Below are 57,420 nucleotides of genomic sequence, written 5' to 3'. Positions count from 1 at the left end.
CGCAGCGCTGAAAGCCGAGGGCATTGTGCCCGGCCCGCTGTTTCAGCAGCTCAAGCAGGGACTGACTGTCACCCTGGAGGATGGCCGGGTGGTTAACGGCCAGGATTATCTGAGCGCGCCAACGCCGGGCAAAAAGCTGGCCATTTTTGGCGATACCGCGCCCTGCCCCGCCGCGTTAAGCCTCGCTGACGGCGTAGACCTGATGGTGCATGAAACCACGCTGGAGCACGCTATGGCGGAAAAAGCCAATAGCCGGGGTCACTCCTCCACGGTCCAGACCGCCGAACTGGCAAAGGCGGCTGGGGTTGGCAGGCTGATAATGACTCACGTCAGTTCCCGCTACGATGCCGCTGGCTGCGCAGAGCTTCTGGCGGAGTGCCGTCGCGTATTTCCTGAGACCCAGCTGGCGGAAGATTTCGCCGTCGTCACGGTTTGAATGTAAAGCCCTCGATTTTTTCCACAAGATGCCGATAACCCGGTAATACGGTTTCGCGTTTACCTTACCTCCTGAGGGTTTTATGGATACTTTTCAGAAAGACATCGACGACAGGGCCAATCTGACCCTGTCGAACCGCTTCGAACTGCTGCTGTTTCGTCTTGGCGAGTCCGCCCATGATGCGAAATCCGAGCTGTTCGGCATTAACGTCTTTAAGCTGCGCGAGATTGTCCCGATGCCGACCTTCACGCGTCCGGCGGGGATCAAACCGCCGCTGCTCGGAATGGTCAATATTCGCGATCAAATTATTCCTGTGATCGACCTTCCTGCCGTCGCTGGCTGTAAGCCCTCAACAGGGCTGAATATTTTATTGATTACTGAGTACGCCCGCAGCGTGCAGGCCTTTGCGGTGGAGTCGGTGGAAAATATTATTCGCCTCGACTGGACGCAGATCCATACCGCCGAGAAAGCCATTAACGGTCAATACATCACCAGCATCGCCTGTCTTGATGAAGATAAAAACAGTAATAATCTCGCGCTGGTCATCGACGTTGAACAGATCCTGTATGACATCGTTCCGGCGGAACACGATCTGCACGCTACCAACTTACAGACGCAAAAATTTAAGGTGAAAGCCGGCTCTACCGCCATCGTGGCGGAGGATTCGAAAGTGGCGAGAATGATGCTGGCGAAAGCCCTGGAGTCGATGGAAATCCCGGCGCAGCTGCATATTACCGGTAAAGAGGCATGGGAAAAAATCGAAAAGCTGGCTGAAGAAGCCCGCAATGAAGGCGTACCGGTAACCGATAAAATTTCGCTGGTGCTCACCGACCTGGAAATGCCGGAGATGGATGGCTTCACCCTCACCCGCAAGATCAAAACCGATGAGCGTCTGAAACATATTCCGGTGGTGATCCACTCGTCGCTGTCCGGCAACGCTAACGAAGATCATATTCGCAAAGTACAGGCCGACGGCTACGTGGCGAAATTTGAGATTAACGAACTCTCTTCGGTCATTCAGGAAGCGCTGGATCGCGCGGCGACAAACGGTCAGGGACCGCTGATCAGCCGCAAAAGCGCCTGACGTAACAGGGGATGCCTGTCATGCAGACATCCCCTGACGCTCAGTGAGATAAGCCTTCCGCCAGTTTCACCAGTTTACTAAACTCCGCGCGATAGCCTTGCTTATCGTCCCCGCGCGCCTGTTCACTCCATTTAATAATTTGCGGCCAGGTCGTATCCGCCAGATATTCTGAACCACGCAGTTTTTGCCCGTATGCCGCCACCGCAGCCCAGAAACGAAAATCTTCTGAGGCGTTAGCAAAGGTTGGCATCTCGCCCTTAACGACCGGGAACTCGGCTAAGGTACTTTCGCTGGCCTGCGGCGCTTTCCAGCGCAGCTTGATCCACGCCAGCTCATCAGATTTTGTTGGTTTTGATGCAGCTTTGTTCTGAGCATAGCGCAGTTTATCCACCGAGGCTTTCTGCCCGTTAAGCGTCAGTTCAAAGAACAGCGTGACGTGTTTACCCGCGCCGATATCGCCAGCATCCACCTTGTCGTTATTAAAATCCTCGTCGCGCAATTGACGTTTTTCATAACCAATCTGCCGGTACTCGGTCACCCACTGCGGATTAAATTCGATTTGCGATTTTACATCTTTGGCAACGGTGACCAGCGTTTGATGCATTTCATCATAGAGGACTTTCTGCGCCTCGGAGAGGGAGTCGATATAGCTGTAATTGCCGTTACCCACATCAGCAATTTTTACCATCATGGCTTCGTTGAAGTTGTCATCACCGACGCCCAGCGTGGATAAGGTAATCCCTTTTTCGCGCTCTTTTTTCACCAGCGCTTCGATGTCTTTGGGATCGGTAATACCGAGGTTAAAGTCGCCGTCGGTGGTCAGCAAAATACGGTTTACGCCGCCTTTGATAAACCCTTTTTCGGCCTGCTCATAAGCCAGCCGTAATCCCGCTTCACCACCGGTACTCCCGTAAGCATCCAGACTTTCAATCGCCGCTTTAATCGCGGTTTTGTTATTCCCCGCTGTAGGCGCAAGCGCGACGTGGGTACCGCCCGCGTAGGTCACAATCGTGATGTTATCCTGCGCGCGCAGGTCGTTTACCAGCAGTTTTAGCGCCGACTGGATCAGCGGCAGGCGTTCCACTGGCTGCATAGAGCCGGAAGTATCGATCAGAAAGACCAGATTGGCAGGCGGCAACTCCCCGGTCTTCATGTCCCTTGCCTGAACATCGACTTTTAACAGCGTGCGCTGCGCGTTCCACGGCGAGGGAGCCAGTTCGTATTTGACCGCAAATGGCATCGGTTTACTGGCGGCCTCTGAGGTGTTGATATCTTTTTTAAACTGAGGGGCAGGGAAATAGTTGAGCATCTCTTCTACTCGCACGGCGTCGGGCGGCGGCAGTTGCCCCTGATTCAGAAAGCGCCGCACGTTAGCGTAGCTTCCGGTGTCCACGTCAAGGCTAAACGTGGCGAGGGGTGCCTGGCTTACCTGTTTAATCGGGTTTTCATCGTAGTGGGTATATCTGGCGCTGGAGACAGGAGACGGCTTTATGGATGCGCTGCCGCTTTGCCATCCTCCGCTCGACTGCATTGATACTCCTGACGAGGCAGAGCCGACGATGCCCTGGCTACAGCCGCCCAGTAAAAGCATACATATAGATATTATTAATACATTGTCATTATTCATACAAATTCCTTTTTAAATACTCCAACTAATTCACGTTACAGGAAAAAACGCTTCAGATGCTTTTGAAAAGCGGTTGTGCCAGCCTGCCGGAACGGAGTCCTGAGATGGACCGAATAGCCCGCAGCCATCACATATACAATATGAAGTATGACGAGTATATATTTCCCTACCCTCCCTTGCATAAAAAATAAATAATACCTGAACAGAAGAACTCATAATTTTAAAAAATATAAAATGGAATTATATTTTCAGAATAAATAATGCCTATATTAAAAAAGAAATTATCCTTCAGCTTGTTCGCTATCTTTATTAGCATCATGTCCGGCGCGATTATCCTGTATCAGCCGTGGGTAACACCCTTATCGTCAAGTCAGCAGCACGCCGATCCACAACGGCTGGAGAAAGACGTTCGCTATTTCTCCGAAACCCTGTATCCACGCAGCGCCGATCGCCGCGAACATCTGGACGCCGCGGCAAAGTATATTACGCAGGGGTTTGAGCAACACGGCGCGCAGGTCAGCGAACAGGCTGTGCCGGTAACGGGAGGCCCTTTCCGTAATATCATCGCCCGCTATGGCCCGCAGCAAGGCCCGGTGATTATCATCGGTGCGCATTATGATGCCGTGGCCGGAGGTGATGGTGAGGCTATGCACTACACGCCCGGCGCGGACGACAATGCCAGCGGCGTCGCCGGTCTGCTGGAGCTGGCGCGCCTGCTGCAACACGCGCCGCTAAAAACCGGCGTCGAACTGGTCGCCTATGCTTCGGAGGAACCGCCCTTTTTCCGCAGCGATGAAATGGGCAGCGCGGTCCACGCCAGCACTGTGCAGCGCCCGGTAAAACTGATGGTAGCGCTGGAAATGATCGGCTATTACGATTCACAGCCCGGCAGTCAGCGCTATCCCTTTTCCGCACTCAGCGCGTTATATCCCGATCGCGGAGATTTTATTGCCGTAATTGGACGACTGAACGATATCAGCGCGGTGCGCGAGGTGAAAGCGGCGTTGCTGGGTGCCGAAGGCTTACCCGTCTACTCCATCAACGCCCCGGAATGGGTGCCTGGTATCGACTTTTCCGATCATATGAATTACTGGCGTCAGAGCATCAGCGCGGTGATGATCACCGATACGGCGTTTTATCGCAATACGGAATATCACCAGCCGGGAGATACGGCGGATCGGCTGGATTATGGGAAAATGGCGCGGGTGGTGGACGGGGTTTTTATATTATTGATGAATGATAAAAATGAATAAAGCTTTTCCGGCTGTTGGCGGATGCGTTTTTATTACTGTGCTATTAGCAAAGAGGTAAATCCAGAATAAAACATTACACCACTGGATTTATGTTCGGCTTTTATGCTTTTTAACGCAAAGCGAAATGTCCATATACTGTGGAATTATGCCTGACGGCGCTGCGCTTGCGCAGGCCTACAGATCACGAATAACCTGTTGGTATTCATCATTTTCGCAGGCCGGGTAAGGCGAAGCCGCCACCCGGCAAAACGGCGCATACAATAGCCAGGCAGGTTTGTTATCGACCATAAAAAAACCGCCTATTTCGGCGGTTTTTTTACTTCTGCATCGCGCTTACATCAGCGGCAGCGCCCGCTGCACGATACTAATCAGCGGCTGCGGCCAGACGCCGAGGATCAGCACCAGCAGCGCGGAGATCAGCACCACGATACCGCCCGCGCTGTACTGCCAGTTCGACGGCGCATCGCGGTTCAGTTTCTCCGGCGCACTCAGGTACAGGCTTACTGCCACGCGCAGGTAGTAGTAAAGACCAATCGCGGAACCGACAACCACCGCGCCAACCAGCCACCACAGGTGCGCCTGTACACCGACGGCCAGCACGTAGAACTTACCGATAAAGCCGAGCGTCATCGGGATACCTGCCAGCGACAGCATCATCACCGTCATGACCGCAGCCAGAATCGGACGGTGCCAGAACAGACCGCGATAGGAGAACAGGGAATCGGCATCCGGGCCACGGTACGGGCTGGACATCAGGCTGACCACGCCGAACGCGCCGAGGCTGCTGAACAGGTAACCGGCCAGATAAACGCCTACCGCTTCCATCGACATCTCGCCGCTTTGCAGGGCAATCAGCGCCACCAGCAGATAGCCGAGGTGGGAAATGGAGGAGTAACCGAGCAGACGTTTGATATTGGTCTGGCTCAGCGCCATCAGGTTACCGAAGATGATGGAGGCAAAGGCGATAACACCCAGCACCACGCGTACCGCTTCACTATGGCCTACCGGCGCGTAGAGGAACAGACGCATTACCACGCCGAAGATAGCGATTTTGCTTGCCGTCGCCAGGAAGGTGGAAACCGGCGCAGGCGCGCCCTGGTAAACGTCCGGCGTCCACAGGTGGAACGGCACCAGCGACAGTTTAAAGCCGAGACCGACGATCATCAGACCGAGACCTGCCAGCAGCAGCGGCTCGTGCAGCATGCCGTCGCCGAGGCTCTTACCGATGGCGAGGAACGACAGGTTGCCGGACTGCGCGTACACCAGCGCCATACCGAACAGCAGGAAAGACGAGGCTGCGGCAGAGAGGATGGTGTATTTGATGCTGGCTTCCAGCGAGCGTTTCTGACGGAAGGCGTAACCCACCAGGCCAAACAGCGGCAGCGAGATCAGCTCAATACCAAGGAACAGCGACGCCAGGTGGTTGGCGTTTGCCAGCAGGATGCCGCCCAGCGCGGCAATCAGCACCAGCAGGTAGAACTCTTCCTGATTGTCGTTATAGCCTTCCAGCCACGGGTAGGCAAAGGTACAGGTGGCGAGGCTCGCCAGCAGGACCAGCCCGGTATAAAGCATTGCATATCCATCGACGCGCATCAGCGGCGTGACGTCCATTGCGCCCGCCTGGCCAACAAACCAGAGCGAAACTAACGCGACATTAAGCCCAATGACCGACAGCGTGGCATTGAGAAAATGATTGCGTCGCCACGCAATGCTGAGCATCACGACCACCACCGTCAGACCGACGATTAGCAGCGGTAGCAGCGCAATCAGGTGTTGTGGAGTTATTGTCATGGCGATTTACGGCCTTGTAGTAGAAACGGAATTAACAAACCACTGCTGGATGTTGCTCATCGCAGAATGCGAGGTATCCAGAATCGGCTGAGGCCAGAAGCCCAGCAGTACCAGCAGCACAACCAGTAGCAGAATGATAGACAGCTCGCGCAGCGACATTCCCGGCAGTTCTTGCGCGGCGATTTCGCTTTTCGCTTTACCGAAATAGGCGCGGTGCAGCATGGCCAGCGAGTATACGGAGGCGAACACCAGACCGAAGGTTGAAATCACCGTAATGACCGGAACCACCTTGTAGCTGCCGAACAGGATCATAAATTCGCCAACGAAGTTACCGGTGCCCGGCATCCCAAGCGTCGCCACCGCGAAGAACAGCGACATGGCCGGCAGCCATTTAATTTTGCTCCACAATCCGCCCATCATGCGCATGTCACGGGTATGCAGACGCTCGTAAAGCTGACCACAGATGATGAACATCCCGGCGGCAGAGAGGCCGTGGGCGATCATCTGGATCACTGCACCCTGATATGCCAGCTGGCTGCCGGTGTAAATCGCAATCAGCACGAAGCCCATGTGCGATACGGAGGTGTAAGCAATCAGACGTTTGATATCGGTCTGGGCAAAGGCCATCCACGCGCCGTAGAAAATGCCGATCACACCAAGCCACATGGCAATCGGCGCAAACTCAGCCGAGGCGTTCGGGAACAGCGGCAGAGAGAAACGCAGCAAACCGTAGGCCGCCGTTTTCAGCAGGATACCTGCAAGGTCGACAGAACCGGCGGTCGGGGCCTGGGAGTGGGCGTCCGGCAGCCAGCCGTGCAGCGGCACCACCGGCATTTTCACCGCAAAGGCGATGAAGAAGCCCAGCATCAACAGGTATTCCACCCCGTGTGACATCGGCGTTTTCAGCAGCGCTTCGTAGTCGAAGGTCCAGACGCCGGTCGCGCTATAGTGCACGAAGACCAGCGCCAGAATGGCAATCAGCATCACCAGACCGCTGGCCTGGGTATAGATGAAGAATTTGGTGGCCGCGGAGATACGCGTCTTCCCGTCGGAGGCTTTATGGCCCCACAGCGCAATCAGGAAGTACATCGGCACCAGCATCATCTCCCAGAAGAAGAAGAACAGGAACATGTCGATGGCGAGGAACACGCCGATAACGCCGCCGAGGATCCACATCAGGTTCAGATGGAAGAAGCCCTGATATTTTTCGATCTCACGCCATGAGCAGAGCACCGCCAGTACGCCAAGCAGACCGGTCAGCGTCACCATCAGCAGCGACAGGCCATCCAGCGCCAGATGAATGGAGATACCAAAACGCGGGATCCACGGCAGCAAAAATTCTGACTGCCACTGCGGTAAACCGGCGGATTGCGTCAGAGAATAGCCGCCCTGCAACCAGAGTTGCAGGGAGAGCAAAAACGTCAATCCCATGGTGATCAGCGCGATCCAGCGTGGCACCTTCACGCCGAAGCGTTCGGTCTGCCAGCACAGGAAGCCGCCGATAAAGGGAATTAGTATTAGCCAGGGTAATAGCATGGCGATCTTTGTTCCTTGTTTAAGTCTCCTGAGAGACCTGATTTCAACGAATTCTCACAAAACTCACGTGGGACTGTGGGACTTGATGCCCGGTGGCGCTGCGCTTACCGGGCCTACTCTATGCAGGTCGGGTCCCAGCCCGACCATCCCAAAGTCTCAACTCAACGCAATACCATCAACAGGCCGAGCACTACCACCGCGCCAATGCTCATCGACGCCACGTACCAGCGCAGATAACCGTTCTCGCTGAACAGCAGTCCTTTACCTGCAAAGCGGGAAAGGATAGCCGGGATATTCATCAGCGCATTAAGCGGATCGCGACGGATAAGCCAGGCGATGCCCAGGAACGGCTTAACGAACACTTTGTCGTACAGCCAGTCAAATCCCCAGGCATGGAACCACCAGGTGCCGAAGAAGCGGCCCGGCGCGCTGTTCGCAATTGAGGTCACCAGCGTGCGTTTACCCAGCCACAGCCAGGCAGCAATCAGAATACCGGCAATCGCCACAACGCCTGAGGTGATCTCCAGCGTCAGTACCCGACCGTGCTCCATCTCAGTGGTATGCGGCAGTACATTCTGCAACGGCGGCACAATCAGCGCGCCGAGGAAAGTGGACAGCAGCATCAGCACGATCAGCGGCAGATGGTGCGTGATCCCCTTCCCTGCGTGAGCGTGAATCTGCTCTTTGCCGTGGAAAACAATGAAAATCATGCGGAAGGTATAGAGCGAGGTCATAAACGCCCCGACCAGACCGGCAATCATCAGGTTGAAATGACCATTGGCCATCGCGCCTGCGAGGATCTCATCCTTACTGAAGAAGCCTGCGGTAATTAGCGGCAGCGCCGACAGCGCCGCGCCACCAATCAGGAAGCTCAGGTAGACCAGCGGAATCGACTTGCGCAGGCCGCCCATTTTAAAGATGTTCTGCTCGTGGTGGCAGGCGAGGATCACCGAGCCAGACGCCAGGAACAGCAGCGCTTTAAAGAAGGCGTGAGTCATCAGGTGGAAAATCGCCGCATCCCACGCCTGAACGCCCAGCGCCAGGAACATGTAGCCAATCTGGCTCATGGTGGAGTAGGCGAGCACGCGCTTGATGTCGGTCTGCACCAGCGCGGCAAAACCGGCCATTACCAGCGTCACCGCGCCCACGATGCCAACCAGATGCAGGATTTCCGGCGTCATCAGGAACAGGCCGTGAGTACGCGCAATCAGGTACACACCCGCAGTGACCATCGTCGCGGCGTGGATCAGCGCAGAGACCGGCGTCGGACCGGCCATCGCGTCAGCAAGCCAGGTCTGCAACGGCAGCTGTGCCGATTTACCGACCGCGCCGCCCAACAGCATCAGCGTCGCCCACTGCAACGTGGTGCTACCGTTGGCGAAGTGCTGCGGTGCCAGCTCGACCATCTCGCGAAAGTTCAGCGTGCCCAGTTCGTTATAGAGAATGAACAGCGCGAAGGCGAGGAACACGTCACCAACGCGCGTCACCACGAACGCTTTCATCGCTGCCGCGCCGTTCTTCGGATCGGTATAGTAGAAACCGATCAGCAGATAGGAGCACAGGCCCACGCCTTCCCAGCCGAGATACATCAGCAGCAGGTTATCGGACAGCACCAGAATGACCATGCTGGCGATAAACAGGTTGGTGTAGGCGAAGAAGCGGGAGTAGCCCTCTTCACCGCGCATGTACCAGGAAGCGAACATATGAATGAGGAAGCCGACGCCGGTCACCACCGAGAGCATGGTCAGCGACAGGCCGTCCAGCACGAGGTTAAAACCGATATTGAAATCGCCGACCGACATCCAGGTCCACAGCGGCTGGCTGAACGGCGTACGATCGCCATTCAGGAAATCCATGCCGACAAACGCGGTAACCAGCGCCGCGAGGCCGATGGACCCCACGCCGACCGTGGCCGAGAGATTCTCAGACCAGCGTCCGCGTGAGAACGCCAGCAGAAGGAAGCCAATCAATGGCAGAATAATGGTTAAGGCAAGCATGTTCATCCACGCAACTCACTTACTGAATCGATGTTCAGATTCTGGCGGCGACGATGGAGCTGTAGCAACAGCGCCAGGCCAATACTCGCCTCGGCAGCCGCAAGGCTGATGGCAAGAATGTACATCACCTGACCATCGGTCTGGCCCCAGTAGCTTCCCGCCACCACAAAGGCCAGCGCGGAAGCATTAATCATGATCTCCAGCCCAATCAGCATAAACAGCAGATTGCGGCGGATGACCAGCCCGGTTAAACCCAGCACAAACAGAATGGCTGCAAGGATCAGCCCGTGTTGTAAGGGGATCATGCGTGCTCCTCCGTTTTTCTTTTCGCGCTGTCATTCGGACGGTTGCTCAGCACCTCGCCCGCGCGATCTTCGCGCCCGACGTGGAAAGCCACCACCAGACCCGCCAGCAGCAGCATAGAAGCCAGTTCAACCGCCAGAACGTAAGGGCCAAACAGCGTAATACCGACCGCTTTCGCGCTGATGGCCGCGCCGTCGATACCCTGATCGTTAACGTGCAGAATGGCATAAATCATCACCACCAGCAGTACCGCGGATAACACAGCCGGGCCTGCCCAAATTTGCGGCTTCAGCCACTGGCGCTCCTGCTCGATCTCAGAACCGCCCAGGTTGAGCATCATCACCACGAAAACAAACAGCACCATGATGGCCCCGGCGTAGACGATGATCTCCAGCGCCCCGGCAAAATACGCGCCGAGGGAAAAGAAAACCCCCGCAATCGCCAGCAGGGACACAATCAGATACAGCAGCGCATGGATCGGATTGGTATGCGTAACGACCCTAAGCGTCGTCAGGATGGCAACCAGGCCACAGATATAAAAAGCGAACTCCATTGCCCCTCTCCTTACGGTAACAGGCCTTTGACGTCGATAGGCTTGGCTTCGTTTTCCGCTTCGCCCTTATCTTTGCCGTCGATTGCCATACCTGCCATCCGGTAGAAGTTATATTCCGGGTATTTGCCCGGACCGGAGATCAGCAGATCCTCTTTTTCGAATACCAGATCCTGACGCTTGTACTCGCCCAGCTCAAAGTCCGGCGTCAGCTGGATCGCCGTGGTCGGACAGGCCTCTTCGCACAGTCCGCAAAAAATGCAGCGTGAGAAGTTGATGCGGAAAAACTCCGGATACCAGCGGCCATCTTTGGTCTCGGCTTTTTGCAGCGAGATACAGCCTACCGGACAGGCTACCGCACACAGGTTACAGGCAACGCAGCGCTCGGCCCCGTCCGGATCGCGCGTCAGCACGATACGGCCACGGTAGCGCGGCGGCAGGTAAACCGGCTCTTCCGGATACATGCGCGTTTCGCGTTTGGCGAAGGCGTGCAGGCCGATCATCCAGATACTACGAACCTGGGTGCCGAAGCCCACTACTAATTCTTTTAAGGTCATGGTCTATAAGCCCCTTATTGCGCCTGCCAGAGAATGACAGCCGCCGTTACCAGCAAGTTGATCAGCGTCAGCGGCAGGCAAATTTTCCAGCCGAAGGACATTACCTGGTCATAACGCGGACGCGGTAATGATGCGCGGATCAAAATAAACATCATCATAAAGAACGCCGTTTTGATGGCGAACCAGATGAATGGCGGTAAGAACGGGCCCTGCCAGCCCCCGAAGAACAGGGTGACAATCATCGCCGATACAGTAACGATACCGATGTATTCCCCCACAAAGAACAGACCGAATTTCATACCGGAATATTCAATGTGGTAACCGTCGGCCAGTTCCTGCTCGGCTTCCGGCTGGTCAAACGGATGGCGGTGACAGACCGCCACACCCGCGATGGCAAAGGTCACAAAACCAAAGAACTGCGGGATCACGTTCCAGATGTCGGCCTGGTTATTAACGATGTCGGTCATATTGAATGAACCGGCCTGCGCCACCACGCCCATCACGGACAATCCCAGAAATACTTCATAGCTCAGGGTTTGTGCGGAGGCACGCATCGCACCGAGCAGCGAGTATTTGTTATTACTGGACCAGCCGGCGAACAGCACCGCATAGACCGCCAGACCCGCCATCATCAGGAAGAACAAAATCCCGATGTTCAGGTCGGCCACCACCCAGCTCGGGCTGACTGGCACAATGGCGAAGGCCAGCAGCAGCGAGGTGAAGGCGATCATCGGTGCCAGGGTAAAGATGACGCGGTCCGAGAATTTCGGGATCCAGTCCTCTTTAAAGAACATCTTGATCATGTCCGCGACCAGCTGAAGCGAACCGCCCCAGCCGACGCGGTTCGGTCCGTAACGGTTCTGGAACAGACCGAGCAGACGACGTTCGCCGAAGCTCATGAACGCGCCGCAGGTCACAACGACCAGCAGGATCACAACCGCTTTCAGGATGCTTAACAGAACGTCAATAACTTCCGGTGTTAACCAGCTCATGCTTGTGCCTCCCGCAGATCCTCAAGACGCGCGCCCGCCAGTACCGGGGCGATACCCGGCATCCCCATCGGTAAGCCCAACTGCCCTGCCGTCAATCCTTCGGCAATCACCACCGGCAGGCTGACCGTCTGGCCTTCATAACTGAAGGAGACGTTGGCCCCGGCGTTAACGCCAAGTTTGGCAGCATCCGCCGGATTCAGGCGAATATAAGGCTGCGGCATACGCTGCTGGAACACCGGCGAACGCTGCGACATTTCGTCGCTGCCGAACAGATGGTAGTAAGGCGCGATACGCCATTTCCCTTCTTCCGCCTGGAAACTTTCCGGCACGCTGGCAAAGAAATCCAGCCCCGTTTCGGAGGCTTCGATCAGACGTACGCCCGGATCGCCGTGACGCAGATGGCCGCCCACTTCGGCCTGGAATTTATTCCACGCCTGTGGCGAGTTCCAGCCCGGTGCCCAGGCAAAAGGAATTTGCGAGCGCGGCGCGGATGGCTGGTTGTTCCCTTCCATCGAGAAGGCGAACATAGTGTCTTTATCCTGCGGCTGACGCGGTTCATGCACGCTGATATTGGCGCGCATCGCCGTACGGCCACTGTAGCGATGCGGTTCACGCGCCAGTTTCTGCCCGCGAATACGGAACGCGGCATCCGGCGCAGCATCTTTAATGCCTGCCAGTTGCGGCATCGCCGCGATGGTCGCATCAATCACATGGTCAAGCTGCGTCCAGTCCACTTCGCGGTTTTCTACCGTGCTGTGCAGCGAATGCAGCCAGCGCCAGCTTTCCAGCATGATAGTGCTGTTGTCGTAATAGGCCGGATCGTAAACCTGGAAGAAGCGCTGCGCGCGGCCTTCGTTGTTGATGACCGTGCCGTCGCTTTCGGCGAAGCTCGCCGCAGGCAGAACCAGATGCGCATAATCCATAATGGCGGTGCGCTGATGGTCAATCACCATCACCAGCGGCGCTTTGGCAAGCGCAGCGTCCACGCGAGCGGCGCTGGCGTGACGATGCAGATCGTTTTCCAGTACTACCACCGCGTCTGCCGCGCCGGATTCCAGTTCGTCCAGCGCGTCGTCCAGCGAGCCACCGCCAATCATGCCGAGGCCCATGCTGTTAACCGCGCGCGCAATCATGGTGATGCCTACGTCCGCGCCACGACCCTGGAGTGCTTTCGCCACGTTGGCCGCCGCCTGGATCACATCCGCGCTGCCCGAGTTAGTCCCGGAGATAATCAGCGGCTTCTTCGCACCCGCGAGGGCCTGTACCACGACGTCAATCTTGTTTTGCAGATCGCGATCGATACCTTCTACCGCCGGAGAGTTGCTGTCCAGCGCGTTGGCAATTGCAAAGCCAAAGCGCGCCTGATCTTCCACCGGGGCACGGTAGGTCCATGCGGCGATGTCGTCCAGACGGGTGTTATCGACGTTAGTCACAAACAGCGGATGCTTCGCACGCTGGCCGATGTTCAGGATGGCGGCAATCTGCCAGTCGGCGACTTTCTGCGCCGCTGCCATTTCGCGCGCTTTACCTTTCACTGCCTGGCGTACGGCCAGCGAGACGCGTGCGCCAGTCTGGGTGATGTCTTCACCCAGAATCAGCACCGCATCGTAAGATTCGATTTCACGCAGCGCCGGGGTACGGATGCCGCCTTCGCGCAGCACTTTCAGGACCAGCTCAAGGCGCTCCTGTTCGCCGCGCGCAATGCCGGTGTAGAAGTTTTCTGCCCCTACCAGTTCACGCAGCGCAAAGTTACTTTCAACGCTGGCGCGTGGGGAGCCGATACCAATCACTTTTTTCGACTGGCGCAGAATATCCGCCGCGCCCTGCATCGCCTGTTCGGCGTTGAGGGTGATGAGATCCGCACCACGGCGCTGAACCGGCTGACGCGGACGGTCTTTCAGGTTCACGTAACCGTAGCCAAAACGGCCACGGTCGCAGAGGAAGTAGTGGTTCACGGTGCCGTTATAACGGTTTTCGATGCGACGCAGTTCGCCGTAACGCTCACCCGGACTGGTGTTGCAGCCCAGCGAGCACTGCTGGCAGATGCTTGGCGCAAACTGCATATCCCACTTACGGTTGTAGCGTTCGGAGTGGGTTTTATCGGTGAATACGCCGGTCGGGCAGATTTCGACCAGGTTGCCGGAGAATTCGCTTTCCAGCGTACCGTCTTCCGGGCGACCGAAGTAGACGTTGTCGTGTGCGCCATAAACGCCCAGATCCTGACCGTCGGCATAATCTTTGTAGTAACGCACGCAGCGGTAGCAGGCGATGCAGCGGTTCATTTCGTGGGAGATGAACGGCCCCAGATCCTGATTGCGGTGGGTACGCTTGGTAAAACGATAACGACGGAAGCTGTGGCCCGTCATTACGGTCATATCCTGAAGGTGGCAGTTACCGCCCTCTTCGCACACCGGACAGTCGTGCGGGTGGTTAGTCATTAACCACTCCACCACGCTTTCGCGGAACTGTTTCGCTTCTTCATCATCGATGGAGATAAACGTTCCGTCCGAGGCCGGCGTCATACAGGACATGACCAGGCGGCCACGCGTGTCTTCCGCGTTTTGATATTGCTTCACCGCACACTGGCGGCAAGCCCCGACGCTGCCCAGCGCCGGGTGCCAGCAAAAGTACGGAATATCGAGGCCGTGAGACAGACAAGCCTGTAGCAGGTTGTCCGCACCATTGACCTCATATTCTTTGCCGTCTACATGAATCGTAGCCATTAGCATGCTTCCAAATTAAAAATCGTTACCACTTCCTCATTCAGGCCGCCTCTGCGTTGGCTGCCTTCCTTCACCCCGGTCACTTCTCCCGAGGATTCACTCAGTTGCCGCCTTGATGCAACCTGAATGAGTTTGTGGGACTCACCAGCGCGCTTTCAACAGGTTCGGCTGAATACCACCAATCACGTGGGTATTGCTGAAGGTCTGCTTGATGCCTGCTTCGAATTCGTCGCGGAAATATTTAATCGCGCTTTGCAGCGGTTCGACCGCGCCCGGCGCATGTGCACAGAAGGTTTTACCCGGCCCGAGGAAACGACACAGTTGCTCAAGTGTCTCGATATCCCCCGGCTGGCCTTCGCCGCGCTCAAGGGCGCGCAGAATTTTTACGCTCCACGGCAGACCGTCGCGGCACGGCGTACACCAGCCGCAGGACTCGCGGGCGAAGAACTCTTCCAGGTTGCGTACCAGCGGCACCATGCCAATTTCATGGTCAACCGCCATTGCCAGCGCCGTACCCAGACGGCTGCCCGCTTTGCCGATGCTTTCGAACTCCATCGGCAGATCCAGATGCGCTTCGGTCAGGAAGTCGGTTCCCGCGCCGCCCGGCTGCCAGGCTTTGAATTTCAGCCCGTCGCGCATGCCACCCGCATATTCTTCGAGGATTTCGCGCGCGGTGGTGCCAAACGGCAGCTCCCAGACGCCCGGATTTTTCACCCGGCCGGAGAAGCCCATCAGCTTGGTGCCCGCGTCTTTGCTGGTTGAAATGCCCTGATACCACTCCACGCCGTTGGCGAGAATGGCCGGTACGTTGCACAGGGTTTCAACGTTATTCACGCAGGTCGGTTTACCCCACACGCCGCTGCTCGCCGGGAACGGCGGCTTGGAACGCGGGTTGGCGCGACGGCCTTCCAGGGAGTTAATCAGCGCGGTCTCTTCGCCGCAGATATAGCGCCCTGCCCCGGTATGCACGAACAGTTCGAAGTCAAAACCGGTGCCGAGAATATTTTTGCCCAGCAAACCCGCTTCGGTGGCTTCAGCAATCGCGCGGCGCAGATTTTCCGCCGCTTCGATATATTCGCCGCGCAGGAAGATGTAGCCGCGGTACGCTTTCAGCGCGAACGCGGAGATCAGCATGCCTTCCACCAGCAGGTGCGGCAGCTGCTCCATCAGCAGGCGGTCTTTATAGGTGCCCGGCTCCATTTCATCGGCGTTACACAGCAGGTAACGGATGTTCATGGATTCGTCTTTCGGCATCAGGCTCCACTTCAGGCCGGTGGAGAAACCCGCGCCGCCACGCCCTTTCAGGCCGGAGTCTTTTACCGCGTTGACGATATCGTCGGGGGCCATGCCGGAGAGCGCTTTACGCGCGCCTTCATAGCCGTTTTTGCTCTGATATTCGTCCAGCCATACCGGCTGCTTGTCGTCGCGCAGACGCCAGGTTAGCGGGTGCGTTTCGGGAGTGCGTATAATGTTCTTCATTTATACTGCTCCAGCAGATCGGGGATCGCCTCCGGCGTCAGATGGCTGTGAGTGTCCTCATCAATCATCATGGTCGGCCCTTTGTCGCAGTTGCCCAGACAGCAGGTCGGCAGGAGAGTGAAACGCCCGTCAAAGGTGGTCTGGCCCGGCTTGATATTGAGTTTTTTCTCAATCGCAGCCTGAATGCCCTGATAGCCAGTGATATGGCAAACCACGCTGTCGCAGTAGCGGATCACATGACGGCCCACCGGCTGACGGAAGATCTGGCTGTAAAACGTCGCCACGCCTTCCACGTCGCTGGCCGGAATTTGTAAGACTTCAGCAATGGCGTAGATCGCGCCATCCGGCACCCATCCACGCTGCTTCTGAACGATTTTCAGCGCTTCAATGGACGCTGCACGCGGATCTTCATAGTGATACAATTCGTGTTCGATTGCTTCACGTTCTGCCGCACTCAGCTCAAAAGCCTCGGTCTGTGGTTGTTGATTTTCGTGCATAATTAGCGGTCCACGTCTGACATAACAAAGTCGATACTGCCCAGATAAACGATCAGATCCGACACCAGGCTGCCGCGGATCGCCGATGGGATCTGCTGTAGGTGCGCAAAGCTTGGCGTGCGCACGCGGGTGCGGTAGCTCATGGTGCTGCCGTCGCTGGTCAGGTAGTAGCTGTTGATCCCCTTGGTCGCCTCGATCATCTGGAAGGATTCGTTGGCGGGCATGACTGGCCCCCACGATACTTGCAGGAAGTGAGTGATCAGGGTTTCGATATGCTGTAGCGTGCGCTCTTTCGGCGGCGGCGTGGTCAGCGGGTGATCCGCTTTGAACGGGCCTTCCGGCATGTTATTGAGGCACTGCTCAAGAATGCGCAGGCTCTGGCGCAGCTCTTCCACTTTCAGCATCACGCGGGTATAGCAGTCGGAGACACCACCACCGAGCGGAATTTCAAAGTCGAAGTTTTCATAACCAGAGTAAGGACGCGCCTTACGAATGTCGAAGTCAATGCCGGTCGCACGCAGGCCCGCGCCGGTTGTGCCCCACTCCAGCGCCTCTTTGGCACCGTAAGCGGCCACGCCCTGAGCACGGCCTTTCAGAATACTGTTGCGCAGCGCGGCTTTCTCATAGGACGCCAGACGTTTCGGCATCCAGTCGAGGAATTCACGCAGCAGGCGATCCCATCCGCGCGGCAGGTCGTGCGCCACGCCGCCGATGCGGAACCATGCCGGGTGCATACGGAAACCGGTAATCGCTTCCACCAGATCGTAGATTTTCTGACGGTCGGTAAAGGCAAAGAACACCGGCGTCATTGCGCCGACGTCCTGAATAAAGGTCGAGATATAGAGCAGGTGGCTGTTAATGCGGAACAGCTCAGAGAGCATCACGCGGATCACGTCAACGCGTTCCGGCACCTTAATGCCCGCCAGTTTCTCAACGGCCAGCACGTATGGCATTTCGTTAACGCAGCCGCCGAGGTACTCGATACGGTCGGTATACGGAATGTAGCTGTGCCAGGACTGACGCTCGCCCATCTTCTCAGCGCCACGGTGGTGGTAGCCGATGTCAGGCACGCAGTCGACAATCTCTTCGCCGTCCAGCTGAAGGATAATACGGAAAGCACCGTGCGCGGACGGGTGGTTCGGGCCGAGGTTGAGGAACATGAAGTCCTCATTCTCAGTACCACGTTTCATCCCCCAGTCTTCCGGCTTGAAGGTCAGCGCTTCCATCTCCAGATCCTGTTTGGCTTTGGTCAGCTCAAACGGATCGAATTCGGTGGCGCGCGCCGGATAGTCTTTACGCAGCGGGTGACCGGTCCAGGTCTGCGGCATCATAATGCGCGTCAGGTGCGGGTGGCCTTCGATATCGATACCGAACATTTCCCAGGTTTCACGCTCATACCAGTTGGCGTTAGGGAAAAGTTTGGTGAACGTCGGCACGCGCAGGTCATTTTCGGACAATGCCACCTTGAGCATGATATCGCGATTGCGTTCAATGGAAATCAGGTGGTAGAAAACGGAAAAATCCGCGGCGGGTAACCCGTCACGGTGCGTGCGAAGACGTTCGTCCATGCCGTGTAAGTCAAACAGCATGACGTAAGGTTTTGGCAGTCTCTTTAAGAAATCGCCCACTTCCAGTAACTGCTCACGCTTAACCCAAACAACGGGAACCCCGGTGCGGGTCGCCTGAACGGTAAAGGCATCCGGCCCAAAACGGTTGCGCAGTTCGCCAATGACCGGGTCATCGAGATGGTCCCGGGTCTGCCATGCAGCGTCTTGCGCGGTTAAATCGGTCATAATGTTCACCATTGCAAATGGTCCGTGGTGACTGTCCGGCAGAGCTTCGCGCTATTTGTTTTACTATGCGAAGATGTAGTCCTCTGCCGACAGGCGCAAATTAAATCTCGTCAGGCGTCCGCAGATTGGTCACTGCAATACGTTCGCCGCGTTTACGCTCGCGTTCCGACTGCATGTTGGCGCGGTACACGCCCTGATCGCCGACCACCCATGACAGCGGACGGCGCTCTTTGCCAATCGACTCCTGCAACAGCATCAGTGCCTGCATATAAGCTTCCGGACGCGGCGGGCAGCCGGGGATATAGACATCCACCGGGATAAATTTATCGACGCCCTGCACTACCGAATAGATATCGTACATGCCGCCAGAGTTGGCACAGGCTCCCATGGAAATGACCCATTTCGGCTCCAGCATCTGATCGTACAGACGTTGAATGACCGGGGCCATCTTGGTAAAGCAGGTTCCCGCCACCACCATGAGATCCGCCTGACGCGGCGAGGCGCGCAGAACTTCTGCACCAAAACGCGCAACGTCATGCACCGCAGTGAATGACGTCACCATTTCTACGTAGCAGCAGGACAGGCCGAAGTTGTAAGGCCAGATTGAGTTTTTACGGCCCCAGTTCACCATGTCATGCAGGGCATGCTCAAGCTTGCCCATATACACGCTTTTGTTAACTTCCTGCTCGAGGGGATCGGTAACAATCTCCTGTTTTTGCAGGGGGTAACGGTCGTTCTCACCGTTAGGATCTATGCGGGTGAGCGTATAATCCATCTTATTGCCTCGCTTCTGGCGTTAACGATTAGTGCGGTCTGTTTCCGGGTTCATCAGTTCACGGCGCGAACGTACAGGCGTCCAGTCCAGCGCACGCACACGAACGAGGTAAACCAGGCCAGCCAGCAGCACTAAAATAAAAATTGCAGCTTCTGCAAAACCTACCCAGCCGCTTTCGCGGATTGAGGTCGACCATGCAAAGAGATAAAGGGCTTCTACGTCAAAGATAACGAAGAACATCGCGACCAGATAGAACTTGGCGGACAGGCGCAGTCGGGCGGTGCCGACCGAATCAATACCCGATTCAAAGGGAGTATTTTTGTGCCTGGCGCGGGCGCGACCGCCAAGATACCAGCCGCCAACCAGCATTAAGCAGCACAGGCCGATGGCAACGACGAGAAATACAGCGAATGCCCAGTGATGAGCGATGACTTCAGTGGATGTTGACATACGCATTGCTTAGCTCAAAAGGTAGCACTAAAACCCCTGCTCTTAACGGCAGGTGAGCGCCACATCTGTTCATGGGGAGGAATAAAAAACCATACATTTACTGCGTAAATATTAAAACCGCTAAATGATGTGGTTTTTTACTCCTTTCTATAACCTTTTGTCAACTTTAACAAAAGTTTCTTCACATTAATTCACATCAAACACGTTTCATTAACATTACGTGCCTTTTCCCCTCAAAGAAACCGGGTTCATTGTCAGGATTCAGGGCTGTTGAATCGTGTCCGTCAGCGCAGAGAAATGTATTACCCTCCTATTTTGACAGGATTTTGCCGTAATGCCTCCCCCTAATGAGGAGTATTTTCTTGATCTGTGACACGCTTTTGTTAATCCACCACTAAAAAAGCAACAAATTTGCATTATTTTTTAACATTAGCCAATAGGCTGAAGAGAAACAGGGTTATTAAACAATAATGTTTAAACAACGACTTAAACGCCTGCTACCGGGAACACCAGGTAAAAACATCGTCGTTGCGCGAGGTGAATTGTTCAAAAAACAAACCACAGAGACGTTTTCTGTCGTCTGCGGTTTATTTTTACATTTACAATTTGTTACGGGATAAAGGAGAAATTGTTAGTCGATATCCCCTTCAATGACGAGGTTTTTCTCTCCCCCTTCATAGGTAGGCAGCGGAGAAAGCAAGGGACGCTGAGCATCATACAATGTTCTGAAGATAGCGTGCGCCAGCTCGTTGGTGCTGTATGGGTTATAGCACAGCTGATAATCCGTATCCGGTAATGGCGGTAACCCATCGGCACGGCCCAATACCCGCAGCTCCGGCCCCATCATTTCAACCGGCCGCGCCGTCACGCCCAGCCCGGCTTTTACCGCGCTCCTGACCGCAGACAGCGTGGAGGCGACATAGGCTAGCCGCCATGGAATTTGCGCCTCATCCAGCGTGCGGATGGCCATTTCCCGGAACGGGCTCGGTTCATCAAGGATGACCAGCGGGATCGGCTCCGATTTCTGTAGCATAAATTCCGCCGCGCAGTACCACAGCGTCGGAGAGGTCCGTAACATCTGACAGGCAAACTGCGTCGGGCGCTCGGTCGTCAACATCAGGTCGACCTCCTGGCCTTCCATCATTTCAACGAGGGTCGAGTTGTGCTTTATACGAATATCCAGCGTCAGCCGCGGCCAGGCTGAGCTAATACGGTTGAGCAAAAACGGCAACAGGATATCAGCAGATTCACTGGATGCCCCGATAGTCAACTCTCCATGTAAATCGTTGAATACCAGCGAGGAACACGCTTCATCATTAAAACGCAGGATTTTGCGTGCGTAACCTAAAAGCTGGATCCCCTGTTCGGTGAGCAGCTTATTACGACCATGACGAACAAAAAGCTCTTTTTCTACTAACTGTTCAAGCCGCTGCATCTGCTGACTGACGGCAGACTGAGTTCGACAAACCGCGACAGCCGCCGCAGCAAAGGTGTTGCAATCGGCGACCGCCACAAAGGTTCTCAGCAGATCGAGGTCGAGATTAATTATCGGACGATTTGCGTTAATCATATTTTTCCACTTACAGGCTGCTCGCAACTGACCTGCCTGGATTGATGCTGTGCTCAAAGAGTCAGGCAATTCCATTTATACCCACCCGGCAGGATTGTCCTGCACAGAGGATCTGAACGAGCGTTATTGCAAATACATACCTGCTAACACTCAGCAGGCTCCCTGGCTATATTTTGAAATGCAATAGTAAGAAAGAATATTCACGCAGAGCATTTATAGATAACGTCAGCCATAAATACTTGTTGCCTTCAAACTCCAGTGCAATACGGTTTGTGACCGCTTCGCACGATATTCCTTACTATAATGCAAACGAAACATAAGCAATAACAACGTAATAAAGCATTTTCACATGAAGGTCATGGCCGCGACTGACACGCCCTCAGACTATTCATCCGGGTATCTTAACCGAAAAATTCTTCTGTTATAAGTGTATCTACGAATAATCTTACAAAGATCTTTTTCAGGATATCAATTCGTTTTTATTCAATTAACATTTGGGCAAGCTGAATCATAAATAATAAAGAACCTTTAATTATCCACCGAATATTTCATTAACAATATTTAACACCAAATTCACAAAAAAGGTTTCATTTAATAGAGATATATTGATTAGATAAATAAATGACGCCTCCCGGCAGTATAGAAGATATGCGCTCGCCGCAGACGGCCTATGAGTCCATTTAGCCGCACATTTTCAGCATAAAATAGAGTTCTGTAAGCGGAACGCCAGCCATAAATCGCCTCCTTTGCTATTAGATTAAAGGTTAATAGCGTTTATGTGATGTAAAGCAGCAAGAATGCGCGGGGTGAAAACTGCTATTTGGCAAAATCTTCATCTACAGACCCTTCAAAAAACGCCCTATGGGGAGTACATTATTCGGCAACGCTTCCACGGCAGGGAGTGGTACTCATCGCTAAAAGGTCAAGGTTCATGTCCCCCATCGAAAAATCCAGCAAATTAGATAACGTCTGTTATGACATTCGTGGCCCGGTTCTGAAAGAGGCAAAACGTCTTGAGGAAGAGGGTAATAAAGTTCTGAAACTTAACATTGGTAATCCGGCCCCTTTTGGCTTTGAAGCGCCAGATGAAATTCTGGTGGACGTGATCCGCAACCTGCCGACTGCGCAGGGCTACTGCGATTCAAAAGGGCTGTATTCCGCACGTAAAGCCATTATGCAGCACTATCAGGCGCGCGGGATGCGCGACGTCACCGTTGAGGATATTTACATCGGCAACGGCGTGTCTGAACTGATTGTGCAGTCTATGCAGGCGCTGCTCAATAGCGGCGATGAGATGCTGGTTCCGGCTCCGGATTACCCGCTGTGGACGGCGGCTGTCGCGCTCTCCAGCGGTAAAGCGGTGCACTATATTTGCGACGAATCCTCCGACTGGTTCCCGGACCTCGACGACATTCGCGCCAAAATCACCCCGCGCACCCGCGGAATTGTGATTATCAACCCGAATAACCCAACCGGCGCGGTGTATTCAAAAGAGCTGCTGCTGGAGATCGTCGAGCTGGCGCGTCAGCATAATCTGATTATCTTTGCTGATGAAATTTACGACAAGATCCTCTACGACGATGCCGAGCATCACTCTATCGCCCCGCTGGCTCCCGATCTGCTGACTATTACCTTTAACGGGCTGTCGAAAACCTACCGCGTGGCGGGTTTCCGTCAGGGCTGGATGGTGTTGAACGGACCGAAGAAACACGCGAAAGGCTATATCGAAGGTCTGGAGATGCTGGCCTCCATGCGTCTGTGCGCCAACGTTCCGGCGCAGCATGCCATCCAGACGGCGCTCGGCGGCTATCAAAGCATCAGTGAATTCATTCTGCCAGGCGGACGGCTTTACGAGCAGCGCAACCGGGCCTGGGAACTGATTAACGATATTCCCGGCGTCTCCTGCGTTAAGCCGAAAGGCGCGCTGTATATGTTCCCGAAAATCGATGCCAAACGCTTTAATATTCATGACGATCAGCGCATGGTGCTCGACTTCCTGCTACAGGAAAAAGTGCTGCTGGTTCAGGGCTCCGCCTTTAACTGGCCGTGGCCGGATCACTTCCGCATCGTGACGCTGCCGCGCGTGGACGAACTGGAAATGTCGCTCGCCAAATTTAGCCGTTTCCTTTCCGGCTATCATCAGCTTTAATTTCGCCTTCTTTGGCCGCCGGGGTTTGCATCCGGCGGCTATCTCAGCGCACAATGCCCTTTACTGTTGTTGTTCAAAAGGGTCACCATGAGCCAGAGTCATTTCTTTGCCCACCTCTCTCGCCTTAAGTTAATCAACCGCTGGCCGCTGATGCGCAATGTGCGCACCGAGAACGTCTCTGAGCATAGTTTACAGGTTGCGATGGTTTCTCACGCGCTGGCGGCGATCAAAAACCGCAAGTTTAACGGCACGCTGAACCCCGAGCGCATTGCGCTGCTGGCGATGTACCACGATGCGTCCGAGGTGCTGACCGGCGATTTACCGACGCCAGTGAAGTACTTCAACTCGCAAATTGCCCAGGAGTATAAAGCGATTGAAAAGATCGCCCAGCAAAAACTGGTGGATATGGTGCCAGAGGAGCTGCGCGATATTTTTGCCCCGCTGATTGATGAGCATCAGTACAGCGAGGAGGAGCGGTCCATCGTCAAGCAGGCCGATGCGCTGTGCGCGTATTTAAAATGCCTCGAAGAGCTATCGGCGGGTAATAACGAATTTTTGCTGGCGAAAGGCCGGCTGGAAAAAACGCTGGAAGCTCGCCGCAGCGAGGAGATGGATTACTTTATGCAGGTGTTTGTGCCGAGCTTTCATTTGTCGCTGGATGAGATTAGCCAGGATTCACCGCTGTAACAGCGGTATCGCCCACCGCAGGCATTGTGGGAACGTTGTGTTTACCCGGTCGCCACATCAGCCCGGTGCACACGATGCCGGGTGGCGCTGCGCTTACCCGGCCTACGGTATATTACTCAGACTTACGCCTGCAAATTAAGTCAGTTTAAGGCCGGGTAAGGCGAAGCCGCCACCCGGCAAAACCGCACAATGCCCCAGCCGCTCTGCGTCAGAACGGAAACAGCACCGGGATAAGCACCACGCAAACCACCATCACCAGCACGGTGAACGGCACGCCGATTTTAACAAAATCGCTGAAGCTGTATTTCCCCGGCCCCAGCACCAGCGTGTTGACCGGAGAAGAAACCGGGGTCATAAAGGCGGCTGAAGCGGCCATTGCCACCATCATGGCAAAAGGATACGGCGAAACGCCCATCGATTTGGCCGCGGCCAGCGCGATGGGGGCCATCAGCACGGCGGTGGCGGTGTTCGAAATAAACAATCCGATCACCGCACACATGACAAACAGGCAGATCAGCATAAAATAGGGTCCCCTGCTGCCACCAAGTTCCATCAATCCTTTCACCACCAGATCGATACCGCCGGTTTTTTGCAGCGCCAGCGCAAAAGGCATCATGCCGATGATCAGAATCACGCTCGGCCAGTGAATCGCTTTGTAGGCGCTGGCGGCATCAATACAGCGAAACTTCGCCATCAGCAGGCAGGCGATAATCGCCGCCACCGGGTTGGGGATTTCGTCGGTCAGCATCAGGGCCACCATCAGCATTAAACAAAACACCGCGTGGGGGGCCTGGCTGTGTGCGGGAGACGCGTCGCTCTCCTCTATAGGCATGTTATGCACCACAAAATCGCGCCCGGTTTGTGCCAGCTGGCTTATCTGCCGCCAGTTTCCCACCACCAGCATAATGTCGCCAACCTGCAAAGGTTCATCAACCACTGCCCCTTCCATCGCGACGCCGTCGCGCTTCAGGCCGACGATATTCAGCCCATAGCGAGTGCGAAAGGCCATCTCCCGTACCGTCTTGCCTACCCGCTCAGAATCGGGGATCAGCGAAATTTCCGCCATGCCGACATCCAGCGCCTGCTCGGAGAAATACTCCCCGCGCAAGATCATCGGTTCCAGCATTTGCTCGCCGCAGAACTGACGTAAATCGACGTCTGCCGCCGACATATCAATCAGCAGGACGTCACGGGCACGAAACTCAGAAACCCCGTTAACATTAACAATGACCCGCCGGAAACGTCGCCAGCGCTCCACACCAATCACGTTGGCACCGTAACGCTCGCGCAGTTTAAGATCGTCCAGCCGCTGCCCGATCATCGGTGAACCAGGACGTATCGCCAGCCGCCGCGCCCGTCCCGTCAGATGATAAGCTTTAATTAAGTCGCGAAATGATGAGCGTTTACCGCCCTCCCGCAATGGTTCCTGCTTTTCGCCGTTCAGCATAAAACGCATCAGCAGCATGTAAATCACGCCCAGCACCAGTACTACCACGCCAATTGGCGTAACGCTGAAGAACCCGAACCCGTCCATGCCTGCACGCAGCAATTCGCTGTTGATTACCATATTTGGCGGCGTGGCCACCAGCGTCATCATGCCGCTAATCAGCCCGGCAAAACTTAGCGGCATCATTAGCCGTGAGGGAGAGGTTTGCATCCGGGTGGCGACGCTGAGCACCACCGGAATAAAAATGGCGACCACGCCCGTTGAGCTCATGAATGCGCCCAGACAGGCGACGGTGAGCATCAGATAGACGAGCATTTTGATTTCGCTGTTGCCAGCGACTTTGATTAGCCATGCCCCCATACTGGTCGCCACGCCGGTACGCACCAGCCCGTCGCCAATAATAAACAGGGCCGCTATCAGGATAACGTTCGGATCGCTGAAGCCGGAAAAGGCTTCTTCCGTCGTTAACGTCCCGCTCAGAATAAACGCCACGATCACCAGCAGCGCCACCGCATCCATGCGAATTTTACCCGTGGCGAACAGAATGACCGCCACCGCCAGAAGACAGAGAACCCAGATTAACTCACCGTTCACAACATATCCTTGTCAGCCCAGGGGAATTCTTATAGTGCCATAAAAAAGCCCCGCAGAAGCGGGGCTATATCATGAGATCAGGCGTTAATGGTTACCCTGACCGTACCATCGGGTTGTTTTTGAGCGATAACGTTGGCAAGCGTGTTGAGATTAAAATCGACTTCATTCAGTCGTGGCATATCCTGGGGAACGTTTACCGCCATCACGTGACATCCGGCGGCGAGGCCAGAAAGCACGCCAGCGGCAGCATCTTCCACCACCATGCAGTCCTGGGGAGCCAGCCCCAGCAGCTCGGCACCAAGCAGATAGGCATCCGGCTCCGGCTTACCGCGCGTCACGCGTTCGGCGGTGACAAACACCTCTGGCATCGGTAAACCCGCCGCTTTATGACGCGCATGGGCAACGGGGATGGAGCCTGAGGTCACAATGGCCCACGGAATATGGTTTTGCTCAAGCGTCTTCAGCAGCTCCAGCGCCCCCGGTAACGCGACAATACCGTCGGTGTCGGTGGCTTCGATGCGTTCAAGAAGGGTAAATTCAGCAAGAATTTCTTCTTCCGGCCTTCCCGCCAGAAAGTGACGCAGGGAGGTGATCGCCTGCTTACCATGAATGTAATTCAGTATTTCATCATGGCTGATGCCAAACCGATCGGCCCACTGGCACCACGATCTTTCCACCACGGGAAGCGAATCGACCAGCGTCCCGTCCAGATCAAACAGAAATCCTTTGCAAAGCACAGCAGTCTCCCTCAGGCATTGATAATTTGGTTAATCTCGTTACTGCTTAAATGATACTGGCGCGGGCAGTTATGCCAGGCGCTCAGCATGCGCTGATATTTTTCCCACATCGGGGTTTGCGCATTGAAACCGTGAGTCCCCGCGTCGAAATGGGTATAGCGGCCTTCGGTATTGACCATAAAACGGACGTAGCTGAGGTAGCGCGCTTCAGTTGCCGCATCAAAGCCGAGGAAGGTCACGCGACGCTCGTCGATGGTGTCTTTATCTTTGAGATTGTCCCAGGAGACGCGCAGCGCGTGGTACATCTCCATAATATCGATGATGGAACGGCAGGTTTCTTCAGTGAGCTGGCCGAATTCACGATCCAGCTCGCGCATTTGCAGGCCGTAGCCACGCTCAATGATGGTTTGCAGGCGACGATAGCGTTCGGCATTGTCCGGGTCGAGCATGGTCATCATTTTGTACTGATTAGACAAAATCAGGCGTTGAGCGTTGGTCATTTCCATTTCTGACTCCTTTAGCACTTCACGGCGTTAAAAAAAGAGGCACATTATTTATGTGCCTTCTTTTATATGCGTAATTGGGGGGTAATTACAAATCATCGAGGAAAGTTTTATCCAGTTGTTTGAAGGCGCGCTTAAGCGTGTCAGCTAATGCCTGGTAATCGGGTTTTCCCTCAACCGGCGCGAGCGCCTGCCCTGCTTCCTGAAGTTTCCCGCGCACTTCATAAAACCAGTTTAAAATAGAAGGAGGGAGCGGCGTGACTGACCGTTTACCCAGCCACCAGAGTCCCTGCATTGGCAGGCTGATGGCAAAGATGGCCGTAGCAACCGCAGGCCCCAGCTGTCCGCCGAGCGCGATTTGCCAGCAAAGGGTAAATATCGCAACGGGCGGCATAATACGGATCCCGAAACGCGTCGCACGGATGGCCCGGTTTTCAACAAACACCGGCGCGAGGCGTTTTTCCATCGGCCACGTCTTTGCGTAGTGCTGGCCCCGACGAAAATGGCTGAAGAATCCCGACGGGCTGATTTCTGGTGTCGACATGGCTCTACCTCAACTTCACATATAAAAATTAAAAAATTTGTGCAAAACAACAACTGCGTACGGCATCGTTCAAAACATTTTGTCACGGGACCCCGGTATCAGGTATCCTGTGCCCGCCTGAGATGGCTTAGTCCTCATTCCCGGGCTTGTCAAATTGTCGCATAGTCTGCCATTGGCTGAAAATTATGCAAAATGACATAGACTCAAATGAATTTCTTCCATCGTGCCCGAAAAGCGATTTGAGCATGATGTTAATCATAAATGTCAGCGTCGTCATGCGCTACGCTTTAGACTCCTGACGTTTTTTTAGCCACGTATCATAAATAGGTACTTCCATGTCGAGTAAGTTAGTACTGGTTCTGAACTGCGGTAGCTCCTCACTGAAATTTGCAATCATTGATGCAGTCAACGGTGACGAGTACATTTCTGGTTTAGCCGAATGTTTCCATCTGCCGGAAGCACGCATCAAATGGAAAATGGACGGCGGTAAACAAGAAGCGGCTTTAGGTGCAGGTGCCGCTCACAGTGAAGCGCTGAACTTTATCGTTAATACTATTCTGGCACAAAAACCAGAACTGTCCGCTCAGTTGACCGCGATTGGCCACCGCATCGTTCACGGTGGCGAAAAATATACCCGTTCCGTGGTGATCGACGAGTCGGTAATTCAGGGTATCAAAGATTCCGCCTCTTTTGCACCGCTGCACAACCCGGCGCACCTGATCGGTATCGCTGAAGCGCTGAAATCCTTCCCGAATCTGAAAGATAAGAACGTGGCCGTATTCGACACCGCGTTCCATCAGACGATGCCGGAAGAGTCTTACCTCTACGCCCTGCCGTACAGCCTGTATAAAGAACACGGCGTTCGTCGTTACGGCGCACACGGCACCAGCCACTTCTACGTGACTCAGGAAGCGGCAAAACTGCTGAACAAACCGGTAGAAGAACTGAACATCATCACCTGCCATCTGGGCAACGGTGGTTCTGTGTCGGCTATCCGTAACGGTAAATGCGTAGATACGTCTATGGGTCTGACCCCGCTGGAAGGTCTGGTGATGGGTACCCGTTCTGGTGATATCGACCCGGCAATTATTTTCCATCTGCATGACACCCTGGGTATGAGCATCGAACAGATCAACAAGATGCTGACCAAAGAGTCCGGCCTGCTGGGTCTGACCGAAGTGACCAGCGACTGTCGTTATGTCGAAGACAACTACCAGACTAAAGAAGACGCGAAACGTGCAATGGACGTTTACTGTCACCGTCTGGCGAAGTACATCGGCTCCTACACCGCGCTGATGGATGGTCGTCTGGACGCCGTCGTCTTCACTGGTGGTATCGGTGAAAATGCTGCGATGGTGCGTGAACTGTCCCTGGGCCGTCTGGGCGTACTGGGCTTTGAAGTTGACCACGAGCGCAACCTGGCTGCCCGCTTCGGCAACACCGGTTTCATCAACAAGGAAGGCACCCGCCCTGCGGTGGTGATCCCGACTAACGAAGAACTGGTCATCGCGCAAGACGCCAGCCGTCTGACTGCCTGATTCACCTCACCGCCAGCCAACGCTGGCGGTGCTGTTTTATCTCCCGCCCAAACCGGGTGGTAACGAAAGAGGATAAACCGTGTCCCGTATTATTATGCTGATCCCGACCGGAACCAGCGTCGGCCTGACCAGCGTCAGCCTCGGCGTGATCCGCGCTATGGAACGTAAAGGTGTGCGCCTGAGCGTGTTCAAACCTATCGCGCAACCGCGTGCCGGTGGCGATGCGCCTGACCAGACCACCACTATCGTGCGTACAAACTCTGGCCTGCCAGCGGCTGAACCGCTGAAAATGAGCCACGTTGAATCTCTGCTCTCCAGCAATCAGAAAGATGTGCTGATGGAAGAGATCATCGCCAACTACCACGAAAGCAGCAAAGACGCTGAAGTCGTGCTGGTTGAAGGTCTGGTGCCGACGCGTAAACATCAGTTTGCCCAGTCACTGAACTACGAAATCGCCAAAACGCTGAACGCGGAAATCGTGTTCGTGATGTCTCAGGGTACCGATACCCCGGAACAGCTGAAAGAGCGTATTGAGCTGACCCGCAGTAGCTTCGGCGGCGCGAAAAATGCCAGCATCACCGGCGTTATCGTCAACAAACTGAATGCGCCGGTTGATGATCAGGGCCGTACCCGTCCTGATCTGTCAGAAATTTTTGATGATTCCACCAAAGCGCAGATCGTGAAAATCGATCCGGCTCAGCTTCACGGCTCTCTGCCGGTGCTGGGCGCGGTGCCGTGGAGCTTCGACCTGATCGCTACCCGTGCTATCGATATGGCGCGTCACCTGAATGCGACCATCGTTAACGAAGGCGACATCAATACCCGCCGCGTGAAGTCCGTGACCTTCTGCGCGCGCAGCATCCCGCACATGCTGGAACACTTCCGCCCGGGCTCACTGCTGGTGACCTCCGCTGACCGTCCTGACGTGCTGGTTGCCGCCTGTCTGGCCGCCATGAACGGCGTTGAGATTGGGGCTATCCTGCTGACCGGTGCCTACGAAATGGACCCGCGCGTCGGCAAGCTGTGCGAACGCGCGTTTGCCACCGGCCTGCCGGTATTCATGGTCAACACCAACACCTGGCAGACCTCGCTGAGCCTGCAAAGCTTCAACCTGGAAGTACCGGTTGATGACCATGAGCGTATTGAGAAAGTGCAGGAATACGTTGCCAGCTACATTAACGCCGACTGGATTGAGTCTCTGACCGCAACGTCAGAACGCAGCCGTCGCCTGTCTCCGCCGGCATTCCGCTATCAGCTGACCGAGCTGGCGCGCAAAGCGGGCAAACGCGTGGTGCTGCCGGAAGGCGACGAGCCGCGTACCGTTAAAGCCGCCGCTATCTGTGCCGAACGTGGCATCGCCACCTGCGTGCTGCTGGGTAACCCGGATGAAATCACCCGCGTTGCCGCTGCTCAGGGTGTAGAACTGGGCGCTGGCATTGAAATCGTCGATCCGGATGTGGTTCGTGAAAGCTACGTTGCTCGCCTGGTTGAGCTGCGTAAGAGCAAAGGCATGACCGAAGCCGTTGCCCGCGAACAGCTGGAAGACAACGTGGTTCTCGGCACCCTGATGCTGGAACAGGACGAAGTTGACGGTCTGGTTTCCGGTGCCGTTCACACCACGGCGAACACCATCCGTCCGCCGTTGCAGCTGATCAAAACCGCACCGGGAAGTTCACTGGTCTCTTCCGTATTCTTCATGCTCCTGCCGGAACAGGTTTATGTTTACGGTGACTGCGCGATTAACCCGGATCCGACCGCTGAACAGCTGGCCGAAATCGCTATCCAGTCTGCGGATTCCGCGATTGCCTTTGGTATCGAGCCGCGCGTGGCGATGCTCTCCTACTCCACCGGCAACTCTGGTGCAGGTAGCGATGTAGAGAAAGTACGCGAAGCGACCCGTCTGGCGCAGGAAAAACGTCCTGACCTGATGATCGACGGTCCGTTGCAGTATGACGCTGCGGTAATGGCTGACGTCGCGAAGTCCAAAGCGCCGAACTCCCCGGTTGCGGGTCGCGCTACCGTGTTCATCTTCCCGGATCTGAACACCGGTAACACCACCTACAAAGCGGTACAGCGTTCTGCCGACCTGATCTCCATCGGGCCGATGCTGCAAGGCATGCGCAAGCCGGTGAACGACCTGTCGCGTGGCGCGCTGGTAGACGATATCGTCTATACCATCGCTCTGACCGCGATCCAGTCTTCCCAGCAGCAGTAAGCCTGCTTATTAAAAAAGGCCGCAGCGGTAAACGTTGCGGCCTTTTTTTTGACCAACGTTATACCGGGGATTGAGAGTAACCCGTTGATATTGAAGATGTACCCAGGCCGGGTAAGGCGAAGCCGCCACCCGGCAAAACGGCGTATAAAATATGCAACAACAGGTTTTTCAACAAAAAAGCAAACCATCCGTGGATATTCGGGCGATGATCAAATTGTTCTAACTCAACTGAAACACCTTCCCGCGCGGCACAAAAGGCAAGCGCCGCCCCTGCGGCAACAGCCACGCATGTTCCATTGCCACGCTTATCCGATCTTCACAGTAGCCGTCGGTGATCACCAGCACCGGCCCGCCTTTGGGGAAATCGCCTTTCATCGCCAGCGCGTTGAGCATATCTATTCCCGGCTGTAGCACGGTACCGCCGCGCCCCTGAAGGGTGAAGTGATGCAAAAGCTGCTCCGGCGGCACCCAGCCGCGATCGTACGCTCTGGCGTCACAGCAGATAAAACGCACCGCAAAAACCTCCCGCGCCAGCGAGTAGCTGGCAATCGCCCCCAGCGCTTTGCCCAGCAGCTGCGGGTCCATTGAGCCTGAGGTGTCCAGCACCACGCCAAAGACCCGCGAACGGCGCTCCTCTTCAGAGGGCTTTATCACCGCCGGACGCGGAATAGAGGGCGTGGCGCTCTGGCGACGCGAGGGCCGGGCGTAGCTGCGCCGCTGTTCCGGCGGCGGAAAATGCTCGTCAAACCACTCCGCCAGCGCCACATCCCAGGGAACCGGCGGCTGGGCCAGACTGCGGATCTCTTCGATAAGACCTGCCGGCAGCGTTCCGCGCGTTGGTGCGTACAGGCAGCGGTCCAGCCCCTGATAGAGCGCCCGCCGACACCAGGCTTCGGCATCGGTAAACCGGCTTTCGTTTTCCTCCATGAGGATGTCGCCCCCGGCACGCCCGCGCAGGGTGATTAACTTGCGCGACTGGCGCATATTCTGCGCCAGCGCATCGTAGATCTCTTCCGCCGACATCATGCTGAACTGGGGATCGTAAAGCAGCCCCAGTTCTGGTGGCGTGCCGACCTGCATCTGGATCAGCCAGTCGTTAATAATAAAATCGCAGGCGACGTTCCACAGTTCGGCATCACGCCCGCGACGGCGCGAGGCATGGTTCAGCCCCGCATGCAACAGTTCATGTGCGAAGACGAACACCAGCTCATCATGCTTCAGACGAGCGTGAGGGTTGATCCAGATCTTGCCGATGCTGACATCAATAGCCGCCACGGCAATGTCATACTGGCTGCAAAGCTGGCCGTCCTCTTCGATATCAAAACTGGCAGCCAGCGCACCCAACAGCGGATAAAGCGTCATAATGTGCTGGCGCGCTTTCTGCGCCGCGCTCATTTTGTACTGGCTGTGATCGGAGGGCTGATAGCCCCCCGCCTGCTCCAGCGCCAGGCTCACGCTATTGCTCAGTCCGTCGGCCAGCAGCATTTTCCAGTCGGGAGGCGAAGAATAGTATTTCTTCGGCGAGGAAAAATGAAAGCAGCTTTGTTCACCGCCGCAGTAGCGCATATGCCACTGATACAGTTCCTCTGCGATGCCCTCTTCCCGCATCTGGCGGAAAAGCGCGTCGGCGTCCGCGTGGTTTCCCTGCGGAAAGGGAAAAGATTGCAATTCTTCCGGCAACGGGCCGATTTTCAGTTCGTCGCAAAAACGCATCATCGCAATCAGCACCGCCAGCTCCCATTGCAGCGCGGGCGTTGGCGCAGGGTCGCGGATCAGACCAAAGCCGAGGGCCGACAGCGCCTGGGCGATCATGCGCGCCCACTGCTCAGGCGTGGCATGACGCTTTGCGTTGAGCCACAAATAGCCATCGTTGCCGATATTTAACCACCCCTTTGAAGAGACGTAGGTACGGTCATGGTCAAAACGTTCATACACCCGCGACCACATCGGCGCAAACAGCGGATGTTTCGCCACGATGGCAATGCCCGCCTTGCACGCCTCAAGCGCCGGATTGCGCACCGTTTTACTCATGACGATTTTGCCCGTGCCGCCAGACGAGGCAGATCGCGCGCTACCTCAATCAAAAACCAGGCAGGTAATTTTTTGCCGTTTTCATCCTCGCTCATCACCGACTGGGCAATCTCCACGCTAATGCGCGCCAGGGTTTTCAGGCAATCTTTCGCCTGCACCGCCAGCCGTTTATGCTCGCTGCGCAGGGATTGATCGTCAACCGGCAGATCTTTATAGAGATGGGAGCGGAATGACTGGGCCAGAAAATAGAGCACGTCGCGATCGGCAGGATCGTCCGGCCACACCGCGTCACCTTTTAAAATCGCCGTGACCGTATGCTTCTGGCGGATTTGCTTAACAAAGCCTTTGAAGCTGCCTGCGTGTGCTGGAGAAAGCAGCCCGTAAATCAGCGCCTCAAGCATTTCCACCGGGATATCTTCACCGAAGGAGAACAGCGCATCCGATAACATATGCCAGCTACGCGGCGTGGAAAAAGGCTCCTCGTGTTTTGGTGGTTCATTCCAGAGCTGATCCGGGCGCAGCTGGATATATTCTACCACCCACGGATGAAGCCCGGCGTCGTTAATCGCCCAGTGCAGCCACTGGCGATGATCGGCACGCAAGTGAACGTGTACCATACGGTTAATCAGCGCCGATGGCATCGGTTTAACAATCGCGGCGTCCTTCGCCCGGTTCCCGGCACCAATGACCACCGTGCCTTCCGGCAGGCGGTATTCACCGATACGCTGCTCAAGGATCAGGGAATAGAACGCTTTCTGGATTTCATGCGATGAGGCATTAAGTTCATCAAGAAACAGCACAAAGGGTTTGTGGCGCACGATATTCGCGGGCGGATAAAAACGTGAACATTGGCCATCAATTTGCGGGATACCGAGAAGATCTTCCGGGGCCAGCTGGCTTCCGAGCAGGGAGACGCACTCCATCCCCACTTCATCGGCAAAACGCCGTACCAGCGCACTTTTACCAATCCCCGGCGCGCCCCACAGAAACACAGGACGGGTGATGGCAACGTTAAGGAGAAAATCAAACGTTTGTTCAGGGGTTAGCTGAATCGCAGACTGCATGCGGTGATTCCTTTTCGTCGTTATGCACAATTTTCAGCATAACCTTTTAAAATACGCTCCCACGACATCACCGCAACTGCTAAAAATAGCACTGGCCTTTATAAATTCCGAATTTCGCCCCTATCCGTAACGCAAGATTGAATAACTATTCCACTATTCGCATACTTATGCCCTTGCCTTGCAACAGGGATAGTTTGCTATGTCCGCTATACATAATGCTCAACCCGGCAGAAAATGGGCAATGCCCGACACGCTGGTCATCATCTTCTTCGTCGCCATCCTGACCAGTCTGGCGACCTGGGTTATTCCGGTCGGCCTGTTTGATAGTCAGGAGGTGCAGTATCAGGTTGATGGACAAACCAAAACCCGCCACGTTGTTGATCCGCACTCATTTCGTATCCTGACCAATGAGGCGGGAGAAGCGCAGTATCACCGCGTTCAGCTCTTTACGACCGGCGAAGAACGCCCCGGCCTGATGAATTTTCCCTTTGAAGGCTTAACCTCCGGCTCTAAATTCGGCACCGCCGTCGGCATTATTATGTTTATGCTGGTGATTGGCGGCGCGTTTGGCATCGTCATGCGTACCGGCACGATTGATAACGGCATTATGGCGCTGATCCGCCATACGCACGGCAATGAAGTGTTATTCATTCCGGTGCTGTTTATTCTGTTTTCCCTCGGCGGCGCGGTGTTTGGCATGGGCGAGGAGGCGGTGGCGTTCGCCATTATTATCGCCCCGCTGATGGTGCGGCTGGGCTATGACAGCATTACCACGGTGCTGGTCACCTATATTGCGACCCAGATTGGCTTTGCCAGCTCGTGGATGAACCCGTTTTGCGTGGTGGTTGCGCAGGGTATCGCCGGTGTGCCGGTGCTTTCCGGCTCCGGGCTGCGTATTGTCGTCTGGGTGGTTTCCACGCTTATCGGGCTGGTGTTTACCCTGGGCTATGCGGCCCGAGTGAAGAAAAATCCGCACCTGTCGAGAGTACATGGATCCGATCGCTACTTCCGCGAAAAGCAGGAGGATATCGTCCAGCGCGCCTTCACGTTCGGCGACTGGCTGGTGCTGCTGGTGCTGACGGCAGTCATCATTTGGGTGATCTGGGGCGTCGTGGTTAACGCCTGGTTTATCCCTGAGATCGCCAGTCAGTTTTTCACTATGGGCGTCGTTATCGGCATTATTGGCGTGGTTTTCCGCCTGAATGGTATGACGGTGAATATCATGGCCTCCTCCTTTACTGAAGGTGCGAGGATGATGATTGCCCCGGCGCTGCTGGTAGGCTTCGCAAAAGGAATTTTACTGCTCATCGGCAATGGCGAAGCGGGCGATGCCAGCGTGCTGAACACCCTGCTCCACGCTATCGCGCAGGGTATCAGCGGGCTGAACAATGCCGTGGCCGCCTGGTTTATGCTGCTGTTCCAGGCCGTGTTTAACTTCTTTGTCACTTCGGGATCGGGTCAGGCGGCGCTGACCATGCCGCTGCTGGCACCGCTCGGCGATCTGGTGGGGGTTAATCGTCAGGTGACGGTGCTGGCGTTCCAGTTTGGCGACGGCTTTAGCCATATTATCTACCCGACGTCCGCCTCGCTGATGGCAACGCTGGGCGTTTGCCGGGTCGATTTTCGCCACTGGCTTAAGGTGGGCGCGACGCTGCTGGGGCTGCTGTTTATTATGTCCAGCGTGGTGGTGATTGGCGCGCAGTTGATGGGATATCATTGATGGAAAAGCATCGCCGGGCGGCCTGCCCGGCGATGCTGATATTACAGGAGTTCTCTCGCCGCCTTCACGATATGCTCTGCCGTAAGCTCATATTCCTGCTGTAAAAAGTCCTGCGTTCCCACCTGTCCATAGCGCTCTTTAACGCCGACGCGACGCATCGGAACCGGGCTGTTTTCCACCAGCACTTCTGCCACCGCTGAGCCGAGGCCATTATGAATACTGTGATTCTCACAGGTCACGATGCGACCGGTTTTCTCGGCGTAATTTTTCACCAGCATGCGGTCAATCGGTTTGAGGGTGAACATATCAATAACCGCAGCGCTCACGCCCTCCACCTCCAGTATCTGCGCAGCCTTCAGCGCTTCGGTAACCATAATGCCGTTGGCGATGAGCGTAATGTCATTGCCTTCACGCAGCACGTTGCCTTTGCCAATCGTAAAGACCGATCCTTCGGCGTAAATTTTCGCTGCCTGCTTACGGATGGTGCGTACCCAATAAAAACCATCAAGCGCTATAAGCTGGTGAAGGATGTTGTCAAACATCACCGCATCGGTCACTTCCAGCACGATGGAGTTTGCCAGCCCGCGCACAATGCCCATATCTTCAAACGACATATGTGTACCGCCGTTATGACAGGCGGTCACACCAGAGTCAGAGGCGATAACTTTAACGTTATTACGCTGATAATCGAGCGACATAAAGAGCTGGTCGAAACAGCGGCGACTGGCAAACGCGGTGAAAGTATGCACAAAAGGTTTGCGTCCGGTCAGCGCCAGACCAGCCGCGGTGCCAATCACATTCGCTTCCATAATCCCGCAATTAATCACCTGCTGCGGATATTTTTTATGCACGCCGTCCATCGCCATGGAACTCATCAAATCCGCTTCAAGGGCGATGATCTCGCTACCCGCCTCAATCTGCTCGCTGACAAAGCCTGCGTAGACCTTACGCATTTCAATACTGTCTTTTTCCCCGATGGGTGCAACCTTAATCATGCGCGGCCTCCAGTTGTTCAATGGTGCGGGTAATTTCCTGCGTCATCTCGTCCGTCAGGCGCAGATGGTGGGAATTGCCTAACTGTTCCAGATACGGCACCCCCTGCCCTTTAATACTGTCAAGGATCACCACGCGCGGGCGATCTGTTGCCTGCGGGCGCGGTTTTACCACTTCCAGCAAACCGGCAATATCGTCGCCTTTCACCTTGCAGACGTCGTAGCCGAAGGCGCGGAACTTCTCTTCAAGATCAAAAGCACAGATGATTTCATCCAGCTCACCATCGAGCTGCTGCTTATTCCAGTCGATAAAAATGGTCAGATTATTCAGGCAGTGATGTGAGATAAACTGAAACGCCTCCCAGCATTGTCCTTCATTTAACTCACCATCCCCCACGATGCAGAAAACGCGGTTATCGCGCCCGGCAAGCTTATGCGACAGCGCCATCCCGCCAGCGATGGAAATGCCCTGTCCCAGTGAACCGGTGGTGGCATCCACGCCGCGGGTTTTGAGGCGGTCAGGGTGGCTCGGCAGCCGGGTGCCATTTTGATTAAGCGTCTGTAGTTCTTCGACCGGAAAATAGCCTTTGATTGCCAGCGTGCTATATAGCGCTGGCCCGGCATGCCCTTTCGACAGAACAAAGTAGTCACGTTGCGGCCAGTCAGGATCGGCCGGATCGATATTCATTACGTCGCCGTACAGCACCGCCAGCGTTTCGACCACCGACATGCTGCCGCCGTAATGACCAAATCCCAGCGTCGTTAACGATTTCAGCGTAGCGAGGCGGATATCGCGCGCCAGTTTTGTCAGCTCTTTGATATTACTCATAACTTTTCTCCGGTATTGGTGTGCCCAGGATTACCGGCGGAACGGTTTTTCGCCAGAATGTTATAGATAACCAGCACGGCGAATAGCGCCACGACGACGCCCGTAATCGCCAGCGGCGGCAGATAGCGCGCCAGGTTGCCCAGCACAATCCCTATTACGCCAAAGTCGGCGTCGGAAAAGGTGGTATTGGCAAAGCCCAGTGCGCCCAGTACAGGCAGCAGTAGTACCGGGAGGAAGGTAATCAGCAGGCCATTAGCAAACGCGCCCAACATCGCGCCACGTCTGCCTCCGGTAGCGTTACCAAAAACACCTGCCGTTGCGCCGGTAAAAAAGTGAGGGACTACGCCTGGCAGGATCAGCACCAGTTTCATCTGGCCGAGAAGGAACAATCCCACCAGTCCGCCCAGGAAGCTGAACAAAAAACCGATCAATACCGCATTCGGCGCATACGGGTAGACCACCGGGCAATCCAGCGCCGGGCGGGCATTAGGCACCAGCTTTTCCGAAAAGCCGGTAAATGCCGGTACGATTTCCGCAAGAATGAGACGCACGCCCTGAAGAATAATAAAGACGCCCGCTGCGAAGGTGATCGCCATGATAATGGCGTAGACCAGGTAGTTTTGTCCGCCGCTAAACTGGCTTTCTACATACTCGCGCCCGGCACAGACCGCCATAATCAAATAGATGATCATCATGGTTAGCGAAATAGAGATAGAACTGTCGCGCAGGAAGCTGAGGTTTTTCGGCAGGTTCATCTCTTCCGTAGAACGGGAGTTTTTACCGCAAACGCTGCCAATCCAGCCTGAAAGCACATAGCCCAGGGTGCCAAAATGACCGAAAGCAATATCATCATTGCCGGTAATACGTTTCATATAACGCTGTGCCAGCGCGGGGAAGAAGGCCATGACCAGCCCGAGGATCAACGAACCGGTGAATACCAGACCGATACCCTCAAACCCGGCAACCGTCAGGATCACGCCAATCATACAGGCCATATAAAAGGTGTGATGACCGGTTAAAAAAATGTATTTGAGACGCGTAAATCGGGCGACAATAATATTCGCCACCATCCCAAACGCCATAATAAGTGCGGTAGAGGCACCGTATTTTTCCAGCGCAATAGAGACTATCGCTTCATTATTTGGAATAATCCCCTGAATCGTGAACGCATGTTCAAACATTCCTCCCAGTGGATTAAGTGAACCGACTAACACGGTTGCCCCGCCACCCAGCACAATAAAACCGAGAATAGTTTTAACGGTGCCTTTTACAACGTCCGAAAACGATTTTTTCTGCGCAACCAGGCCAATTAAAGCAATAAGCCCTACCAGCACCGAGGGTACTTTCAATATATCAACGACAAAATTTAGCGTTTCAAGGATAAACATATCCACCTCGCTTTATAGTGAGTTACCGTTGGTCGAAGTAAGCACTGAGCTTCGCTTCCAGTTCATTGATGTCAATAATGTTATTGATGACCACGAGTTGACTGGCGGGCACGCTGGCGCTATCGGCTATGTCTTTGGCCATGACAAACAGATCCGCCGCACCGGGCGTCGCTGAAGATAAATCCGAGTGTTCAACTTCAGCGTCGATATTCAGCTTCTTGAGCACTTTTTTGATATTCATCTCGACCATAAAACTACTACCAAGTCCGGAACCACAAATCGCCATGATTTTCATTATTTCACCTTATTTTGAGTAGAGTACATGCGCATCATGTCTGGCAACATAATGGAATTATTGAGGCTGATAACAAACCGCCCGTGGAACACGGGGCGACCACCTGATTTGTCAATAACTGAGTTATTGTGTTATGACGCGAAATTCAGAATGCGTAAATAATGGCTTTTATCTCCTCTGGATGATTTGCCTTGTGTAATTTTTCCATTTCAGACTCGCTGGAAAATAATTCTGCCAGCGCGGCGATCATGTCAATATGGCTATGCTTATCCGGCGCTGCCAGCATAATAATCAGATCGACCGGATCAAATTCTCCGGCTTCAAATGAAACCCCCTGATGTAATTTCAGTAATGATAACCCCATGCCCCGCGCCCCCTCTTCGGGGCGTGCATGCGGCATGGCAAGCCCGGGTGCTAATACAAAGTAAGGACCGAGCGTTTGGTGCTGCTGAACGATCGCCGTGACGTAATCGGGCGTGATCACCTTCGCCTCAAGCAGCGGCTGCGCACAGATCTCCAGCGCCTGCGTCCAGTGATCGACGCGCTCAAGCGTATGTATGGTGCTATCCGTAAGCCATTTTTCGAGCATTACGCTTTCCTCACTTGCTGAAAAGGTGAACAAACTGTATGCGAGGAAATCACCGTTAGCTGTGATAACAGTCACAAAGATAGCGCTATCAAAAAGCCTTTATCAAAAGTGTGATAGCGCTATCAAATTACAATCATTGCCTGAAATCGCATCAAAGATGAGGTTATCAGGCGTATACTAACGATCTCAAACGCGCGCAAACAAAACGAAAAAGCGTATAAGTTCATTGAGGTTACGCAGGAAACAGAATGGCTATCACCCGAAAACGGCGAAATACCGGTAAGGTCACGCTGGCAGATGTTGCCCAGCTTGCGGGCGTAGGGACTATGACCGTATCGCGGGCGATCCGCACACCGGAGCAGGTTTCAGACAAACTACGTGAGAAGATTGAGGCGGCGGTTCATGAGCTTGGCTATATGCCAAACCTGGCCGCCAGCGCTCTGGCCTCTGCTTCGTCGTGGACTATCGCCATGGTAGTGCCGAATCTGGCGGAGTCCGGCTGCTCGGAAATGTTTGCTGGCTTACAGCAGGTGCTACAGCCTGCCGGATATCAGATCATGCTTGCGGAGTCTCAGCACCGCCTGGAGCAGGAGGAGAAACTGCTGGAGACCCTGCTGGCCTCCAATCTTGCCGCAGCCATTCTGTTAAGCGTTGAGCACAGCGAAACCGTGCGGCAATGGTTAAAAAACGCCACTATTCCGGTGATGGAAATTGGCGCGGTAAGTGCCGATCCTATTGATATGAATATTGGCATTGATAACGTGGCGGCAATGTTTGAACTTACGCAGACGCTGATTGAACGCGGCTACCAGAACATTGGTCTGCTGTGCGCTAATCAGGAACAGTGGATCTTTCAGCAGCACCTTCAGGGTTGGTATAAAGCGATGCTGCGCCACCATATGTCACCGAACCGGGTGATTAATGCGGCGGCCCCGCCGACGTTCTCAACCGGCGCGGCCCAGTTACCGGAGTTTATTCTTGCCTGGCCGGAGCTGGATGCGCTGGTGTGTGTATCAGACGAACTGGCCTGCGGCGCGCTGTACGAATGCCAGCGCAGACGAATAAAAGTGCCGGACGATCTGGCGATTGTAGGCTTTGGTGATAGCGACGTTAGCCGGGTCTGCCAGCCGCCGTTGACGACGATCTCCGTGCCGCACCGACAGATTGGGGTTGAAGCAGGACGCGCACTGCTGGCGCGCCTGAATGATGAAACGTGGAAAAGCAAAGCACCGATTGCTTCGAAGCTTTGCCTGCGTGATAGCTGTTAACCTTACTCCGCGACTTCCAGTTTCGATGCCTCATTATTGGCGTTGCGCGTCATCCACAGCGCCAGCGCTTTTAATGAATCCGGAGTGAATTCATCACAGCGGGCGGTAATTTCCGCCGGCTCCATCCAGCTCACTTCGCTGACTTCCTCTTCCTGTAACGCAAAAGGACCGTGTGAGACACAGCTAAACAGGCCACCCCAGACGCGGCAGTGTTTGTCTTCGAAGTAGAACTGACCATGCTCGGCAAACGGCACGCCGGCAATGCCCAGCTCTTCTTCTGCTTCCCGACGCGCGGATTCCAGCATGCCTTCATCGGCCTGCACCACGCCGCCTGCGGTGGCATCCAGCATACCGGGCATAAAGTCTTTGTTTTCGGTGCGGCGCTGCACCAGAATTTTGCCCATTCCATCGTGGACGACAATATAGGTCGCACGATGACGCAGGCACTGCGCGCGCATTTGCGAGCGAGTTGCCTGTGCCACGACTTCATTGTCCTCGTTGACAATGTCCACCCACTCCATACCTGCCAAATGCGTCTGCTCCACCATCAGAAAACCTTCTCTTACAAGCGCTCTAAAGGCGCGTTTATGGTTGACGGGTAAATTACGGATTAATCGCTATTTCTGCAATAACCCGTTGATCATTGAGTGCGATAACACGCAAAACATTGTTATCAAGCATGCCATAACTGGCGTCATTGCCGCCCTTGGGAATACTCACCGAGCCCGGATTAAAATGGTAGATGCGGTCACGTTTTTCTGCCACTGGCAGATGCGTATGGCCGTAAATCAGGATATCTCCTGGTGATAACGCTGGCAGGTTGTCAGCCCCAAACAGATGCCCGTGGGTCAGAAAAAGCCGCTGGTCGGCGATTAAAACCTGCTGCCACGGGGCCATTATCGGAAACGTCAGCAGCATCTGGTCAACTTCGCTGTCACAATTGCCGCGCACGGCAATAATACGTTCCGCCTGCTCATTAAGCCGCTTTGCCACCTCAGCGGGCGCGTACCCTTCCGGCAGCGCGTTGCGCGGACCGTGGTTAAGCACGTCTCCCAGAATGACCAGCCAGCGCGCATCGCTCTGCGCGAAAAGCGCCAGCACGCGCTCCGTCGCTGGTAACGAACCATGAATATCCGAGGCAAACATCAGTTTCATCGCGGTTATCTCCTCTTACATTGATTACCCGATAGTACGGGATTTTACAATTTCCCGCCTTGATGAAAACCCGCCTGACCGCAACCGCCTATACTTTCTCATAACCTGAACAAACCTGAGCATAAAATAATGATTGATCTCTACTATGCCCCGACCCCTAATGGCCATAAGATCACGCTCTTTCTTGAAGAGGCTGGGATCGACTACCAGTTGATTCGGGTCAATATCAGTAAAGGCGATCAGTTTCGCCCCGATTTCCTCGCTATTTCGCCGAATAACAAAATTCCGGCCATTGTTGACCATGCTCCTGCCGACGGCGGTGATCCGTTGAGCCTGTTTGAATCCGGGGAAATTCTGTTGTATCTGGCGGAAAAATCGGGCCAGTTCCTCAGCGGTGAGTTGCGCGAACGTCATACCACGCTTCAGTGGCTATTCTGGCAGGTTGGCGGGCTGGGGCCGATGCTTGGACAGAATCATCATTTTAACCATTTTGCGCCACAGCCGGTGCCGTATGCCATTGAGCGCTATCAGGTCGAAACGCAGCGTCTTTATAACGTGCTTAACAAACGGCTGGGGCATTCGCCGTGGCTTGGCGGTGAACACTACAGCATCGCCGACATGGCCTGCTGGCCGTGGGTGCACTCCGCTCAGCGTCAGCGAATTGATTTGAATAATTACCCGGCGGTGAATAACTGGTACCAGCGCATTCTTCATCGTCCGGCGACGGAAAAAGCGCTCCAGTTGGCACAGCCCGTGTAGGATCGATAAACTTCATGCGCTGCGCTATGCCGACGCCGTATCAATGACCCTGAGCTGGCAGCGTTAAGCGCTACTGTGGAGGTTGCATGAATATTCTGATTACCGGCGGCACCGGTCTGGTAGGCCGCCACCTTATTCCGCGCTTACTGGAACTGAAGCATAAGGTTACCGTGGTCACGCGAAATCCGGAAAAGGCGCGGCAGAGATTCAGCGATCGGGTAACGTACTGGAAAGGTCTGGCAGGCCAGACGCATCTCAATGAGATCGATGCGGTGATTAACCTGGCGGGAGAACCGATTGCCGATAAACGCTGGACCGAGGCGCAGAAGCAGCGGCTGTGTACTAGCCGCTGGAATATGACTCAGCAGTTGGTTGATTTGATCAACGCCAGCGACACGCCGCCAGAGGTGTTTATTTCCGGGTCGGCGATTGGCTACTACGGCGATTTGGGCGAGGTCGTCGTAAATGAAGAAGAACCGCCGCATAACGAGTTTACCCATAAACTGTGTGCCCGCTGGGAGCAAATTGCCTGCGGCGCGCAAAGCGATAAAACCCGCATCTGCCTGCTGCGAACCGGCGCGGTGCTGGCTCGTCATGGCGGTATGCTGGCGAAATTGCTGCCAATTTTTCGTCTCGGCGTAGGCGGGCCGATTGGGGATGGCCGTCAATATCTGGCGTGGATCCATATTGATGATATGGTCAACGCTATTCTCTGGCTGCTGGATAACGACCTGCGCGGCCCGTTCAATATGGTCTCTCCCTACCCGGTACGCAACGAGCAGTTCGCTCACGCCCTCGGCCATGCGCTACATCGTCCGGCCATCCTGCGTGCGCCTGCCACGGTGGTGAGGCTGATGATGGGCGAGTCTTCAGTGCTGGTGTTAGGTGGCCAGCGCGCGCTGCCGAAGCGGCTTGAGGCCGCCGGTTTTGCCTTCCGCTGGCACGACCTGGAGGAAGCACTACAGGATTTGGTAGGGTAGCCACGCTGATTCAGGGATGATTTTATTCGCAGACCGGTGATATGGTTACTCGCCTGTTTCACCGGACTGATGATATTCATGCTCACGCTGCTGACTCCCCGCTTTACGCTTTCATCCTTTCAGGAATCTGACTGGCCCTTTTTTCGCGCTTTGCGCCAGAATAACGACGTGATGCGCTATATGGCAGGCATTGCGTCAGAAGAAGATACCCGCCGCGTGTTTGAGCAACGGCTGCTGGAAAAAAATGCCTTTGTCATTCGTATGCACGGCGATGATACCGCGTTAGGCGATGTTGGCCTGCGTATCAGCAAACAGCATCCTGAAGAGGCGGATGTGGGCTATTCCGTTTTACCGGCGATGCAGGGGCGCGGTATCGCCAGCGAAGCGCTACGGGCGGTATGCGAATACGCGTTTTACCAGGCGAACGTGGAGGCGCTAAATGCGTGGGTACTGGCGGAAAATACCGGCTCGGTGCGAGTGCTGGAAAAGGCGCGCTTTAATCGGGTGCAGGTGCTGGAAAAGGCCTTTTTGCTTAAAGATGAATATTATGACGACTGGGCGTTTCGTCTGACGAAAGAAGACTTTTTGCAGGCGGGGTGATATTTCCCCTGAGGGAGAGGGGCGGAATTACACCCTCACCCTCTCCCTCAGGGAGAGGGTGAGGGTGAAAAACAACCACCGCTACTTCAGCGATCCCTTCAAAAACTGCTGCAAACGAGGACTCTGCGGGTTGCCAAACAACTGCTCCGGATCGCCCTGTTCCTCAATTTTGCCCTGATGGAGGAAAATGACGTGGGAGGAGACGTGGCGGGCAAAGCCCATCTCATGCGTCACTACCACCATGGTTTTCCCCTCTTCGGCCAGTTGCTGCATGATACGCAGCACCTCGCCCACCAGCTCCGGGTCAAGCGCAGAAGTCGGCTCATCAAACAGCAATACCTCCGGCTCCATCGCCAGCGCACGGGCGATGGAAACGCGCTGCTGCTGACCGCCCGACAAATGCACCGGGTACTTGCCCTGGGCCATCTCATCAATGCCCACTTTTGCCAGGTATTTCATCGCCCGTTCGCGCGAGGCCTGTTTACTCAGTCCTAATACCTGAATCGGCGCTTCCATCACGTTTTCCAGCACCGTCATGTGGCTCCACAGGTTAAAGTGCTGAAAAACCATAGTTAGCCGCGTGCGCAGCAGCCGAAGCTGATTTTTATCGGCGACCTTAAGCTGTCCGTCTTTATCGCGCACCAGGGTGATATTCTGCCCGCTGACGGTAATGGTGCCTTCACTCGGTTTTTCGAGAAAGTTAATGCAGCGCAAAAAGGTACTCTTGCCCGACCCTGAGGAGCCGATAATCGAAATCACATCCCCGGCGTTAGCCGTCAGCGAAACCCCTTTCAGCACCTCATGCTCGCCGTAGCGCTTGTGCAGATCGATAACGTTTAATTTGTTTTCAGACATCGTATTCTCAGTGCGTCGATGAAGGTTTCACGTGCTGTAACCAGCGTTTTTCCGCCTTGCGGAATAAACTAATCAGCACATAAGAAATCATTAAATACAGAACGGCCGCAATACCGAACGCGGTGAACGGTTGATAGGTCGCCGAGTTGATATCGCGGGCAATTTTCAGTAGATCCGGCACCGTGGCAGTAAATGCCAGCGCGGTTGAATGGAGCATTAAAATCACTTCGTTGCTGTACGCAGGCAGCGCAATGCGCAGTGCCGAAGGCAGAATAATGCTGCGATACATTTTGAAGGTCGAAAAACCATACGCGCGTGCCGCTTCAATTTCACCGTGCGGCACCGAGCGAATCGCGCCGGCAAAAATCTCGGTGGTGTAGGCGCAGGTATTGAGCGTCAGCGCCAGCACCGTACAGTTCAGGCCGCTACGAAAAAAAGCATTCAGTAACTCGGTGCCTTTTACCACTTCCAGCGTATACATGCCGGAATAGAACACCAGTAGCTGAACGTAAAGCGGCGTGCCGCGAAACACATAGGTGAATAGCCAGATAGGATAACGGATAAGTCTATTGCTGGAGACCCGACCAATAGCGAGGAACACGGCAAGGATACCGCCCATCACCACCGAGGAGATCAGCAGCCACAGCGTCACCGCTACGCCGGTCATCCGGTAGCCATCACTCCACAATAATGACTGCCAGTATTCCTGAATAATGTCGATCACAGGTCAGCCCTCTTCACACCCACGGAGTAGCGGCGTTCGAGCAGCAGCAGCACACCATTAGAAACCGTTGTAAATACCAGATAAATTAGCCCGCAGACGATAGCGAAATAGAACGGCTGCCAGGTACTTTTGCCCGCCAGCTGCGTCGCCTTCACCACATCTTCCAGCCCAAGTAACGAGACCAGCGCGGTTGCCTTGAGGATCACCTGCCAGTTATTGCCGATGCCCGGCAGCGCATAGCGCATCATCGCAGGAAATAAGATACGGCGAAAAACCTGACCGCCGGTAAAACCAAACGCCGTCGCCGCTTCAATATGCCCTTTCGGCACCGCCATAAACGCGCCGCGAAAGGTTTCGGTGAAGTAGGCACCATAGATAAAGCCGAGGGTAATAATGCCCGCCACCATCGGATCGATATCAAATTGCGCCAGGCCCAGCGCATCGGTGACGCTGTTAAGGGCAATTTGCAGACCGTAAAAGATCAGCAGCATCAGCACGAGATCCGGCACGCCACGGATCAGCGTGGTGTAGCCTTCAAAGAGAAGCGCCAGCGGGCGACTCCCGGAAAGCTTTGCCCCCGCGCCAATCAGGCCGATCAGCACCGACAGCACCACGGAACTTAAGGCCAGCTCCAGCGTGACTATCGCGCCCTGTAAAATTACCTGTGAAAACCCGTGCAGCATTCAGTCTTTCCTGTCCTGGTGCGGACCCGGCGTTTAGTAGCCGGGTCCGGGCGGAGATTAACCGCCGTAAACGTCAAAATCGAAGTACTTTTTCGCCAGTTTGTCGTACGTTCCGTCAGCGCGCATGTCGGCGAAGGCTTTATTCAGCGCCTCGCGCAGTTCGTTGTCCTCTTTACGCAGGCCCATACCGGTACCCACGCCAAACAGTTTTTCATCTTTGATCGACGGGCCACCGAACGCGTAATCCTGGCCGATCGGTTGCTTCAGGAAGCCTTCACTGGCTGCCACTTCGTCCTGAAACGCCGCATCAATGCGTCCGGCGGTCAGGTCAGCGTAGATATTGTCCTGGCCCTGATAGGAGACGATCTCAACGCCTTTCGGTGCCCAGTGAACGTTGCCATAGGTTTCCTGGGTGGTTCCCTGGAGTACGCCCACGCGTTTACCCTTAAGTTTGTCGAGGTCTGGCGTGATATCAGACCCTTTCTTCACCACCAGACGCGAGTCGGCGGCATACTGTTTGTCGGTAAAAGCGATCTCCTGCTGGCGTTTTTCGGTAATCGACAGCGAGGACATAATGACGTCGATTTTTTTCGCTTTCAGGGAGGGGATCAGCGCATCCAGCGGGCTTTCCATAAAGGTGCACTGGGTTTTGATCCGCGTGCACAGCTCTTTCGCCAGGTCGATATCAAAACCCACCAATTCACCCTGCGAATTTTTTGATTCAAAAGGGGCGTAGGTGGGATCGGTACCGATACGTAATTTTTGCGGAAGGGCGGCGAATGCGCCAGAGACACTGGACACCGCCAGAACCAGAGAAAGAGACAACACCAGCTTTTTCATAATTATCCTCGACAAACCGTCATTCTAATGGGATTTATGGCCAAAATAAGGTGCAGGTATCGTGCCACTATTCGGGGCGGCAAGGCAAAATATTCTGCACGCTTATCGCGTTTTTTTCGCATTAAAAATGCTTAACTATGCATTTATGCCCAACGGTGGTGCACGCTTCGCACCACCGCGATGCATAAATCCCATTAATACTCCGTGCTGGCGAGCCGGCACGGAGTATCATCGATTTCGTTGTTGCAGGCTTAGTCGCCGTAAACGTTAAAATCGAAATACTTTTTCGCCATTTTGTCGTAGGTGCCGTCTGCACGCAGCTCTTTCAGCGCCTTATCAAACGCGGCTTTCAGTTCGGTATCATCTTTGCGCAGGCCCACGCCCGTACCGTCACCAAAGAATTTTTTGTCTTTTACCGAGGCACCGGCAAAGGCAAACTCTTTCCCGGCGGGCTGTTTGAGGAATCCTTCGCTGGCGGCGACTTCATCCTGTAATGCGGCGTCGAGACGTCCTGCGGCGAGGTCAGAATAGATCAGATCCTGGTTGGCGTAGGCAATGACATCCACACCTTTGCTGCGCCAGTGATCGTTACCATAGGCTTCCTGAGTGGAGCCCTGAAGCACGCCAACGTGTTTGCCTTTCAGCGATTCCAGCGTCGGCTGGATCGGCGAGCCTTTGGCGGCAATCAGGCGAGAGTCGGCGGCGTAGAGCTTGTCAGAGAAGGCGATTTCCTGCTGGCGTTTTTCCGTAATGGAGAGAGAGGAGATAATCGCATCGATTTTTTTCGCTTTCAGCGACGGAATGAGCGCATCAAAATCGCTGCCGACCCAGGTACATTTGACCTGAATGCGTTTGCACATTTCGTTGCCCAGATCGATATCAAAACCAACAAACTGCCCTTTTGCATCTTTCGAGGAAAAAGGCGCATAGGTAGCATCAGTGCCAATCCGCACCGTTTGCGGTAGCGCGGCATAAACGCTGGCGGCGCTGCTTAAACCGATCAGTAAAGACAGAGCCAGGACCGACTTCTTCATACATTCCCCTCAATATGGTGATTTTATTATGTACTGTCTGTGTTGTGCTGCGGATAAGCCTTGCAGGTTTTGTGCCATCTCTGCGCCCGGAACGGGGGTACACGGATGTGTTAATAAAACGTTGCAAACTATCGTAAGGTGAAAGATAGCAGGTCCGGCGAGCGAACCGCAGCGGTAAAAGAAGGAAAATGTCGGGGATATGATCGCGGTTACAAAAATGCCCTGAAACAGGGCATCGGCTTTTAGTTGCTCCCGGTGGGTGCAGCGCCCATCCAGCGGGTGAAAAGGTCTTCCGGTAGTTCGATAGCGAACTGGTCGAGCACCCGGTTAACGGTCTGGTTGATCAGATCGTCAATGGTCTGCGGTCGGTGGTAAAACGCTGGCACCGGCGGCATGACCACTGCGCCCAGCTCCGCCGCCTGGGTCATCAGGCGCAGATGCCCCAGATGCAGCGGCGTTTCCCGCACGCACAGCACCAGCGGGCGGCGCTCTTTCAGTACCACGTCCGCCGCGCGGGTCAGCAGCCCGTCGGTATAGCTGTTAACAATCCCGGAGAGGGTTTTAATCGAGCACGGGAGGATCGCCATGCCCGCCGTTTTAAACGAACCGGAGGAGATACTGGCGGCGATATCGCGGGCATCGTGGACAACATCCGCCAGCGCCTGAACCTCGCGCAGGGAAAGATCCGTTTCCAGCGCCAGCGTCTGCCGGGCGGCCTGACTCATCACCAGATGGGTTTCGACCTCGGCGACGTCACGTAAAACCTGTAGCAGCCGCACGCCGTAAATCGCGCCGCTGGCCCCGGAAATGCCTACAATGAGTCTTCTCATGAAAAACGTCCTTTATTTATCATGCGCAGACTTTGCCGGATCCGGGCGGGAGTTGCAACAATACGCCCTGCTTCATGCAGGGCGCAGGCAGTATTTTACCCTTCGTTATGCATTTCCAGGTTTTCCACTTCGTTCTGACGCTGGACCGCTTTGGAATCGTCATTACGCAGGGAGTCCAGATAGTCGAGATATTGCTGATCGACATCTTTGGTCACATAAATGCCGTTAAAGACCGAGCATTCGAACTGCTGGATTTCCGGGTTTTCTGCACGTACCGCGTCGATTAGATCGTCGAGATCCTGGAAAATCAGTCCGTCCGCGCCGATGATCTGACGGATTTCATCCACTTCACGGCCGTGCGCGATCAGCTCGTTCGCACTCGGCATATCGATGCCGTAGACGTTCGGGAAGCGGATTTCCGGCGCGGCCGAGGCGAGATACACTTTCTTCGCACCGGCTTCGCGTGCCATTTCAATGATCTGCTCGGAAGTAGTACCGCGCACGATGGAATCATCCACCAGCAGCACGTTTTTATCGCGAAACTCGGCGCGGTTGGCGTTCAGCTTGCGACGCACTGATTTACGGCGCAGCTGCTGACCCGGCATGATAAAGGTGCGGCCCACGTAGCGGTTTTTCACGAAGCCCTGACGATACGGTTTGTCCAGAATACGGGCGATCTCCAGCGCGATATCGCAGGAGGTTTCCGGAATGGGGATCACCACATCGATATCCAGATCTTCCCACTCGCGGGCAATTTTTTCGCCGAGCTTCGTGCCCATATTGACGCGGGCGCTGTAGACGGAAATTTTGTCGATGAAGGAATCCGGACGCGCGAAGTAGACGTATTCAAACAGGCACGGATTGCTCACCGGATGGTCGGCGCACTGGCGGGTAAAGAGCTGCCCTTTTTCGGTGATATAGACCGCCTCGCCCGGCGCGACGTCGCGCAGGAATTCAAAGCCGAGGGTATCCAGCGCCACGCTTTCAGAGGCAACCATGTATTCGGTGCGGCCATCGCCGATTTCACGCTTGCCCAGCACCAACGGACGAATGCCGTTTGGATCGCGGAAGGCGACCATACCGTGACCGATGATCATCGCCACACAGGCGTAAGCGCCGCGGATCAGGCGGTTGGTGGCGGCAATGGCGGCAAAAATGTTGTCTGCTTCCAGCGGATAGTGGCGGAAGTTATCCAGCTCACTGGCAAATACGTTGAGCAGAACTTCAGAGTCAGAGGTGGTGTTAATGTGACGACGCTTCTCTTCGAACAGCTTTTTACGCAGTTCGTGCGCGTTAGTCAGATTGCCGTTGTGAGCAAGCGTAATACCATAGGGAGAGTTAACGTAGAAAGGCTGCGCTTCAGAGGCGCTGGAGCTGCCAGCAGTCGGGTAGCGAACGTGGCCGATACCCATATTGCCCTGCATACGCTGCATGTGACGTGCTTCGAACACATCGCTCACCAGACCATTAGCTTTACGCAAACGAAAGCCGTTATTCGCATCAATGGTGATGATGCCTGCGGCATCCTGCCCGCGGTGCTGAAGCACCGTTAACGCGTCATAAATAGACTGGTTGACCGGCATAACACCGGCGATACCGACAATACCGCACATACGTCTTTTCCTCGTTAAGCTACAACCCAAAGCTTATACTTTGGGCAAGAAACTTGACGAGCTTTGGAGGTATTCGAAAAACCATCTGATGACGGGGGAAAAATAAGGAATAAACTGCGAGTGCTGCCAGTCATCGCTCTTCGCCATCCCGGTGAACGTGTCGAGAAAGAACAAAATAGCGGCGATAATCAATACTCCACGCAGCGCGCCGAAGCAGATCCCCAATACCCTGTCTGTACCCGACAGCCCGGTCTTCTCCACCAGTTGACCTATCACGTAGTTCACGATGGCACCTACGATGAGCGTCGCAATAAACAGCGCCGCAATAGCAATCCCATTTCGAACCCGTTCATCTTCAAAGCCCGTAAACCAGACAGACAGTTCCGTGTAGTAATGGCTGGCAACATAAAAGGCGCAGCCCCATGTCACCAGCGATAATGCTTCACGAACAAAGCCGCGGATAAGGCTCACTAAGCAAGAAAAGCCCAGTACCGCGATAATGGCGTAATCAATCCAGACCATATATGTCCCACGATATTACGCCCTGTCGTCCAGTTGGGGCGCATTCTAACAGAAAAAGAAAACGTTTGCGTAGGGATTTCCCGTCCCTGATCAAATAAAAATGGCGCTGAAAAAACAATCAACGCCATCGCCATTTTGGGGTTCGGGGGGCAAAGCCCTCCGCCCTAGTTCACGCTGTAGTTCATCACCACGCCGTTCAAACCCGATAACTGATTCAGCTCACCCAGCGAGCCTTTAAGCTTATCTTTCGACGCGTCGGGCCCGACAAGGATGCGGGTGATTTTACCCTGTACCGGCGTCGAAGGCGATGTATAAACCCGATACCCCGCGCCGCGAAGTTTACTGACGATCTCGCTGACTTTGTCCGCGTTCTTCAATGCGCCCAGTTGCACCACATACGCTTTGCCGGTTGGCGCAGGTTTATCCTCTGTGACCGGCTTCGCAGGCGGCGTTTCGCTGGCCGCGGCCAGTTGTTCACTGGCTTTGTCACGCGACGGTTTTGGCTGCGGTTTGTCGGTCGGTTTCGGTTTTGGCGGATCGGGCTGGACCGGGATCTGGTCGATATCTGCACCGTTGTTCGCCGCCAGACGCGATGGGTCCAGCGTCGGTGCCGCAGCATCGCCCGCCCTCACCTCTTCTGCCGCGCCTTCTGGCGGCTGAGCAGGTAGCGCCTGCGTTGCGGCAGGCAGCATATCAGGTTCGTCGCGATCGCCCGCTTTCGGTACCAGCGGGATTGCGGCAAACTCATCCTGATAATGTTTTTTCTGGCCGTCGAGCAGGCCGGGCAGCACGATAACGCCCAGCGCGACCAGCACAATAGTGCCCACTAAACGGTTCTGAAACTTACTTGCCACCGGATCTCCCCGCCTCTATTTCTTCCATTACGTGCGCTACCGTGTGGAACGATCCACACACCAGCACGGTGTCTTCTGCCTGTGCATTCGCCATCGCGGCATGCCACGCCTTCCCTACTGTGGCATAGATTTCGCCGTCGGGTAAATGCGTCAGTAACTGCTCTGCCGATGCGCCACGCGGCCCCTCTAAAGGCGCACAATACCAGCTGTCCACAATATCCGTCAGGCAGGCCAGCGTTCCGGCGATATCTTTATCGTGCAGCATACCAATGACCGCCAGCACGCGCCCGGTTTTTGCTTGCGTTTTGAGACGCCCGGCTAAATATGCCGCCGCATGCGGATTATGCGCCACGTCGAGGATCACCTGCGGCGATTCGCTGATGATCTGAAAACGGCCCGGCAGGATCGCGCTGGCAATACCGTCGCGGATCGCCTGCTCGCTGACCTTAAGCTGACTGGCGCGCAGCGCCGCCAGCGCGGTGGCCGCATTCGGCTGCGGCACCTGCGGCAGAGGCAGCGCGTTGAGTTCGCCCTGCGCATCGACAAAGTGCCAGTCATGTTCGTTGACATCATAACGCCAGTCAACGCCGCGACGCAGCAGGCGCGCGTCTTTTTCTTGAGCGACAGCGGCAATCGACTGCGGCATATCCGGCTCACCAACGATAGCAGGTTTACCGGCGCGGAAAATGCCGGCCTTTTCCCGCCCGATGCTTTCACGGTCCGGGCCAAGCCAGTCGGTATGATCGAGCGCGATACTGGTCACCACCGACACATCCGCGTCCACCATATTGGTCGCGTCAAGCCGTCCACCCAGCCCCACTTCAAGGATCACCACATCAAGCTGCGCCTGTTTAAACAGCCACAGCGCTGACAGCGTGCCGTATTCAAAATAGGTGAGCGAGGTTTCACCACGCGCCGCTTCAATCGCCGCAAAAGAGGCCGTATGCGCCGCTTCCGGCAATTCAGCACCCTGCACGCGCACGCGCTCGGTATAGCGCACCAGATGCGGCGAGCTGTAGACACCAGTTTTATAACCCGCTGCCGTCAGAATCGCCTCCAGCGTGCGGCAGGTGGTGCCTTTACCATTGGTACCTGCCACGGTGAAGACGAAGGGTGCAGGCCGTAGCACATTCAGGCGAGCGGCAACCTCGCCGACGCGCGTCAGCCCTAAATCGATCGTCTTTGCGTGCAGATTTTCCAGATAAGAAAGCCACGTCGTCAGGGGCGACGTGGCGTCAGGGATGAGTTCTTTTTCCATGATGTCCGCAACGTTTAACGGGAAAGGAAAGCAAAAGGGCAGCGCCGTCTGGCCCTGCCCTTGTGCATTATCAGGCCTCGATTTCCTGATCCGGTACCGGCGGTACCACCACGTCTTCGCGCGGTGCGTCCGGATCGGGTGCCGGGAGATTCATCAACTTCGCCAGGATGCTGGCCAGCTTCAGGCGCATCTCCGGACGGCGGACAATCATATCAATCGCCCCTTTTTCGATCAGGAATTCACTGCGCTGGAAGCCCGGCGGCAGTTTTTCACGCACGGTCTGCTCAATAACACGAGGACCGGCAAAACCGATCAGCGCTTTTGGCTCAGCGATGTTCAGGTCGCCCAGCATGGCAAAGCTGGCGGAAACGCCACCCATGGTCGGGTCGGTCAGCACCGAAATATACGGCAGACCGCGCTCCTGCATTTTTGCCAGCGCCGCAGAGGTTTTCGCCATCTGCATCAGTGACATCAGTGCTTCCTGCATACGCGCACCGCCTGAAGCGGAGAAGCAGATCAGCGGACAGTTGTCTTCCAGCGCCTGCTCAACCGCACGCACGAAACGTGCACCGACGACGGAGCCCATTGACCCACCCATAAAGGTGAATTCAAAGGCCACCGCAACGACTGGCATGTCATAGAGCGTGCCCTTCATCACCACCAGCGCGTCTTTCTCGCCCGTCTCTTTCTGCGCACTTGCCAGACGATCTTTGTACTTTTTGGAATCTCTGAACTTCAGTACGTCTTTAGGCTCAAGCTCGCTTCCCAGCTCGACCAGCGATCCTTCATCCAGCAGGCTATGCAGGCGATTACGCGCCGACATACGCATGTGATGGTCACACTTGGGACATACTTCAAGATTGCGCTCCAGCTCGGCCCGATAAAGAACCTGACCACAGCTATCGCATTTCGTCCACACCCCTTCAGGGATACTGGCCTTGCGGGTGGGAGTGATGTTGCTTTTAATTCGTTCAATCCAGCTCATTGATAACCTTTCTGCCTGAACCTGGTCGATGCCAGTTTTGTCAGCCGGGAAGGATTTTCACTCCCGTCTGACCATGAATGTTGCACATTAAAACATAACGGTTCGCAAGTTGGGATAAAAAAGTGGTCGAACCGCCGTTACCCCGTCATTTTCTCAGCTTTGACGCTGCCCGTTTGTGGCGGATGATTTCAATCACGCCAGGCAAAACCGACAGCACAATGATCGCTACAATCAATAGCTTAAGGTTTTCCTGTACCACCGGGAGATCGCCGAACAGATAGCCTGCGTAGGTAAAGAGAAGCACCCATAGCAACGCGCCCGCGACGTTATAGGCGGCAAAATGACGATACGACATCTTCCCCATTCCCGCCACAAAAGGGGCAAAGGTTCTGACGATGGGCACAAAACGCGCAAGAATGATCGTCTTCCCGCCGTGCTTATCATAGAACGCGTGAGTTTTATCCAGATAGCTACGGCGAAAAATTTTCGAGTTCGGGTTACTGAACAGTTTATCGCCAAATACGCGCCCAATCGTGTAGTTCACCGCATCGCCCAGTACCGCCGCGATAATCATCAGCATCACCATCAGATGCACGTTCAGATCGTTAGTGGGCAGCGCGGAAAGCGCCCCGGCCACGAACAGCAATGAATCGCCCGGCAGAAACGGCGTAACGACCAGACCCGTTTCACAAAACAGGATCAAAAACAGGATAGCGTAAACCCAGACGCCATACTCCGCGACCAGCTCCGCCAGATGCACATCAATATGCAGAATAAAATCAATCAGGAAATAGATCAGATCCATGGGGTTATATGCCTTTATACAATCCACTTAGTCCGCTAAAAACAGCGGGCCCATCGGCATGACCGGAAGATCGAAATGGTCAGGGTAATCTACCGCCACCAGATACAGCCCTTCCGCTTTTGCCGTTGCTGCCGCCAGATTCCGATCCTTTGCAGCAAGCAGTTCTGCTATCCAGCTCTCTGGCCGGTTGTTCGCGCCCACTTCCATCAGACTGCCGACAATATTCCTTACCATATGATGAACAAAGGCATTCGCTTTGATATCAACCACCACGTAAGCACCGTAACGCTCGACGTTAATGTGCATCACGTTACGCCACGGGGTGCGCGACTGACAATGCACCGCCCGAAACGACGTAAAATCATTCTCACCTAACAGCGACTGGGCAGCACGATGCATCCGTGCGGCGTCCAGCGGCAGATAATAATGGGTCACGCCCTGGCTTAATACTGCCGGACGTAAACGCTGATTGTAGATGACGTAACGGTAACGGCGCGCCGTGGCGCAAAAACGCGCATGAAAGTCATCCGCCACATGTTTAACCCAGCGCACGGCAATGTCACCAGGTAAATTCGCATTTACACCCAGCGTCCATGCCGCATCCTGACGCACGGCGCGCGTTTCAAAATGCACAACCTGGCCGGTGCTGTGAACGCCCGCGTCGGTACGCCCGGCGCAGAAAACGTTAATCGGCTCGTCGGCTACTTTTGAGAGCGCTTTCTCCAGCTTTTCCTGCACGCTGCGCACTTCATTCTGCCGCTGCCAGCCGTAATATTTACTGCCGTCGTACTCAATGCCGAGCGCAATTTTCATGAGCGGCTGCTGTAACACCTCCGTCATGATTACAGGTACTCCTGCACCAGTTTCTCGGCGATTTTGACCGCCATCAGCGCGCCGCCAAAGCGGACGTTATCAGCAAC

The 57,420-nt window shown here is 55.0% G+C and carries 54 protein-coding genes and 1 pseudogene (2 of these 55 only partly in view); 13 read left to right on the top strand and 42 right to left on the bottom strand.

The features are described 5' to 3' along the window. Both rnz and INT84_RS07655 read left to right on the top strand, forming a co-directional pair. On the top strand, nucleotides 1–436 hold the end of the coding sequence (gene rnz, locus INT84_RS07660; RefSeq protein WP_194206318.1) for a ribonuclease Z. Its footprint begins 482 nt before the window's first position; only the last 436 of its 918 coding nucleotides appear in the window; the start codon falls outside the window, past its left edge; its stop codon occupies nucleotides 434–436. Nucleotides 437–518: 82 nt separating this feature from the next. Beyond that, entirely contained in the window at nucleotides 519–1,520 is a 1,002-nt protein-coding gene (locus INT84_RS07655) for a chemotaxis protein (RefSeq protein ID WP_194206317.1), read from the top strand. Between the two features lie 40 nt (nucleotides 1,521–1,560). Here the strand turns inward: INT84_RS07655 and INT84_RS07650 are convergent, their stop codons facing one another. After that, the gene (locus INT84_RS07650; RefSeq protein ID WP_194206316.1) at nucleotides 1,561–3,147 is read right to left on the bottom strand and encodes a VWA domain-containing protein; all 1,587 of its coding nucleotides are present in this window, start codon (nucleotides 3,145–3,147) and stop codon (nucleotides 1,561–1,563) included. Between the two features lie 260 nt (nucleotides 3,148–3,407). On the opposite strand from INT84_RS07650, the gene INT84_RS07645 reads away from it, so the two are divergent. Next, a complete protein-coding gene (locus tag INT84_RS07645; protein ID WP_194206315.1) occupies nucleotides 3,408–4,400 on the top strand; it encodes a M28 family peptidase in 993 nt (330 codons plus the stop codon). 333 nt (nucleotides 4,401–4,733) lie between these two features. Here the strand turns inward: INT84_RS07645 and nuoN are convergent, their stop codons facing one another. The 14 genes from nuoN to INT84_RS07575 all read right to left on the bottom strand — a co-directional run bounded on the left by nuoN (nucleotide 4,734) and on the right by INT84_RS07575 (nucleotide 21,413). Next, complete coding sequence (gene nuoN, locus INT84_RS07640; protein WP_194206314.1) at nucleotides 4,734–6,191, bottom strand: NADH-quinone oxidoreductase subunit NuoN; 1,458 nt, start codon at nucleotides 6,189–6,191, stop codon at nucleotides 4,734–4,736. Nucleotides 6,192–6,197: 6 nt separating this feature from the next. Further along, nucleotides 6,198–7,727, bottom strand: a complete 1,530-nt coding sequence (gene nuoM / locus INT84_RS07635) for an NADH-quinone oxidoreductase subunit M (RefSeq protein WP_176920351.1) — start codon at nucleotides 7,725–7,727, stop codon at nucleotides 6,198–6,200. A gap of 161 nt (nucleotides 7,728–7,888) precedes the next feature. Next, entirely contained in the window at nucleotides 7,889–9,730 is a 1,842-nt protein-coding gene (nuoL, locus tag INT84_RS07630) for an NADH-quinone oxidoreductase subunit L (protein ID WP_194206313.1), read from the bottom strand. Beyond that, entirely contained in the window at nucleotides 9,727–10,029 is a 303-nt protein-coding gene (gene nuoK, locus INT84_RS07625; protein ID WP_049841347.1) for an NADH-quinone oxidoreductase subunit NuoK, read from the bottom strand. Before nuoK ends, nuoL begins: the two co-directional genes overlap by 4 nt. Beyond that, nucleotides 10,026–10,580, bottom strand: a complete 555-nt coding sequence (gene nuoJ / locus INT84_RS07620) for an NADH-quinone oxidoreductase subunit J (RefSeq protein ID WP_176920349.1) — start codon at nucleotides 10,578–10,580, stop codon at nucleotides 10,026–10,028. Before nuoJ ends, nuoK begins: the two co-directional genes overlap by 4 nt. Before the next feature lie 11 nt (nucleotides 10,581–10,591). After that, entirely contained in the window at nucleotides 10,592–11,134 is a 543-nt protein-coding gene (gene nuoI / locus INT84_RS07615) for an NADH-quinone oxidoreductase subunit NuoI (protein WP_194206312.1), read from the bottom strand. Between the two features lie 14 nt (nucleotides 11,135–11,148). Continuing rightward, a complete protein-coding gene (gene nuoH / locus INT84_RS07610; RefSeq protein WP_176920348.1) occupies nucleotides 11,149–12,126 on the bottom strand; it encodes an NADH-quinone oxidoreductase subunit NuoH in 978 nt (325 codons plus the stop codon). Next, nucleotides 12,123–14,849, bottom strand: coding sequence for an NADH-quinone oxidoreductase subunit NuoG (gene nuoG, locus INT84_RS07605; RefSeq protein WP_194206311.1), 2,727 nt, complete (start codon nucleotides 14,847–14,849; stop codon nucleotides 12,123–12,125). Before nuoG ends, nuoH begins: the two co-directional genes overlap by 4 nt. Before the next feature lie 141 nt (nucleotides 14,850–14,990). Next, nucleotides 14,991–16,328 (bottom strand): NADH-quinone oxidoreductase subunit NuoF, encoded by a 1,338-nt coding sequence (nuoF, locus tag INT84_RS07600; protein WP_176920346.1) that lies wholly within the window; start codon nucleotides 16,326–16,328, stop codon nucleotides 14,991–14,993. After that, entirely contained in the window at nucleotides 16,325–16,825 is a 501-nt protein-coding gene (nuoE, locus tag INT84_RS07595) for an NADH-quinone oxidoreductase subunit NuoE (protein ID WP_194206310.1), read from the bottom strand. The genes nuoF and nuoE overlap by 4 nt, the downstream gene beginning before the upstream one ends. 2 nt (nucleotides 16,826–16,827) lie before the next feature. Then, entirely contained in the window at nucleotides 16,828–18,630 is a 1,803-nt protein-coding gene (nuoC, locus tag INT84_RS07590; RefSeq protein WP_176920345.1) for an NADH-quinone oxidoreductase subunit C/D, read from the bottom strand. Between the two features lie 88 nt (nucleotides 18,631–18,718). Continuing rightward, nucleotides 18,719–19,393, bottom strand: coding sequence for an NADH-quinone oxidoreductase subunit NuoB (nuoB, locus tag INT84_RS07585; protein ID WP_002913178.1), 675 nt, complete (start codon nucleotides 19,391–19,393; stop codon nucleotides 18,719–18,721). A 21-nt stretch (nucleotides 19,394–19,414) separates the two neighbouring features. Further along, nucleotides 19,415–19,849, bottom strand: coding sequence for an NADH-quinone oxidoreductase subunit NuoA (gene nuoA / locus INT84_RS07580; RefSeq protein ID WP_103674371.1), 435 nt, complete (start codon nucleotides 19,847–19,849; stop codon nucleotides 19,415–19,417). Between the two features lie 625 nt (nucleotides 19,850–20,474). Beyond that, a complete protein-coding gene (locus INT84_RS07575; RefSeq protein ID WP_194206309.1) occupies nucleotides 20,475–21,413 on the bottom strand; it encodes a LysR family transcriptional regulator in 939 nt (312 codons plus the stop codon). Nucleotides 21,414–22,344: 931 nt separating this feature from the next. On the opposite strand from INT84_RS07575, the gene alaA reads away from it, so the two are divergent. Together alaA and yfbR are read left to right on the top strand one after the other, a co-directional pair. Further along, nucleotides 22,345–23,562 carry an alanine transaminase AlaA gene (alaA, locus tag INT84_RS07570; protein ID WP_176920343.1) on the top strand — a complete coding sequence of 406 codons (1,218 nt, stop codon included), beginning with the start codon at nucleotides 22,345–22,347 and terminating at the stop codon, nucleotides 23,560–23,562. Between the two features lie 87 nt (nucleotides 23,563–23,649). Further along, on the top strand, nucleotides 23,650–24,249 hold the full coding sequence (gene yfbR / locus INT84_RS07565) for a 5'-deoxynucleotidase (RefSeq protein ID WP_194206308.1): 600 nt from the start codon (nucleotides 23,650–23,652) through the stop codon (nucleotides 24,247–24,249). A gap of 208 nt (nucleotides 24,250–24,457) precedes the next feature. Here the strand turns inward: yfbR and INT84_RS07560 are convergent, their stop codons facing one another. The 4 genes from INT84_RS07560 to yfbV all read right to left on the bottom strand — a co-directional run bounded on the left by INT84_RS07560 (nucleotide 24,458) and on the right by yfbV (nucleotide 28,074). Beyond that, the gene (locus tag INT84_RS07560; RefSeq protein ID WP_194206307.1) at nucleotides 24,458–26,290 is read right to left on the bottom strand and encodes an SLC13 family permease; all 1,833 of its coding nucleotides are present in this window, start codon (nucleotides 26,288–26,290) and stop codon (nucleotides 24,458–24,460) included. Nucleotides 26,291–26,367: 77 nt separating this feature from the next. Continuing rightward, a complete protein-coding gene (locus INT84_RS07555; protein WP_194206306.1) occupies nucleotides 26,368–27,027 on the bottom strand; it encodes a sugar phosphatase in 660 nt (219 codons plus the stop codon). Between the two features lie 11 nt (nucleotides 27,028–27,038). Continuing rightward, complete coding sequence (locus INT84_RS07550; protein ID WP_176920339.1) at nucleotides 27,039–27,533, bottom strand: YfbU family protein; 495 nt, start codon at nucleotides 27,531–27,533, stop codon at nucleotides 27,039–27,041. Nucleotides 27,534–27,618: 85 nt separating this feature from the next. After that, on the bottom strand, nucleotides 27,619–28,074 hold the full coding sequence (yfbV, locus tag INT84_RS07545; RefSeq protein WP_176920338.1) for a terminus macrodomain insulation protein YfbV: 456 nt from the start codon (nucleotides 28,072–28,074) through the stop codon (nucleotides 27,619–27,621). Nucleotides 28,075–28,409: 335 nt separating this feature from the next. Between yfbV and ackA the strand changes: the two genes are divergently transcribed. Then, a complete protein-coding gene (ackA, locus tag INT84_RS07540) occupies nucleotides 28,410–29,612 on the top strand; it encodes an acetate kinase (RefSeq protein ID WP_194206305.1) in 1,203 nt (400 codons plus the stop codon). Between the two features lie 79 nt (nucleotides 29,613–29,691). Further along, a complete protein-coding gene (pta, locus tag INT84_RS07535; protein WP_194206304.1) occupies nucleotides 29,692–31,827 on the top strand; it encodes a phosphate acetyltransferase in 2,136 nt (711 codons plus the stop codon). A gap of 219 nt (nucleotides 31,828–32,046) precedes the next feature. Here pta and INT84_RS07530 read toward each other — a convergent pair whose 3' ends face one another. Next, nucleotides 32,047–33,858 carry a peptidase gene (locus INT84_RS07530; RefSeq protein ID WP_194206303.1) on the bottom strand — a complete coding sequence of 604 codons (1,812 nt, stop codon included), beginning with the start codon at nucleotides 33,856–33,858 and terminating at the stop codon, nucleotides 32,047–32,049. Next, entirely contained in the window at nucleotides 33,855–34,922 is a 1,068-nt protein-coding gene (locus INT84_RS07525) for an AAA family ATPase (protein WP_194206302.1), read from the bottom strand. Before INT84_RS07525 ends, INT84_RS07530 begins: the two co-directional genes overlap by 4 nt. Nucleotides 34,923–35,163: 241 nt before the next feature. Here INT84_RS07525 and yfcC point away from each other — a divergent pair, with 241 nt between their 5' ends. Next, entirely contained in the window at nucleotides 35,164–36,642 is a 1,479-nt protein-coding gene (gene yfcC, locus INT84_RS07520; protein WP_370529658.1) for a putative basic amino acid antiporter YfcC, read from the top strand. Between the two features lie 41 nt (nucleotides 36,643–36,683). On the opposite strand, the gene INT84_RS07515 is transcribed toward yfcC, so the two are convergent. The 5 genes from INT84_RS07515 to INT84_RS07495 form a co-directional block, all read right to left on the bottom strand. Beyond that, on the bottom strand, nucleotides 36,684–37,637 hold the full coding sequence (locus INT84_RS07515) for a transketolase family protein (protein ID WP_194206300.1): 954 nt from the start codon (nucleotides 37,635–37,637) through the stop codon (nucleotides 36,684–36,686). Continuing rightward, nucleotides 37,630–38,463, bottom strand: a complete 834-nt coding sequence (locus tag INT84_RS07510) for a transketolase (RefSeq protein ID WP_176920331.1) — start codon at nucleotides 38,461–38,463, stop codon at nucleotides 37,630–37,632. The genes INT84_RS07515 and INT84_RS07510 overlap by 8 nt, the downstream gene beginning before the upstream one ends. Continuing rightward, nucleotides 38,460–39,851 carry a PTS ascorbate transporter subunit IIC gene (locus INT84_RS07505; protein WP_194206299.1) on the bottom strand — a complete coding sequence of 464 codons (1,392 nt, stop codon included), beginning with the start codon at nucleotides 39,849–39,851 and terminating at the stop codon, nucleotides 38,460–38,462. Before INT84_RS07505 ends, INT84_RS07510 begins: the two co-directional genes overlap by 4 nt. A gap of 22 nt (nucleotides 39,852–39,873) precedes the next feature. Further along, entirely contained in the window at nucleotides 39,874–40,146 is a 273-nt protein-coding gene (locus tag INT84_RS07500) for a PTS sugar transporter subunit IIB (protein ID WP_103674391.1), read from the bottom strand. A 145-nt stretch (nucleotides 40,147–40,291) separates the two neighbouring features. Then, nucleotides 40,292–40,735, bottom strand: coding sequence for a PTS sugar transporter subunit IIA (locus tag INT84_RS07495; protein WP_194206298.1), 444 nt, complete (start codon nucleotides 40,733–40,735; stop codon nucleotides 40,292–40,294). Between the two features lie 248 nt (nucleotides 40,736–40,983). On the opposite strand from INT84_RS07495, the gene INT84_RS07490 reads away from it, so the two are divergent. After that, complete coding sequence (locus INT84_RS07490; protein ID WP_194206297.1) at nucleotides 40,984–42,003, top strand: LacI family DNA-binding transcriptional regulator; 1,020 nt, start codon at nucleotides 40,984–40,986, stop codon at nucleotides 42,001–42,003. A 2-nt stretch (nucleotides 42,004–42,005) separates the two neighbouring features. Here the strand turns inward: INT84_RS07490 and yfcD are convergent, their stop codons facing one another. Both yfcD and yfcE read right to left on the bottom strand, forming a co-directional pair. After that, nucleotides 42,006–42,551, bottom strand: coding sequence for an NUDIX hydrolase YfcD (yfcD, locus tag INT84_RS07485; protein ID WP_194206296.1), 546 nt, complete (start codon nucleotides 42,549–42,551; stop codon nucleotides 42,006–42,008). A 55-nt stretch (nucleotides 42,552–42,606) separates the two neighbouring features. Next, nucleotides 42,607–43,158 carry a phosphodiesterase gene (gene yfcE, locus INT84_RS07480; RefSeq protein ID WP_176920326.1) on the bottom strand — a complete coding sequence of 184 codons (552 nt, stop codon included), beginning with the start codon at nucleotides 43,156–43,158 and terminating at the stop codon, nucleotides 42,607–42,609. A 129-nt stretch (nucleotides 43,159–43,287) separates the two neighbouring features. Here yfcE and yfcG point away from each other — a divergent pair, with 129 nt between their 5' ends. The 4 genes and pseudogenes from yfcG (at nucleotide 43,288) to INT84_RS07460 (ending at nucleotide 45,497) form a co-directional block, all read left to right on the top strand. Then, nucleotides 43,288–43,917, top strand: coding sequence for a GSH-dependent disulfide bond oxidoreductase (gene yfcG, locus INT84_RS07475; protein ID WP_194206295.1), 630 nt, complete (start codon nucleotides 43,288–43,290; stop codon nucleotides 43,915–43,917). Beyond that, nucleotides 43,916–43,984, top strand: a pseudogene (gene folX, locus INT84_RS07470) (dihydroneopterin triphosphate 2'-epimerase); the annotation flags it as partial. The gene yfcG and the pseudogene folX, both read left to right, overlap by 2 nt. Before the next feature lie 19 nt (nucleotides 43,985–44,003). Continuing rightward, nucleotides 44,004–44,897: a TIGR01777 family oxidoreductase gene (locus tag INT84_RS07465; RefSeq protein WP_194206294.1), complete on the top strand. Its 894-nt coding sequence runs from the start codon at nucleotides 44,004–44,006 to the stop codon at nucleotides 44,895–44,897. 78 nt (nucleotides 44,898–44,975) lie between these two features. Then, entirely contained in the window at nucleotides 44,976–45,497 is a 522-nt protein-coding gene (locus INT84_RS07460) for a GNAT family N-acetyltransferase (protein WP_194206293.1), read from the top strand. Between the two features lie 81 nt (nucleotides 45,498–45,578). Here INT84_RS07460 and hisP read toward each other — a convergent pair whose 3' ends face one another. From hisP to INT84_RS07390, 14 genes are all read right to left on the bottom strand, one after another. Then, entirely contained in the window at nucleotides 45,579–46,352 is a 774-nt protein-coding gene (gene hisP, locus INT84_RS07455; RefSeq protein ID WP_176920322.1) for a histidine ABC transporter ATP-binding protein HisP, read from the bottom strand. A gap of 7 nt (nucleotides 46,353–46,359) precedes the next feature. After that, complete coding sequence (locus tag INT84_RS07450) at nucleotides 46,360–47,076, bottom strand: ABC transporter permease (protein WP_194206292.1); 717 nt, start codon at nucleotides 47,074–47,076, stop codon at nucleotides 46,360–46,362. Further along, entirely contained in the window at nucleotides 47,073–47,759 is a 687-nt protein-coding gene (locus tag INT84_RS07445) for a histidine ABC transporter permease HisQ (protein ID WP_176920320.1), read from the bottom strand. Before INT84_RS07445 ends, INT84_RS07450 begins: the two co-directional genes overlap by 4 nt. A 57-nt stretch (nucleotides 47,760–47,816) precedes the next feature. Beyond that, a complete protein-coding gene (hisJ, locus tag INT84_RS07440) occupies nucleotides 47,817–48,599 on the bottom strand; it encodes a histidine ABC transporter substrate-binding protein HisJ (RefSeq protein WP_194206291.1) in 783 nt (260 codons plus the stop codon). A 251-nt stretch (nucleotides 48,600–48,850) separates the two neighbouring features. Continuing rightward, entirely contained in the window at nucleotides 48,851–49,633 is a 783-nt protein-coding gene (argT, locus tag INT84_RS07435; RefSeq protein ID WP_176920318.1) for a lysine/arginine/ornithine ABC transporter substrate-binding protein ArgT, read from the bottom strand. A gap of 242 nt (nucleotides 49,634–49,875) precedes the next feature. Then, nucleotides 49,876–50,463 carry a UbiX family flavin prenyltransferase gene (locus tag INT84_RS07430; protein ID WP_194206290.1) on the bottom strand — a complete coding sequence of 196 codons (588 nt, stop codon included), beginning with the start codon at nucleotides 50,461–50,463 and terminating at the stop codon, nucleotides 49,876–49,878. Between the two features lie 95 nt (nucleotides 50,464–50,558). Next, complete coding sequence (gene purF / locus INT84_RS07425) at nucleotides 50,559–52,076, bottom strand: amidophosphoribosyltransferase (RefSeq protein WP_176920316.1); 1,518 nt, start codon at nucleotides 52,074–52,076, stop codon at nucleotides 50,559–50,561. Between the two features lie 33 nt (nucleotides 52,077–52,109). Continuing rightward, complete coding sequence (cvpA, locus tag INT84_RS07420) at nucleotides 52,110–52,598, bottom strand: colicin V production protein (RefSeq protein ID WP_176920315.1); 489 nt, start codon at nucleotides 52,596–52,598, stop codon at nucleotides 52,110–52,112. A 164-nt stretch (nucleotides 52,599–52,762) separates the two neighbouring features. Next, on the bottom strand, nucleotides 52,763–53,452 hold the full coding sequence (dedD, locus tag INT84_RS07415) for a cell division protein DedD (protein WP_194206289.1): 690 nt from the start codon (nucleotides 53,450–53,452) through the stop codon (nucleotides 52,763–52,765). Further along, nucleotides 53,442–54,710, bottom strand: coding sequence for a bifunctional tetrahydrofolate synthase/dihydrofolate synthase (gene folC, locus INT84_RS07410; RefSeq protein ID WP_194206288.1), 1,269 nt, complete (start codon nucleotides 54,708–54,710; stop codon nucleotides 53,442–53,444). Before folC ends, dedD begins: the two co-directional genes overlap by 11 nt. A 70-nt stretch (nucleotides 54,711–54,780) precedes the next feature. Next, nucleotides 54,781–55,695: an acetyl-CoA carboxylase, carboxyltransferase subunit beta gene (accD, locus tag INT84_RS07405; RefSeq protein WP_176920312.1), complete on the bottom strand. Its 915-nt coding sequence runs from the start codon at nucleotides 55,693–55,695 to the stop codon at nucleotides 54,781–54,783. Between the two features lie 145 nt (nucleotides 55,696–55,840). After that, nucleotides 55,841–56,500, bottom strand: coding sequence for a DedA family protein (locus INT84_RS07400; RefSeq protein WP_194206287.1), 660 nt, complete (start codon nucleotides 56,498–56,500; stop codon nucleotides 55,841–55,843). 27 nt (nucleotides 56,501–56,527) lie between these two features. Further along, complete coding sequence (truA, locus tag INT84_RS07395) at nucleotides 56,528–57,340, bottom strand: tRNA pseudouridine(38-40) synthase TruA (RefSeq protein ID WP_176920310.1); 813 nt, start codon at nucleotides 57,338–57,340, stop codon at nucleotides 56,528–56,530. 2 nt (nucleotides 57,341–57,342) lie between these two features. Continuing rightward, nucleotides 57,343–57,420 carry the 3' portion of an aspartate-semialdehyde dehydrogenase gene (locus tag INT84_RS07390; protein WP_194206286.1) on the bottom strand. The gene runs 933 nt beyond the window's last position, so only the last 78 of its 1,011 coding nucleotides appear in the window; the start codon falls outside the window, past its right edge — the gene reads right to left on this strand; the stop codon is at nucleotides 57,343–57,345.

Source organism: Superficieibacter sp. 1612_C1 (assembly GCF_015234305.1).
Classification (GTDB): domain Bacteria; phylum Pseudomonadota; class Gammaproteobacteria; order Enterobacterales; family Enterobacteriaceae; genus Superficieibacter.
The sequence above is the reverse complement of the archived record's forward strand: the minus strand, read 5'-3'. Positions and strand labels throughout refer to the sequence as shown.

What these genes read in the sequence shown, in the direction of transcription:
- nuoK (WP_049841347.1), bottom strand. Translation starts at nt 10,029, where the DNA reads ATGATCCCCTTACAACACGGGCTGATCCTTGCAGCCATTCTGTTTGTG.
- INT84_RS07400 (WP_194206287.1), bottom strand. Translation starts at nt 56,500, where the DNA reads ATGGATCTGATCTATTTCCTGATTGATTTTATTCTGCATATTGATGTG.
- INT84_RS07530 (WP_194206303.1), bottom strand. Translation starts at nt 33,858, where the DNA reads ATGAGTAAAACGGTGCGCAATCCGGCGCTTGAGGCGTGCAAGGCGGGC.
- yfbV (WP_176920338.1), bottom strand. Translation starts at nt 28,074, where the DNA reads ATGTCGACACCAGAAATCAGCCCGTCGGGATTCTTCAGCCATTTTCGT.
- alaA (WP_176920343.1), top strand. Translation starts at nt 22,345, where the DNA reads ATGTCCCCCATCGAAAAATCCAGCAAATTAGATAACGTCTGTTATGAC.
- yfbR (WP_194206308.1), top strand. Translation starts at nt 23,650, where the DNA reads ATGAGCCAGAGTCATTTCTTTGCCCACCTCTCTCGCCTTAAGTTAATC.
- INT84_RS07645 (WP_194206315.1), top strand. Translation starts at nt 3,408, where the DNA reads ATGCCTATATTAAAAAAGAAATTATCCTTCAGCTTGTTCGCTATCTTT.
- cvpA (WP_176920315.1), bottom strand. Translation starts at nt 52,598, where the DNA reads ATGGTCTGGATTGATTACGCCATTATCGCGGTACTGGGCTTTTCTTGC.
- hisP (WP_176920322.1), bottom strand. Translation starts at nt 46,352, where the DNA reads ATGTCTGAAAACAAATTAAACGTTATCGATCTGCACAAGCGCTACGGC.
- INT84_RS07500 (WP_103674391.1), bottom strand. Translation starts at nt 40,146, where the DNA reads ATGAAAATCATGGCGATTTGTGGTTCCGGACTTGGTAGTAGTTTTATG.
- INT84_RS07575 (WP_194206309.1), bottom strand. Translation starts at nt 21,413, where the DNA reads ATGATTAACGCAAATCGTCCGATAATTAATCTCGACCTCGATCTGCTG.
- yfcE (WP_176920326.1), bottom strand. Translation starts at nt 43,158, where the DNA reads ATGAAACTGATGTTTGCCTCGGATATTCATGGTTCGTTACCAGCGACG.
- INT84_RS07650 (WP_194206316.1), bottom strand. Translation starts at nt 3,147, where the DNA reads ATGAATAATGACAATGTATTAATAATATCTATATGTATGCTTTTACTG.
- nuoG (WP_194206311.1), bottom strand. Translation starts at nt 14,849, where the DNA reads ATGGCTACGATTCATGTAGACGGCAAAGAATATGAGGTCAATGGTGCG.
- truA (WP_176920310.1), bottom strand. Translation starts at nt 57,340, where the DNA reads ATGACGGAGGTGTTACAGCAGCCGCTCATGAAAATTGCGCTCGGCATT.
- nuoJ (WP_176920349.1), bottom strand. Translation starts at nt 10,580, where the DNA reads ATGGAGTTCGCTTTTTATATCTGTGGCCTGGTTGCCATCCTGACGACG.
- folC (WP_194206288.1), bottom strand. Translation starts at nt 54,710, where the DNA reads ATGGAAAAAGAACTCATCCCTGACGCCACGTCGCCCCTGACGACGTGG.
- yfcC (WP_370529658.1), top strand. Translation starts at nt 35,164, where the DNA reads ATGCCCGACACGCTGGTCATCATCTTCTTCGTCGCCATCCTGACCAGT.
- INT84_RS07490 (WP_194206297.1), top strand. Translation starts at nt 40,984, where the DNA reads ATGGCTATCACCCGAAAACGGCGAAATACCGGTAAGGTCACGCTGGCA.
- nuoL (WP_194206313.1), bottom strand. Translation starts at nt 9,730, where the DNA reads ATGAACATGCTTGCCTTAACCATTATTCTGCCATTGATTGGCTTCCTT.
- INT84_RS07505 (WP_194206299.1), bottom strand. Translation starts at nt 39,851, where the DNA reads ATGTTTATCCTTGAAACGCTAAATTTTGTCGTTGATATATTGAAAGTA.
- INT84_RS07515 (WP_194206300.1), bottom strand. Translation starts at nt 37,637, where the DNA reads ATGATTAAGGTTGCACCCATCGGGGAAAAAGACAGTATTGAAATGCGT.
- argT (WP_176920318.1), bottom strand. Translation starts at nt 49,633, where the DNA reads ATGAAGAAGTCGGTCCTGGCTCTGTCTTTACTGATCGGTTTAAGCAGC.
- nuoM (WP_176920351.1), bottom strand. Translation starts at nt 7,727, where the DNA reads ATGCTATTACCCTGGCTAATACTAATTCCCTTTATCGGCGGCTTCCTG.
- yfcD (WP_194206296.1), bottom strand. Translation starts at nt 42,551, where the DNA reads ATGGTGGAGCAGACGCATTTGGCAGGTATGGAGTGGGTGGACATTGTC.
- nuoE (WP_194206310.1), bottom strand. Translation starts at nt 16,825, where the DNA reads ATGCACGAAAATCAACAACCACAGACCGAGGCTTTTGAGCTGAGTGCG.
- INT84_RS07655 (WP_194206317.1), top strand. Translation starts at nt 519, where the DNA reads ATGGATACTTTTCAGAAAGACATCGACGACAGGGCCAATCTGACCCTG.
- purF (WP_176920316.1), bottom strand. Translation starts at nt 52,076, where the DNA reads ATGTGCGGTATTGTCGGTATCGCCGGTGTTATGCCGGTCAACCAGTCT.
- nuoF (WP_176920346.1), bottom strand. Translation starts at nt 16,328, where the DNA reads ATGAAGAACATTATACGCACTCCCGAAACGCACCCGCTAACCTGGCGT.
- INT84_RS07460 (WP_194206293.1), top strand. Translation starts at nt 44,976, where the DNA reads ATGCTCACGCTGCTGACTCCCCGCTTTACGCTTTCATCCTTTCAGGAA.
- INT84_RS07465 (WP_194206294.1), top strand. Translation starts at nt 44,004, where the DNA reads ATGAATATTCTGATTACCGGCGGCACCGGTCTGGTAGGCCGCCACCTT.
- INT84_RS07445 (WP_176920320.1), bottom strand. Translation starts at nt 47,759, where the DNA reads ATGCTGCACGGGTTTTCACAGGTAATTTTACAGGGCGCGATAGTCACG.
- INT84_RS07495 (WP_194206298.1), bottom strand. Translation starts at nt 40,735, where the DNA reads ATGCTCGAAAAATGGCTTACGGATAGCACCATACATACGCTTGAGCGC.
- hisJ (WP_194206291.1), bottom strand. Translation starts at nt 48,599, where the DNA reads ATGAAAAAGCTGGTGTTGTCTCTTTCTCTGGTTCTGGCGGTGTCCAGT.
- nuoI (WP_194206312.1), bottom strand. Translation starts at nt 11,134, where the DNA reads ATGACCTTAAAAGAATTAGTAGTGGGCTTCGGCACCCAGGTTCGTAGT.
- nuoA (WP_103674371.1), bottom strand. Translation starts at nt 19,849, where the DNA reads ATGCGTATGTCAACATCCACTGAAGTCATCGCTCATCACTGGGCATTC.
- ackA (WP_194206305.1), top strand. Translation starts at nt 28,410, where the DNA reads ATGTCGAGTAAGTTAGTACTGGTTCTGAACTGCGGTAGCTCCTCACTG.
- nuoC (WP_176920345.1), bottom strand. Translation starts at nt 18,630, where the DNA reads ATGGTGAACATTATGACCGATTTAACCGCGCAAGACGCTGCATGGCAG.
- INT84_RS07525 (WP_194206302.1), bottom strand. Translation starts at nt 34,922, where the DNA reads ATGCAGTCTGCGATTCAGCTAACCCCTGAACAAACGTTTGATTTTCTC.
- accD (WP_176920312.1), bottom strand. Translation starts at nt 55,695, where the DNA reads ATGAGCTGGATTGAACGAATTAAAAGCAACATCACTCCCACCCGCAAG.
- INT84_RS07430 (WP_194206290.1), bottom strand. Translation starts at nt 50,463, where the DNA reads ATGAGAAGACTCATTGTAGGCATTTCCGGGGCCAGCGGCGCGATTTAC.
- nuoN (WP_194206314.1), bottom strand. Translation starts at nt 6,191, where the DNA reads ATGACAATAACTCCACAACACCTGATTGCGCTGCTACCGCTGCTAATC.
- nuoH (WP_176920348.1), bottom strand. Translation starts at nt 12,126, where the DNA reads ATGAGCTGGTTAACACCGGAAGTTATTGACGTTCTGTTAAGCATCCTG.
- nuoB (WP_002913178.1), bottom strand. Translation starts at nt 19,393, where the DNA reads ATGGATTATACGCTCACCCGCATAGATCCTAACGGTGAGAACGACCGT.
- yfcG (WP_194206295.1), top strand. Translation starts at nt 43,288, where the DNA reads ATGATTGATCTCTACTATGCCCCGACCCCTAATGGCCATAAGATCACG.
- INT84_RS07550 (WP_176920339.1), bottom strand. Translation starts at nt 27,533, where the DNA reads ATGGAAATGACCAACGCTCAACGCCTGATTTTGTCTAATCAGTACAAA.
- INT84_RS07510 (WP_176920331.1), bottom strand. Translation starts at nt 38,463, where the DNA reads ATGAGTAATATCAAAGAGCTGACAAAACTGGCGCGCGATATCCGCCTC.